Genomic DNA, 57671 nt, shown 5'->3' with positions numbered 1-57671 from the left:
CACGCCCGCGGTATCGATGAGCACATATTCGCGTTCATCGCGCTGCATCGGAATATAAATACTGTCACGCGTGGTTCCCGGCATGTCGTAAACCACCACGCGGTCTTCGCCGAGAATACGGTTAGTAAGCGTGGACTTACCTACGTTCGGACGGCCGACGATTGCCAGTTTAATCGGCAAATCCTGCGGGTTGAAATCGTCCTCAGGCTCTTCTTCGCCGTTTTCTTTGGCTTCAAGCTGCGCCCAGTATTCTGCGTCTTCATCCACTTCTTCCTGAGGAGCAACGTCATCCATCCACGGCAGCAGAACATGCTCCAGCAGGCTGAGAACACCACGACCATGGGACGCCGCGATCGGATAAATTTCACCCAGACCCAATGAGTAGAAATCAACAACCGCCTGGTCAGGATCGAGTCCGTCAGTTTTGTTGGCGACCAGGAACGTCGGTTTCTGGCGCGAACGCAGATGTTTAGCAATAGCTTCATCCGCTGGCATCAGGCCAGCACGCGCATCCACCATGAACAGCACAACGTCTGCTTCTTCGATAGCCAACAGCGACTGTTCCGCCATACGGGTTTCAACACCGTCTTCGGTGCCATCAATACCGCCGGTATCAATACAGATAAACTCACGGCCTTCAATTTCCGCACGACCGTACTTACGGTCACGAGTCAGACCCGGGAAATCCGCAACCAGCGCATCTCGGGTGCGAGTTAGACGGTTAAATAACGTGGATTTGCCAACGTTAGGGCGCCCGACAAGCGCGACCACAGGTACCATGTTTAAAGCCTCATTTAAAAAATCATCAGACAACGGGCACAGTTTTTGCCCCGTTGTTAAAAACAGTAAAACGGCCCCTGCACCAGGAGCCGTTTTTCAAAGCGAGCGGCCGGGACGATTAACGCGTAATGGAGTACAGCGTACCGTCTTTCGCCTGGATCAGCAGTTTACCATCAGCAGAGACCGGCTCGGTCAGGAAACCTGAGCTGTCGACTTTCTGCTGGGCAACAAAACGACCATCGTCAACGTTAATCCAGTGCAGGTAGCCTTCGCTATCACCGACGACCAGATTGCCATTATACAATACCGGGGACGTCAGCAGACGGTGCAGCAGATCGCTTTGCGTCCACAGCGTCACGCCGCCATCGGTGGTCAGCGCCAGTACGCGGTCATTCTGGTCAACCAGGTAGATACGGTTACCGTCGACGATGAAATCATTCACCGAGCCCAGTTCGCGTTTCCACATAATCTGACCGCTGCGCAGATCCAGCGCCGTCAGGTTACCATTATAAGCCAGCGCGTAAACAACGCCATTGACGATAACCGGCGTGGTATCAACATCGCTCAGACGATCGATTTCCGTTGGGCCTGTCGCCTGAGAGATACGCTGCTGCCAAATCATCTGGCCTTGCTGCATCAGCACGGCGCTCACGCGACCGTTATCACCGCCGACAATAGCTGCGCCAAAGGCGGTTGCCGGAGCGGATTCACCACGCAGAGACAGGGAAGGCATGTCGAGGTTAACGGTCCATTTGATGGCGCCATCAGCTTCGTTTAATGCCTGCAACTGGCCGTTGCTGGTGTGGATCAAAACTACGCCATCGCTCACAACAGGACGAGACAGCGCTTCACCGGCGACTTTCGTCTGCCATGCGGTGGTACCGTCGCTGGTATTCAACGCATAAACCTGTGCTTTTTCGCTGCCAATGTAAACATGTCCGCCGGACACGGTTACACCGCCAGAAAGCTGTGCAGATGCACGGGAGAACCAGCCGTCTTTCTCACCCAGATTCACAGACCAGACTTCTTTACCGTCGCCTGCGTTCAATGCTTTCACTACACCAGCGCGATCGGCTGCATAGACAACGTTATCCGCCAGCGCAGGGTGAAGATTGGAATAGAAATCACCAATACCGTTACCTACGGAGGTGCTCCATTCCGTAGACGGAGTAAACTGGTTTTCAACCACCGGTAATGGGGACATCTTAACGACATCTTCTTCGCCACTAAACAATGAACAGCCGCTCAATAGGGTAACGGAAAGCAGCCCTGGCAGAAGTAATTTACGCAATTGCATCGGGTCCCTCTCAGATGGACAAATTATTGATTTTCATCTGCATCATTTCGCTCAGAGCAGGAGAGGCATCGCTTTTCACACCCGCTTCCCATGCGCTACGCGCACCTTGTTTGTCGCCTTTGCTCAGCAACGCTTCACCGCGCAGATCGGCAACAATGGCCGTCCACCCTTCACCTTTAATGGTGTCGAGTGTTTTCAGCGCGGTATCAGCCTGTTTAAGCTGAACCTGAACACGAGCCAGACGCAGGTTAATCACCGCTTTGAGATTTTCATCGCTGGTCGCAGCCAAGCCCTGTTGCAGCTGACTTGCGGCTTTCTCAAGTTCATTTTGGTCAACAAACTGCTGCGCAAGTTCCAGTGAAGCTAGCGCGCCGTAGGTATTTTTATTCTCTGCAGCAAATTTCTCAGCGGCAGGAATGCTGTCCGGTTTACCCGCGCTAACCGCAGTCACCGTATTTTGATATGCCAAAGAAGCAGAGCGTGCGGACTCCGTCTGATGGCTGGTCCAGTAACGCCAACCAACCAGCGCGCCAACCCCTAAAATGATCCCAACAGCCAGCGCCTTGCCGTTTTCAGCAAAGAAGCGTTTTACCGCATCAACCTGGTCGTGTTCGTTCTCGTAAATTTCCACGCTGTCCTTCTCCTTAGCCCAGTAAAGTGCGCAAATGCGCGGCAACGCTATCCTGCGCTACTGCCGTTTGCTCACCAGAGCGCAAATCCTTCACTACAACAGTACCGTCAGCCACTTCGGACTCGCCCAGTACCAGTGCAACGCGGGCGCCCCACTTATCGGCACGGGCAAACTGTTTCTTAAAGTTGCCGCCACCGTGGTTTGTCATCAGTTTCACACCAGGAACTTCATCGCGCAGACGTTCTGCAAGCGTCATTGCCGCCGACTGCGTGTCCGCCCCTGAAGCGACCAGGTATATATCGACAACAGGATCTGCGTTAAATTCCGGATTAACTGCCTGAACTAACAAAACAAGTCGTTCCAGCCCCATAGCAAAGCCCACGGCAGGCGTTGCACGACCGCCAAGTTGCTCGACCAGACCGTCGTAACGACCACCGGCACACACGGTGCCCTGAGAGCCCAGGCTGCTGGTAACCCACTCAAATACGGTGCGGTTGTAGTAATCAAGACCACGAACCAGACGCTGATTGACAGTGTAGGCAATGCCTGCGGATTCCAGCAGTTTGCACAAGCCCGCGAAGTGCTCGCGAGAGTCGTCATCAAGATAGTCGCCCAGTGCAGGCGCGTCGTTGAGCAGCGCCTGTACTTCCGGGTTTTTAGAGTCGAGAACGCGCAGCGGATTGGTGTACATACGACGCTTGCAGTCTTCGTCCAGTTTCTCTTTGTGCAGTTCCAGGTAGGCGACCAGCGCATCACGATAGTTAGCGCGGGCTTCAAGCGAACCGATTGAGTTCAGCTCAAGGCTAACATGCTGAGAAATACCCAGCGCTCGCCACCAGCGAGCGGTCAGCATAATCAGCTCCGCATCGATGTCCGGGCCTTGCAGGCCAAATACTTCGACACCCAGCTGATGGAATTGACGATAGCGTCCTTTCTGCGGACGTTCGTGGCGGAACATCGGCCCGATATACCACAGACGCTGTTCCTGATTGTACAGGAGACCATGTTCGATGCCGGCGCGTACGCAGCCCGCAGTCCCTTCAGGACGCAACGTCAGGCTGTCGCCATTACGGTCCTCAAAGGTATACATCTCTTTTTCAACCACGTCGGTAACTTCACCGATCGCGCGTTTGAATAACGGGGTCTGCTCTACAATCGGCAAGCGGATTTCACTGTAACCGTAGCTACCGAGCACGTTTTTGAGAGTGCCTTCAATGCGCTGCCAGATGGCGGTTTCGCCAGGCAGATAATCGTTCATGCCGCGAATGGCTTGAATGTTTTTTGCCACGTTTATTCTCTTTATGAATATAAAAATGAACCCTCAGCGCTAACCCGAACAATGCGGGCGCCATGCGGGTTCAATCATACACGGGAAGCACGCCGCTTCCCATCACGTTGTTATTTTTCAAGCTGCTGCACGTCGATACGACGCGCTTCGTCCAGAATACTCGCTTTAGCGCGGATGCGGGCTTCAAGCTGCGTAATCATGTCGTCGTTATCGAGTCTGTCCTTACGCACGCCGTCTTCATACAGGCCGCTTTTCTTGTTACCGCCCGTCACGCCCAGCGTAGAAACCAGCGCTTCACCAGGACCGTTTACCACGCAGCCGATGATCGAAACGTCCATTGGCGTAATGATATCTTCCAGGCGTTGCTCCAGCGCGTTAACCGTACCAATAACGTCAAACTCCTGACGCGAACAGGTTGGGCAAGCGATGAAGTTGATCCCGCGCGCGCGAATGCGCAGCGATTTCAGGATATCGAAACCCACTTTGATCTCTTCCACCGGATCGGCTGCCAGAGAAACACGCAGCGTATCGCCGATCCCTTCAGATAACAGCAGGCCAAGGCCGATCGCGGACTTCACCGAACCACTACGCAGGCCACCGGCTTCGGTGATCCCCAGATGCAGCGGTTGATCGATCTGTTTCGCCAGCAGGCGATAGGATTCTACGGCGAGGAAAACGTCAGACGCTTTAACACTGACTTTGAATTGATCGAAGTTCAGACGATCGAGGTGATCCACATGGCGCATAGCGGATTCCAGCAGCGCCTGCGGCGTCGGTTCGCCGTATTTTTCCTGCAGATCTTTTTCCAACGATCCGGCGTTGACGCCGATACGGATAGGAATATTTTTATCACGAGCGCAATCCACCACCATGCGAATACGCTCTTCACTGCCGATATTACCTGGGTTAATACGCAGGCAATCAACACCGTATTCCGCTACCTTCAGCGCGATACGATAGTCGAAGTGAATATCGGCAACCAGCGGGACGTTAACCTGCTGTTTGATAAGCTTGAACGCTTCTGCGGCATCCATTGTCGGTACAGAGACACGAACAATGTCTGCGCCTACGCGTTCCAGCGCTTTAATCTGATTAACCGTCGCTTCCACATCCGTGGTACGCGTGTTAGTCATAGACTGTACGGCGATGGGCGCACCATCGCCGATCGGCACGTTCCCAACGTAAATGCGTGTCGATTTTCTACGTTGAATTGGAGCCTGGTTATGCATTAAAAAATCTCCCGCATTGCCGTCTGTTACTGAGCCGGTGATTGTTCGGCATTAACGGTCAGACGCGCAACCTGGTTAGTTCTGATAAAACGACTCAGATCGACAGGTTTACCCTGGAACTGAATCTGCACTGCCGCCGGGGCGCCAATTTTCAGTTTGTACGGCGCTTGACCGGTCAGGTTTAGATTGCCGTCTTTACGCTGCATCCCGCTGAACAGTTTTTTACCGGTCGCATCGGTTACTTCCAGCCAGCAATCGGCGGTAAAGTTCATCACCAGCGCGTTAGGATCGGCTGCAGGTGTAGTCACACCTGCCTGATCGGTCGGCAGAGGAGCCGCTGTAGCTGGCGCTGTTGGCGCTGCAGTTGCGGTATCGACGTTAGCCTGAGATGGGGCAACAACGGCGTTCTGTTGCGCATCAGCGGCGGGTGCCGGGGTCGCAGCAACGTCTGGCGTTGGCGCTGCGTCCGCTACCGCACCATCGTCAGGAGCCGGAGGGGTATCCTGCCCTGCTGCTGCGCTGGTATCTAACGGTACGTTCTGCGCACCCTCTTTACCGGCATTCAGCTCAGCAGAGGATTGATCGGCCATAGTGGTGATCTCTTCCTGCTGCGCTTTATGGTTCTGCCACCACCAGGCACCAGTCAGTCCGACAACGACAAACAGTACCAGCCAGGTAAAGGTCATTAACCAGCCGTCACGTTTCTTACGACGTTTGCCGAGCGAGAAGCTCTGCATCGGTGCGACTTTAGCTGGTCGAATCGGAGCCTGTTTTTCCAGCCCTGGCAACAGTTCTTCTTCAGGAATATGCACCAGACGCGCATAAGAACGGATATACCCGCGCAGGAATGTTGAAGCAAGATCGGCTGGCGCCTTATCCTCTTCAATATCGCGTACCGTGGAGACCTTCAGGCAAAGTCGCTCCGCGACTGCCTGCTGGCTGAATCCGAGTTGTTCACGGGCATTGCGCAGACGAACGCCGGTGGATAGTGTTTCATTTTTGTCGTGCGTGGCTTCAGTATTCATTCGCTACAGCTGCGTAAATTTGGGTTCTGATGCCGGCGAGCCACAATGCTCACCCACACCGCGAAACATCTGGTCAGTTAACCTTCGTCAGACAGTATAAAACGGTCAGACTATCAATGACAAAACGGCGTAAACCTGAGGGCTAAACACTTGTTACGCCGTTACATACTGCCTTAAAGTCGACAAAAACGCACCGTTATTATTGACCTGACGACGACAACAAAAAACCTCATATGGCTTACGTTGCACTACGGTACAGGAATTATACCGTAGTGCGCCAACATCAAACGGTCTTAATCTCGATAGCGTCGCCCTGCATACGCTTACGCAGAGTACGCTTGGTACGGTCGATAACGTCGCCCGCCAGCTGACCGCAGGCTGCATCGATGTCATCACCACGTGTTTTACGCACGATGGTAGTGAAACCATAGCTCATCAACACTTTGGAGAAACGATCGATACGGCTGTTAGAACTACGGCCATACGGCGCGCCCGGGAACGGGTTCCACGGGATCAGGTTGATCTTACACGGCGTATCTTTCAGCAGTTCTGCCAGCTGATGCGCGTGTTCAGTGCCATCATTGATGTGATCTAACATCACATACTCAATGGTTACACGACCCTGGTTAGCGTTGGACTTCTCCAGATAACGACGAACCGCGCCAAGGAATGTTTCGATATTGTACTTTTTGTTGATAGGTACAATTTCGTCACGAATTTCATCGTTCGGCGCATGCAGAGAAATCGCCAGCGCGACGTCAATCATATCACCCAGCTTATCCAGCGCAGGGACAACACCTGAGGTGGAGAGCGTGACGCGACGCTTGGACAGCCCAAAACCGAAGTCATCGAGCATGATTTCCATCGCCGGAACCACGTTGGTCAGGTTGAGCAGCGGCTCGCCCATCCCCATCATCACCACGTTGGTAATAGGACGCACGCCCGTAGCCTTCACCGCACCGACGATCTTCGCCGCGCGCCAGACCTGACCAATGATCTCCGATACCCGCAGGTTACGGTTAAAGCCCTGTTGCGCCGTAGAGCAGAATTTACACTCTAATGCGCACCCGACCTGTGAAGAAACACACAGGGTCGCACGATCGTCTTCCGGGATATACACCGTTTCAACGCGCTGATCGCCAACCGCGATAGCCCATTTGATCGTACCGTCAGAAGAACGCTGCTCTTCCACCACTTCCGGGGCGCGAATTTCAGCCACTTCTTTCAGCTTGTTACGCAGCACCTTGTTGATGTCAGTCATGTCATCAAAGTTGTCGCTGCAATAGTGGTACATCCACTTCATGACCTGATCGGCACGAAACGGTTTTTCGCCCATCACTTTGAAGAATTCGCGCATTTGCTGACGGTTCAGATCCAGCAGGTTAATTTTTCCATTTTTATTTGGAACCGCAGGAATGACGACTTCAGAGGTGTTAACTAATTCAGACATAATTTTTTCCGGCCTCGTTGTTACACGTTGTGGCCCGTGGAGGGTTAAAAAGAAACGCCCCGGCAAGCGATCTGCTCTTCCGGGGCGTTGCATTGTACAAAGTCTGGCGCAGGGATGCCACGTTTGCACGAAGCATTAGCGAAAATAATATGTAAAGGAAGATCGTAGGCCTGATAAGACGCATCAGCATCGCCATCAGGCAAAGCAGAGACGGATGCGCAAATGCTTATCCGGCCTACCCCACGAGCTTATTAGCGAGTGCGCGGGCAAACCTCACCTTCACCAAAGAAATAGGCGATTTCGCGCGCCGCTGACTCAACGGAGTCGGAACCGTGAGTACCGTTCTCGGTGAAGCTGTCAGCGTAGTCTGCACGCAGAGTACCGGCCAGCGCATTCGCCGGGTTGGTTGCGCCCAGCAGATCGCGATGACGCTGTACGGCATTTTCGCTTTCCAGAACAGAAACAACGATCGGACCGGAGGTCATGAATTCAACCAGACCGTCAAAGAACGGTTTGCCATCGTGCTCAGCATAGAAGCCACGTGCCTGCTCAACGGTCAGGTGCAGCATTTTAGTGCCGACAATTTTGAACCCTGCTGCTTCAAAGCGCGCAAAGATGCTCCCAATAACGTTTTTTGCCACCGCGTTTGGTTTGATGATGGAAAAAGTACGTTCAATAGCCATGATAACCTCTGTAATGTGTTCTGTTGTTGTCTATATAGATGTACGACCTGGCGCGGATTATAAAGAGCATCCCGGCAATTGACTATTGATGAAGGTAACATTTCTTTAAAATAAGATGAATTTTAGCAACAAACAGTCACCAACTGGTCTACTGCATCGAAAATCTCACCGTCGCTACCTGACCAGCGTCATCCATCACCAGCAGTTGATAATCCCCTTTAGTCGCCAGCCGTAGCGTAAGACGACGTCCTCGTTCTTCCAGCCTTTCACCGTTAAGAAACCACCAGCGTTCACCGCTCCCACCACTGGTTTGCACCGGCAATGAGGCTTGAGCAGAACCGGGTAAACGCTTCACAATCGCGCCATCACGAATGCCTGTCAACTGCAATGGCTGCGAAGCGTCTTGTCCCAGCGGCGGACACGTGGCAGAAACTGGCGGTAATCTCGCCCCACGGCGTTCTGATTCAGGTAGCCATGGCTCCAGCGGCAACGGCCAGACGATTAATGTTTGCTCGTGCGCCTGCGGGCAATCCGCCGCCACACGTTTGCCTTCATCATCCAGCCGGACAGGAAAACGAATGCCATTAACCCCTTCCTGCTCGGGCAATAATAACGTTGGCGGCTGACTGCCATCCAGTAACCAGGTTGCCAGACGGCGACGGCAGTTGCTGTCTCCTGGGGCAAGGGATTGCCCGCCCGGCCAGCACACCACGCCGCGACTCACGGAATCAGGACGTGGATCTTCCGGCTGATTGGTCCCGCGAGAGAGCAAAAGATTGTTGACCTGATTGAGCAGCGGCACGGCGCTGGCAAATCCAAACTGGCCCACCACCGGCGTTCCGTCTGGTCTGCCAGTCCAGATACCGATCACATAACGAGCGTTAACGCCAATCGCCCACGCATCGCGATAGCCATAGCTGGTGCCCGTTTTCCACGCCAGCGGAACCACTCTGCTCAGTGCGTTATCCGGCAGCGGTTGCGCTTCGTCGGCCATAATGCGGCGAATAATCCACGCCGCGCCCGCCGATATCAACGGACGTTCAAGCAGTGGGTCGCCCGGCTGCAGACGCAGTTTTCCCGCTTTTCCCTGGCGGGCAAAGGCGCTGTACGCTGCAGCCATATCTTCCAGCCTTGCCCCCGCGCCACCTAAAATCAGCGACAGATTCGGCGCAGCCCCTGCGGGCAGATACAGCGGTAAGCCGACGTTACGTAACGATGCGGCAAAGCGCTTCGGACCATAGGCTTCGAGCACCTGCACGGCGGGTAAATTCAACGACCTTACCAGCGCTTCGCTCATGCTCACCGGGCCATGAAAACCGCTGTCAAAATTCCCCGGTCGATAATCTCCGGTTCGCCGCGGGACATCCTGCAACAACGAAGCGGGATGAATGAGTCCGTCATCCAGCGCCAGTCCATAGATAAACGGCTTCAATACCGAGCCAGGCGAACGGATAGCATTCACCATATCCACATGACCAAAGCGGGAGTCGTCATTCATATCTACCGACCCCACCCAACCACGCACGCTCATATCGGTGTGATCGACCACAATCATTGCCAGCGAACTGCGTGCAGGTAAGCGCCCCTTCCAGTTTTGCGCCAGCTCTTCCAGTTGACGCTGCAATCCGGCATCAAGGGTAGTCACGATTTTATCGCTCCGGCTTTTTCCCAGCATCATGCGCGAGAATAACGGCGCTAACTGCGGCATTTGCCGGGGCGACAGCCAGACTGGCTCTTCACGTGACTCCTGTACCTGTCTGGCAGGCCAAATACTCTGGCTCGCCATACGTTCGAGCACTTTATTACGCGCCGCTTCAGCACGGTCCGGCCAGCGATCCGGACGCAGGCGACTCGGTGCCTGTGGCAAAACAGCCAGCAGCGCGGCATCGGAGTAACTCAATTGCGCGGGTGATTTACCAAGATAGGCCCAGCTTGCCGCCCCGACGCCCTGTAGCGTACCGCCAAACGGCGCACGGTTGAGATACAGTGTCAGGATGTCGCGTTTGGAGAGATGCCATTCCAGCTGCAATGCGCGCCAGAGCTGGCGAAACTTGCCGCCGAAGGTTCGCGGATGGGGATCGAGTAATCGTGCGACCTGCATGGTGAGCGTACTGCCGCCCGAAACCACACGCCCAGAGGAGAGGTCCTGCCATGCTGCGCGCAGTACTGAAAACGGATTGACGCCGGGATGCTTCCAGAACCAGCGGTCTTCATAGTTAATTAGCGCCTCAAGGTAGCGGGGCGACACCTCATCAATCGTTACCGGATACCGCCAGATACCTTCGGCATCGGCAAAGCGCCAGAGTGGCGTACCATCATTTGCCACCACGACCCGTGCCGGATCGACTTCGCGCAAAGGCAGCGGCCAGATTTTATCTGCCGCCCAAACTGCCGCCACAATCAATAGCGCAACGGCTGCCAGCCAGAGCCAGCAGCCGCGTTTACCCAACCGGCGCATCATTTACGGTCTGACAATCAAAAGTCCCTCTGTCGCACCGGTCGCGCGCCACTGCGGAACATACATTGATTCCACCTGTGGGACGGGAACCTGGTAGGTCCCCGGCGTTACCGCTCGCGCCAGATACACCAGCGTAACCGGTTGTCCTTCATTGACCGCCACCGCAGCGACAAAGCGATCGTCACGGAACTCAACGTGCTGGATATCTGCCTGCTGCATCTGATTAAGCAGATTCGCCACTTCGCTACCGCTATCCTGCAGGCTGGCGCTGCCGTTGGCCAGATTCTGGTTTTCCAGTTCCAGTCCTGCTGGCAGTAAGTCAACCACCAGCGCATCCGGCACGTTCTGGCTGGCTTTCACCTCCAGCCAGACCAGCACCAGCTCGCCGCTGCGCAGCGAATCCAGCGATTTGCTGTTTCCGTCGAGCCCCAGAATTTGACGCTCAATATGCAGAACGTTGCTGGCAGGCGTCGGTGAGGTTTGCGGATAACCGCTCACATCCAGACGCAGCCACAGCGGTTGATTACCGGTATTGGTGACGCTCAGCGTAGACAGCGCATCGGCATCCAGATTACGCGTCTGTGATTTCTCCCCGGCTAACGGTTGCTCCGAGAGTGACGTTTGCGCCTGCCATGTGCCTGGCAAGTCCTGTAACGTACGGGCGGCAAGGAACAACGCATTATTTTCCTGAGTCGAGAGCCAGCGCTGCCCAAAGGCCTGTTCTGACAACGTGTTCAGCAGCGTATTCTGCACGTCAGGTTTGAGCTTGTTCTCTTCGAGCAAGGCCAGCATCAACGCGTTATCCCGTAACGCACTGCCGTAATCCGCCATCCACTGTTGCGTATCGCGGCGCGGCGTATTCAGCGCCAGCGTCAACGCCTGTTCACTGCGGTTAGCATCGCCCATATTTTTCAGCGCGATTCCCAGTTGTAACAGCGGTAAACCAGAGGCCGCTTGCGCACGGCGCTCCCAGATCTCACGCAGTGCGCCGAGCGGGGCTTTTTGCTGACGCGCCAGAACCAACGCAGCGTAGGCTTGTACGGCAAACCGGCTTGCTGAAGAGTCGTCGGTATAGCGAATCGACAACATTCCTGGATCCTGCAAATAGCGCAGCAGCCGTTCGTTGCCACGGTTAATGACCTCTACCGGGACGCTGTAGCCCTGTTCATTTGCCCGAACGAGGAAATCCATGACATACGCGGTCAGCCAGTACTCTTCCGACCCGTTTTTATCCCACAGCGCGAAACCGCCGTTATCACGCTGCATCTGCACTAAACGAGAAATCCCAATATCGACCGCCGCACGGCGTTTTTCATCGCTGTCACCCACAATACCTAACATCTTCAATTGCGCAGCGTTAGTGTATAAGGATGGGAACAACCCGCTCGCCGTTTGCTCCAGGCAGCCGTAAGGGTAAGCCTTCAGTTCGCGGATATAACGCGCCAGATTTAGCGGCGGCTTACCGCTGAACAGCAGTTGTCCCTGCATCGTTGCAGGGGAGAAATTGGTCAGTTCCTCGCCCGGAAGCTGCCAGGTTGCGCCTGGCTGAAGTGCGACACCGTTATTAACGGTTTGCGCCGGGAACGCCGGACGCACACCAATCTTCCACTGTTTATGCTGAACTGGCAGCGTTTCACCCGGTAAAGTCAGACCGCTAATTTCTGCCTGAATTTCGCCATCGCCAAACCCCTCCCGCGCACGCACCGGAACAAACAGCGTAGTCCGTACGCCTGGTGCCAGATTCAATGGAGCAGGATCTTGCCCCATCAGCTCCAGTAAACCGCTGGCCGCGAGCTTAATATTCAGTGTTTGCGGTTTGTCAGTCAGGTTAGTCACGTCCAGCGTCAGTCGCGAGGTATCGCCTCCCGCCAGAAAACGCGGCATATTCAGTTCAGCAATTACCGGCGCGGCAACAATCACCTTGCTTTCACTGCTGCCAAAGTCATCCGCCGTCCAGGCCTGTGCCATTACCCGTAGCTCGCCGTTGAAATCACCAATCGGTAGCGTCACCGTACCTTCGCCCTGCTCGTTGAGCGTGACCGGCAGCGCCTGTTGCGCCACGATATTGACGTGATTGACCGGTGGCTTACCGCCGCGTTTTAATTCATCGCCATCACCACCAAAACGCAGCGCCGCCAGCCGCCCTTGCCCTTCGATCACCTGGCCGTAAATATCATAAATATCCGCGCCATAGCGTTTTTGTCCGAAAAATGCCTGCCACGGATCTGGCGTGGCGTAATCGGTAATGTTCAACACCCCGCTATCAACGGCAGAGACCAGCACGTTGACCTGTTTTGGTACGTCGCCATTTTTGACGCTGGCTTTAATCTTGACGGTCAACGACTGGTTTGGACGTATTTTCGCCGGGTTTTCCAGCGCCAGCGCCAGACGACGGTTTTCATCACCTAACGGCAAATGCAGTAAACCAACCGCCCGTTTTGGCGTGGCCGAACGGGACTTGTCGCCAGGACGAACCACTAGCGCACTGAGATACAAATCGTGGCGATTCCAGGTTTTATCAATCGGGATGGAGATATCGAGACCATCCGCCGGTACGTCTATTTCTTGCCACCACAGCGGGCCTTCGCTGGATTCCACCATCGCATAACCTTTGCCAGCAGCAGGAGCGGCAACGTGCAGCTTCATGGTATCTCCAGGACGATAGCTGGGTTTGTCCAGTTTCAGAGTCACGCGATCGGGACGCACGGCCCCACTGCCGTCGCTGTTATCCTGCCAACTATAACCTGCCCAGAAGCGTACGCTGCTCACCGCATCATTCGGGGCTTTCACTTCCAGACGATAGGCACCCCACTCAACCGGGAAGCTGACTTTACCGGTTTCATCGGCCTTAAGATCCAGAGTCTGCTCACCTTCAACCAGATCCTTTTGATCGAACTGTGATTGCCAGCCCTCGCCTTCAGACCAGTTCCAGTAATAATCCCGGCGCTCGCGGATCAAACGCACCTGCAAACCGGACACCGCTTTTTTCTCGCCCTGCGCATCGGCATAAACAATGTCGAAAGCGGCGTTGCTGTTTTCATCAACGATAGGCTGATTCACAGTGGTATCAGTGCGGTAGTCATAGACGGCTTTTGCCGCAAACTGCGGACGAATCCCCGGCAGCGTGTCCGCAGGCCAGATGGCTTGTTCAGCCCGACGCGTCACCGGGCGGCCACCTGACTCCAGCAGGCTGGCTTGCAGGATCACCTGTAACGGGGAGTGCGTCTCCTGCCATTGGCTGTTGGTGGTCACTTCGCCGCGACCGTGTTCATCCAGCGTAAGCTGAACTTCATCGAGGCTACGGGACAGGTTTTCTTCGGCAATATTACCAAACTGGAACCCCGGCAATGCCTGCACCGCTTCGCGCAGCGGGCGCAGGAAAAGCTGCCCTTGCAGAGCATTGCCGTTAGCAGGCGCGCCGTACAGGTAGTAGCCCACTACCGAGAACTTCACTTCATCAGCCGGAGCTACCGGAATCTTATTAGCGGAGAGATTGAGCGCCATCCGCTCAGGCATAAAATCTTCGACGTGGAAATCCCACATACGTGACTGGTTGTCGCCCGTATTAGCACGAATATGCCACATACCGGTTGGCGCGTTGGTGTCCAGCGGCCAGCTAAAACGGTACAGACCGTTCTCCGGCTGGCTAACCACCGAACGTAACACTTGCCCGTCGGGCTTCACGACCTCCAGCTTCACTGGCTGGTCGGGCAACGTTTTGCCGTCGCTGTCACGCAGTAATCCGTTGAGGATCACCGTTTCGCCAGGACGATAGAGGTCACGGGGACCAAACATAAAGAACTGTTTGCTGTATCCCGGTGCACCGGCAATATCAAATTCAGCCAGATCCAACGCCGGGAGTTTCAAATCCAGCAGCGTGGTTTGCCCGTCTTTGCGGGCCAGCAATAAAGCAGCGTCTTTATCAGTCTCCAGTTTGACATGACCCTGCGCGTCGCTGGTAGCCTGCGCCAGCGTCTGTCCTTTTTCGTTGAGTAACGTGACCTCAATACCCTGCTGCGCAGCGCCGTTTTCCAGACTCTGCGTAAAGACATCCAGTTGATTATGGTAACGGTGCGCAGACACACCAATATCGCTGAGCGTGAACAGCGTAGCGGCATTACTGTAGTTGTATTGTCCAGCCTGATTCATCACCGCGATGTAAACTCCTGCTTGCTGCAACGGCTTGATATCGCTCAGCGGCAGCAGCAGCTTCTCACGGGTGTTACGCGCAGGATTGAGGTCAAAGCGTCCGGTATACACCAGTTCCGCCATTTTCAGCAGATTGTCAGACTCCCAGTTTGTCAACGAATTGCGGTATTCCCACTGGCTGACAAATGCGCCGAGCGATTCAGGCTTCACACGAAAGAAGTTCACATCCACGCTGTTAACGTTGAGGGCCATTACCGGCAGGCCTTCAATTACTTTTCCCGGCAACAGCGAGCCGCGACTGGCAAACCCAACGCTTGGCTGTACATCGCGGGTGGTAATGTTTTTTTCATAATCAATAGCGAACGTCGCTTTATTCAGCGCCAGCAAATCACGCTCAATGGTCACCACCAGTTCCCGGTTAGGTTCCAGATGGCGTAAGCGCAGCTCTTTCAGATTTGGCGCCAGCTCCCAGGCACCATCCACTTTGCCGCTTTTTTTATCAACAACGTGCACGACGCGGGAAAAATCTTGTTCTGGATCGAGGGGAATGGAGAAGGTCAAAACGAGTGTTGCCGCACCGTCGAGCTGGACCTCTGAGGCATCCAGCAGCGTCAGCGACTTGCCCTGGCTTTGTTGCACCAGCTTTTGTAATTGGGCCTTGTCTTTTACTGGCGCAGTCTGGGGAGCTGGCGAGTCAGGTTTCGCAGCCGTCGGTGATTTTTCGTTATTATTATCGCACCCGACCAGTGCCAGCATCAGCATGCAGGCCGCTACGCGTAAATGTTTCATTTTTCATCCCTGGCCGTAGTGGCCCGTTAGCTACGTAGAACAACTATTATGCGTCAGATTTCCGGCTGTGGAAGTCAGTAACTGAACAACGTTGTCTTAATTTAAGTGATTAATGTGGATTCACCTGACAAATCAGCCTGTTTTACTTGTCGCTTTACGGTAAACATCCGACAATTTGCCAAAACCTGGTAAAAATGGAGATGCCTATGACCACCGCCTTCTTTGTCGCTGCCGACTGGCTTGCCGAACACATTGACGACCCGGAAATACAAATTCTTGATGCCCGGATGGCACCTCCAGGACAGGAAGATCGCGATGTTGGCGAGGAGTATCGTGCGGGCCATATTCCTGGCGCAGTATTTTTTGATATTGAAGCGCTTTCCGATCATACCTCACCGCTACCGCATATGATGCCACGCCCCGAAGCCTTTGCCGTTGCGATGCGCGAGCTGGGCGTTGATCAGGATAAGCATCTGGTTATCTACGATGACGGTAATCTGTTTTCCGCGCCACGCGCATGGTGGATGCTGCGGACATTTGGCGTCGAAAATGTCTCCATTCTGGCAGGCGGTCTGGCAGGCTGGAAGCGCGATGAGTTAATGCTCAAGGAAGGCGATGAGGATTTACCTGAAGGTGAATTTAACGTGGCCTTTACGCCTGACGCAGTTGTGCGCGTTACCGATGTACTGCTGGCCAGTCATGAAAAAACGGCGCAGATCGTCGATGCCCGTCCGGCTGCGCGTTTTAATGGCGAAGTTGACGAGCCGCGTCCTGGTCTGAAACGTGGTCATGTGCCGGGTGCGCTTAATGTACCGTGGACAGAACTGGTTCGTGACGGCGAACTGAAAACCACCGATGAGTTGGATGCTATTTTCTTCAGCCACGGCGTGAGCTTTGACCGCCCTATTATCGCCAGCTGCGGCTCCGGCGTAACGGCTGCCGTCATCGTGCTGGCACTTGCCACGCTGGGCGTTTCTGACGTCGCATTGTATGACGGCGCATGGAGCGAATGGGGAGCGCGCAACGATTTACCGGTAGAACCGCAATTATAAAGCTGGAAAAGCCGGATAGCGCTTCGCTTATCCGGCCTACAATTTAGATAATCCGGTTCTGTTTAAAGTCGCGCAGGAAACCGCCCCAGCGGCGTTCGTAGAACGGTGCGATATGCTCAGTGATAAAGTGGCTCACGCCCTTCTCACCCTTCTTCACCTGGCAGATATCAATAGGTTCATCGCCCGGCAGCGTATCGGTCGCGACGCTGCCAGCAGCGTGGATGATCTCTTCAATATCCCCTTCCGCTTCAATACCAATCAGCAGATTCGGCTGGGCTTCCGCGCTTTCTTTGATTGAGCAGAGAAACGCGCGTTTTACCGGCTTAATGGTTTTAAACAGCGTAGTCAGCGAGTCAATCATCTGCGCCGGAGGTTCAGCGACTTCAGAGAGGATCAGCGATTCACCGCCTTCCAGTACTTCCTGGGTGCTGAGCGGATTCCCCTCTTCCCCCATCAGCAGGCTGATTTCACGCGGCATAAATTCTTTGCCGGTCGGCAGTTTCGCGTTGAGAAAGAGCGTTTCGCCGAGCGTCATTTCAAACAACGTACGCACCGGCATAACGACAAATGCTTGCTCATCTTCCACCGCCTGCTGCAGGGCTTCCAGAGAAGTGAAGAACGGGATCACGGTCGTGCCGTCTTCTTTTTCCCAGTGCTGCAGGTCGAGAGCGCTGTCTTCAACCACCGCCTCGCCTTCTGCGGCAGTACCCGGCACCCAGACTGTGGATTCCAGTAAAGTACGGAAAAATGCCGGACGATGCGCAGGCTCTGTTGCCGCTTGTTCCAGCAATGTTTCTAATTCGTTTTTTGTTTCGGACATAAGTATCACAAATTGGATGAATACATGTAGGCCGGATAAGCGTAGCGCCATCCGGCAATACAGTAATAAATTATGCGGTCAGCAGATTCGCAATCGTGCGCACACCCAGACCGGTTGCGCCCGCAGACCACTGCTCAACCGGCGCTTTGCGATAGGTTGCAGAGCAGTCGATATGCAGCCAGCCCTGCTGGTAGTTTTCCACGAAATGGGACAGGAAGCCCGCCGCGGTGCTTGCGCCAGCCGGGTAAGCCGCGCTACCGGTGTTATTCAGTTCGGCAAAGTTCGACGGCAACTGGCTACGGTGAAACTCTGCCAGCGGCAGACGCCAGAACGGTTCGTTTTCTTGCGCCGCACTTGCCAGCAGGCGAGCAGCCAGCTGATCATCAAAGCTAAACAGCGCGTGGTAATCGTTGCCCAGCGCGGTTTTCGCCGCGCCGGTCAGCGTGGCAGCATCAATGATCAGTTCCGGTTTCTGCGCACTGGCATCGATCAGGCCATCGGCCAGCACCAGACGTCCTTCGGCATCGGTATTCATCACTTCAACTTTTTTACCGTTGCGATAGTGAATAATGTCGCCGAGCTTAAAGGCGTTGCCGCTAATCAGGTTATCCGCGCAGCACAGATACAGCTTCACGCGCTTGTTCAGACCACGGGTGATGGCAAATGCCAACGCGCCGGTGACCGTTGCCGCACCGCCCATGTCTGACTTCATTGAGTCCATAAATGCGCTTTGCTTGATGCTGTAACCACCGGAATCAAAAGTAATTCCCTTACCAACCAGGCAGGCATAAACCGGGGCTTCTTTGTCGCCTGTTGGGTTGTAGTCCAGCGCCAGCAGCACTGGAGGACGTTCAGATCCGCGACCCACGGTATGCAGGCCCATGTAGTTCTGCTCGCGCAGATCTTCACCTTTGGTGATGCGGTAAGAGACGTTATCGCACGCGACGGAGCACAGCAGATCAACAGCGCGCTGCGCCAGCTGTTCCGGGCCCAGCTCTTCTGCCGGGGCATTAATGGTATCGCGCACCCAGTCAATAATCTTCAGACGGCTATCCAGCTCTTTGCGCTGCGCTTCGTCCAGAGCGGCCCACTCAACTTTGCGGGTGCCTTTTGGTCCCTTGTAGCCCTGCCAGAACGCCCAGCTACGTTCGGTATCCCAGCCTTCACCGTCCAGTTGAACGTGTTTAATACCCAGGCCGTCGATTTTACGCGCGGCACGCTGGATAAGGCCGAGGTCATCTTTTCCGTTCAGGTGCAGGGTAATGCCGTCATTATTAATGCTGTATGTCGCCTTTTCACCCCAGCGGGCATCGGCGGGTTGCGTGGAAAGCGTAATTTTCATGGCTTCTGTCATTTTATTTATCCTTATTTTCGCGCATACAGGAAAACGGGCCACCCGTGGGCAGCCCGTTGACTTATTCGGCTTCGTCCAGCCAGACCAGCAAAATGGCCTCAAGGATTTTTTCGTTCGATGCCTGAGGATCATCATCGAACTCTTCCAGGTCACAGATCCACTGGTGCAGATCGGTGAAACGAACGGTCTTGGGATCGAGATCGGGGAAAGCGTCATACAGCGCCTCGCCGATTTCGCGGCTATCGGTCCACTTCAGTCCCATACTACCCTCTGTTAATGCTCACGCGCATGATTGATTGTGTAACGTGGGATTTCGACCACTAAATCGTCCTCGGTTACCCGTGCCTGACAGCTTAAACGGCTCTCCGGCTCCAGTCCCCAGGCTTTATCCAGCATGTCGTCTTCTTCTTCTGTGCTTTCCGGCAAAGAATCAAAACCTTCACGCACGATGCAGTGGCAGGTAGTGCAGGCACAGGATTTTTCACAGGCGTGTTCAATCTCGATTCCGTTACGCAGGGCAACGTCGAGAATGGTTTCGCCGGTCTCAGCTTCCAGAACTGCGCCATCGGGACAGAGATCCTGATGAGGCAAAATAACAATTTTTGGCATATTAAACCTCGTCCACGGAATGGCCTTTCAGCGCGCTACGGACGGATTTGTCCATGCGGCGAGCGGCGAATTCCTGGGTTTGTTTGTCTACGTTTTTAATGGCTTGTTCTATCGCGTCAACATCGTCACCCTGTGCAACCTCGCTCAAGTGCGCGGCGGCGGTATCGATAGCCTGACGTTCTGCGGCGCTTAACAGCGCGGCATCAGCGTTCAGCGCACCGGATAAACTCTCCAGTACGCGTGCCGCTTCGACTTTCTGTTCTGCCAGCATACGGGCTTTAACGTCCTGCTCGGCAAAACTCATCGAATCCTGAATCATGGAGGCGATTTCACTGTCGGTCAGACCATAGGACGGTTTAACCTGGATTGAGGACTCAACGCCTGTGGATTTCTCCATGGCGGTGACGCTCAGCAGCCCATCGGCATCCACCTGGAAGGTCACGCGGATGTGCGCACCGCCAGCCGGCAATGCCGGGATGCCGCGCAGCGCAAAACGCGCCAGTGAACGGCAGTCCTGCACCAGCTCACGCTCGCCCTGCATCACGTGAATGGACATCGCGGTTTGGCCATCTTTAAAGGTGGTAAAGTCCTGCGCGCGCGCCACTGGGATAGTGGTGTTACGCGGGATCACTTTCTCCACCAGACCGCCCATGGTTTCCAGTCCCAGAGACAGCGGGATAACGTCCAGCAGCAGCATTTCGCTGTCCGGTTTATTTCCGACGAGAATATCCGCCTGGATTGCCGCACCGATAGCGACCACTTTGTCCGGGTCAATAGAGGTCAGCGGCGTGCGGCCAAAAAATTCACCGACGCGTTCACGTACCAGAGGCACGCGCGTTGAACCGCCAACCATCACCACTTCCAGCACATCTTGCGGCTCCACGCCCGCATCTTTCAGCGCGCGACGGCAGGCCAGCAGCGTACGCTTGACCAGTGCGGAAATGAGTTCATTAAAGGTTTCACGGGTGATTTCACCCTGCCATCCAGCCACGTTAACCGTTACAGAATCAGCGTCGCTAAGTGCGATTTTCGCTGCAATCGCGGCATCCAGCAGTTCACGCTGTACGCGGTTATCGCTGCGATCGGCCACGCCCGCCTGCTCGCGAATGTAATCGGCCAGCAGATGGTCAAAATCGTCGCCGCCGAGCGCGGAATCACCACCGGTCGCCAGCACTTCAAACACGCCACGGCTCAGGCGCAGAATAGAAATATCAAAAGTACCGCCGCCAAGATCGTAGACTGCGATCACGCCTTCCTGACCGGAGTCCAGACCATACGCGATCGCCGCTGCGGTCGGTTCGTTCAGCAGACGCAATACGTGCAGGCCCGCCAGACGCGCGGCGTCTTTGGTCCCCTGACGCTGTGCATCGTCAAAGTAAGCCGGAACGGTGATTACCACGCCGTCCAGTTCGCCGGACAGCGATTCGGTAGCCCGCGCGGCCAGCGCTTTCAGAATATCAGCGGAGACGCGCACCGGATTAAGCAAACCGGCAGCGGTTTCAATCATCGGCAGACCGTTTTCGCTCGCCTGGAACGTATATGGCAGATGCGGGTAACGCGCCTGGATATCCGCCAGAGAGCGGCCCATCATGCGTTTTACTGAGCTAACGGTGTTTGCCGTATCCAACGCTGCATTGGCGCGGGCATCGTAACCGACAGAGTAGCCCTGCTGCTGATAGTGAACCACTGACGGCAACAGGTGGCGACCTTCATGGTCTGCCAGCGTTTCGGCCTGGCCACTGCGTACGGTCGCAACCAGGGAGTTGGTAGTGCCTAAATCGATACCTACCGCCAGACGACGCTGGTGCGGCGCGGCGCTCAGACCAGGCTCACTAATTTGTAATAAGGCCATTTTCGCTTCCGGAAATTAAAAATCGAGCAGTTTTTCTTCGAGTTGTTCTGCACTGCTTCGCAGTTTATCGAGAAAACGCAGCTTACGCACGGTATCTGCCGCTGCGTCCCACGTCTCGCTATCCAGCTGTTCCACCATCAGTTGATGGCGAACGTTATACATTTCGCTGACGCGTTTCATAAACGCATCTAAACGTTGACTGTCTTTTGCCTGTTCAATCTCGTCCAGCTCTTCACGCAGCTCCAGTTGCTCCATCAGGAACGCGGTATCGCGCACCGTGTGCTGCTCGCTGCGGATATCAAAACCGTGTAAAGACAATAAGTATTCGGCGCGCATCAAAGGATGACGCAGCGTTTGCCAGGCCTGGTTGATAGTGGCGGACTGCGAAACCGCAGCAAGTTGTTCCGCCTGGGAACCGCTGGCGAATTTATCAGGATGATACTGACGTTGTAGATCCTGAAAACGTAGGCTCAGCGCCTGAGTATCGAGCTGATAACGGGCCGGTAAGCCAAAGAGGGTGAAGTAGTCCATAACATTCTCAGGGCATCGATTCTCTGTTGTTCGATGAGGCAAAACCAGAGAGTCAGGTAAAACAAACCCCACGCGCAGGCGACCACGGTGGGGTTATCAGTAAGCGCGTTACACGTGGAAGCTTTCGCCGCATCCACATTCGTCTTTCACGTTCGGGTTAGTGAACTTAAACCCTTCGTTCAGACCTTCTTTGACGAAGTCTAACTGCGTACCGTCGAGGAATTGCAGGCTCTTACCGTCGATCACGACTTTTACGCCTTTGTCTTCAAACACGGTATCTTCAGCCGCCGGCTCGTCAACAAATTCCAGTACATAGGCCATACCTGAGCAGCCGGAGGTTCTCACGCCCAGACGCAGACCAAACCCTTTACCGCGGTTTGCCAGGAAGGTATTTACACGCGCTGCTGCACTGTCGCTTAAGGTAATCGACATAATAAAACCTCAACTCTTAATTATTTTGCTTCACGTTTGCTTTTGTAATCCGCAATCGCGGCTTTAATCGCGTCTTCAGCCAGAATAGAGCAGTGAATTTTCACCGGTGGCAGTTCAAGCTCGTCGGCGATATCGGTGTTTTTAATCGCCTGTGCTTCGTCCAGAGATTTCCCTTTTACCCATTCGGTAACCAGAGAGCTGGAAGCAATAGCGGAACCGCAGCCGTAAGTCTTGAAACGCGCGTCTTCAATGATACCCTCATTGTTGACTTTGATCTGCAACTTCATCACGTCGCCACAGGCCGGTGCACCCACCATGCCGCTGCCCACGTTCTCGTCGCTGTTGTCAAAAGAGCCCACGTTACGTGGATTCTCGTAATGATCGATTACTTTTTCGCTGTAAGCCATGCTGAATTCTCCTTATCGGTACCGATTAGTGATGTGACCATTCAATGCTGTTCAGATCCACGCCCTGTTTGAACATTTCCCACAGCGGAGAAAGGTCGCGCAGGCGGCCGATGGAGTTGCGAACCAGATTGATGGCGTAGTCAATCTCTTCTTCGGTAGTGAAACGACCTAAAGAGAAACGAATTGAGCTGTGTGCCAGCTCGTCGGTCATCCCCAGCGCGCGCAGCACATAGGATGGCTCCAGGCTTGCAGAAGTACATGCAGAACCGGAGGATACAGCCAGGTCTTTCAGCGCCATAATCAGCGACTCGCCTTCAACAAAGTTGAAGCTGACGTTGAGAATGTTCGGTGCGCCCTGCTCGAGGTCACCGTTGAGGTACACCTCTTCCATATCTTTCACGCCGTTCCACAGACGGTTACGCAGACTGCGCAGGCGCGCCATCTCGGTTTCCATCTCTTCTTTAGCGATACGGTATGCTTCACCCATGCCGACGATCTGGTGCACAGGCAGCGTACCGGAACGCATACCGCGCTCGTGACCGCCGCCGTGCATCTGCGCTTCAATACGAATACGCGGTTTACGACGAACGTACAGCGCGCCGATACCTTTCGGACCATAGATTTTGTGGCCGGAGAAGGACATCAGGTCAACTTTCAGTTGGCTCAGATCGATAGGCAGTTTGCCCACGCTCTGGGTCGCATCAACGTGATAGATGATGCCGCGAGCACGGCACATTTCGCCGATAGTCGCGATATCCTGCACCACGCCGATTTCGTTGTTCACGTGCATGATGGACACGAGGATGGTGTCGTCACGCATTGCTGCTTCAAGTTCTTTCAGGTCGATAATGCCGTTACGCTGCGGGGCGAGGTAGGTGACTTCGAACCCTTCGCGCTCCAGCTGACGACAGGTATCCAGCACGGCTTTGTGTTCGGTTTTGCTGGTGATGATGTGCTTGCCTTTTTTCTGATAAAAGTTGGCTGCACCTTTAATCGCCAGGTTATCGGATTCAGTCGCACCGGAAGTAAATACGATTTCACGCGGGTCAGCGCCCACGAGGTCGGCAATCTGGTTACGGGCGATATCTACCGCCTCTTCAGCCTGCCAGCCGAAACGGTGTGAACGAGACGCTGGGTTACCAAAGTTTCCGTCCAGGGTCAGACACTGCATCATTTTCTCGGCAACACGCGGGTCCACCGGCGTGGTTGCGGAGTAGTCGAGATAGATCGGTAATTTCATTGCTCTATAAACTCCGTACATCGCTTCAATGCAAGGAATCAGGCAACCGGCTGGATGTACGACCGAGTTAACGGGGTGTGTAGCACCCCGGCCTGATTCTAAAATACTTTTATTATGCGCGTAACTTAACGTCGATCGCGTCTTGAGCACGATTAGTGCGTGGAGCGTCATGGGTATGCTGGCGACCAGACACATCCAGGACTTCCTGATTATTTACCAGTTCGCCCAACGTAATGTTGTTGAGGAAACCGGTCAGACGATCGCTCAGATCGCGCCACAGCGCGTGGGTCAGGCATTTATCGCCGCCCTGACAACCGCCTTTGCCCTGGCAACGGGTCGCATCTACAGACTCGTCAACAGCGCTAATCACTTCACCTACTGCGATGCTGCCGGCATCTTTACCCAGCAGATACCCGCCGCCTGGTCCACGTACGCTGGAAACCAGACCGTTTTTACGCAAACGGGAAAACAGCTGCTCCAGATATGACAGGGAAATTCCCTGACGTTCAGAAATATCAGCCAACGGTACCGGGCCCGTTTCGGAGTTGAGCGCAACGTCCAACATTGCGGTCACGGCGTAACGCCCTTTTGATGTCAGTCTCATGTCTTACTTAGCCTCAAACTCGCCCCTGCCCGGGGTTTTTTATTGTAAAATGGGGGTATTGCATAGCAGGGGCAAGTCTGACATTCCCGACTAAATCAGTCAACTATTTACTTGACTAATTTAGTCAGGTATTTAACCTTCAGTGCCATTTTCACTTGCCGGATGCGCTTCGCTTATCCGGCCTACGAATCGTGCGGCCTGTAGGCCGGATAAGCGAAGCGCATCCGGCATTAGTACAGTTACTTGCTTTTATTCTGCTGCTCGATTGAAGCTAAAATCCCGCGCAGGATGTTCAGTTCCTGGCTCTCTGGACGCGCACGGGTAAACAGACGGCGCAGCTTATTCATCACCTGCCCCGGGTGCCCTTCGCGGATAAACCCGGTCGACAGCAGCGTTTGCTCCAGATGACCGTAAAAACGCTCTAAATCATCGACCAGCGGATACTCTGCTTCTTCGTAATCTACGGTCTTGTCGCTTTCCTGCGTCGCCAGCCAGGCCATGCGCACCTCATAAGAGATGACCTGCACTGCCATCGCCAGGTTGAGCGAACTGTATTCCGGGTTCGCGGCAATGGCGACGTGATAATGGCACTTCTGCAGCTCTTCGTTGGTCAGACCAACACGTTCACGACCAAAGACCAGCGCCACCGGCGAGTTCGTCGCTTCAGAGACACTTTTTAAACCGCATTCACGCGGATCCAGCATCGGCCACGGCAGCGTGCGGGAACGCGCACTGGTGCCTACCACCAGGCTACAGCCCGCCAGCGCTTCATCGAGCGTATCGACGATCTGCGCGCTGCCGATCACATCACTGGCACCCGCTGCCAGGGCGATGGCCTGGGAGTCCGGTTTAACCAGTGGATTTACCAGCCACAGATTGGTTAAACCCATGGTTTTCATTGCGCGGGCTACAGAGCCCATGTTGCCAGTGTGAGAGGTTTCCACCAGCACGATTCGAATATTTTGCAGCATTGTATTTCTTCGGCTAAAGATTATTCGGGCATATTATCATAAAACGAAGACATATTCCGAACTCGCTGCTATACTCTGCGCCGTTTTCCCGTTCTTTAACATCCAGTGAGAGAGACCGATGCATCCGATGCTGACCATCGCCGTGCGCGCAGCGCGCAAGGCGGGTAATGTAATTGCCAAACACTACGAAACCCCAGACTCTGTAGAAACCAGCCAGAAAGGCAGCAATGATTTCGTGACTAACGTCGATAAAGCCGCCGAAGCGATTATTATCGAAACGATTCGCAAATCTTACCCACAGCACACCATCATCACCGAAGAAAGCGGTGAACATGTTGGTGAAGATTTGGATGTTCAATGGGTTATCGATCCACTGGATGGCACCACCAACTTCGTAAAACGTCTGCCGCACTTCGCGGTATCCATCGCAGTACGCATCAAAGGCCGTACTGAAGTCGCCGTTGTTTACGATCCAATGCGTAACGAACTGTTCACCGCAACCCGTGGCCAGGGCGCACAGCTGAACGGCTACCGCCTGCGTGGCAGCACCGCCCGCGATCTGGATGGCACCATCATCGCCACCGGTTTCCCGTTCAAAGCCAAACAGCACGCCGCTTCTTACATGAAAATTCTGGGCAACATGTTTACCGAATGCGCGGACTTCCGCCGCACCGGTTCTGCTGCGCTGGATCTGGCCTACGTTGCCGCAGCCCGCGTTGACGGTTATTTCGAAATTGGCCTGCGCCCGTGGGATTTCGCCGCAGGTGAACTGATTGCCCGTGAAGCTGGCGCACTGGTTTGCGACTTTACCGGTGGTCATAACTACATGGCGACCGGCAACATCGTTGCAGGTAACCCGCGCGTAGTGAAAGCCATGCTGGCTAACATGCGTGATGAACTGAGCGATGCGCTGAAGCGTTAATCGTTTGATGCCGGATGGCGGCTAGCGCCTTATCCGGCCTACCAGGGAATTCCCCGTAGGCCTGATAAGCGAAGCGCCATCAGGCATTCATCCTACAACAGTGCTAAAACGGTCTTATCCCTCGCCCCACCGGCACCGCACTCATCCACATCACTACCGCAGCAGTGATCAGCACCGCACCACCGGCTAATGCCAGCGTCGTCCAGCCAATCTGTCGCCACAATACCGGCGCTTTATGCCCGCTAAGTTTCACCGCCAGCGAGCGGAAACTGTGTACCAGCAGAGCCAGTGACGTAATCGTCAAAGAGGTTCCTGCCGCCATCGCCAGCGCCGACGCCATACCCCAGCTAAACACGCCAACCACTTTGCTGAACAGTAAAACCATGATGGCCCCCGAGCACGGGCGCATCCCCATAGACAGCACGATCATCAACCGGGCACGCCAGTCATCACCACTTTGCAGCTGTTCAGGATCGGGTAAATGCTGATGCCCGCAGCCGCAACCCTCGTGATGCACATGATGCGGCGTGAAGGCTGTGAATTTTGGGCGGCGCAGCAGCTGGCGCAATTTCTTCAGCGCACGGACGCACAATAAAACGCCCAACACGCCAACCAGCGCATAACTTCCTTTCTCCAGCCAGAAACTACTCATATGTAGCTGTCGTGCGGGCAACTGCAAAATGGTAAGCACCACAACCACCAGTCCGATAGCGACCAGCCCCTGTAATAAAGATGAGGCCAGCGTCAGGCCAATACTCGACTTCAGCTTCGAGGGGTGCGTTGCCAGCCAGGTGGTAATAACGACTTTTCCATGTCCCGGCCCCAGCGCGTGCAGAACGCCGTAGAGAAAACTAAACAGCAGCAGCGATCCCCCGGCCTGGGCCGGATTGGCGGCAACTGCTTTCAGCAACCCGCTCATCTGTTGGTTAACGTCGCGCTGCCAGACGACACTTTTCATCATCACCTGCGGCCAGGCCTGCCATAGCCACAGTATGCCGCCTGCCGCCAACAGCAAAAAGACAGCCAGCGGCCATAGCGTCAGCCAGCGACGTCTGGCTGCACGTTGTTGATAAACTACTGACATTGCAGCGTTACCGTCTGTGCAAACTGTTTACCCAACTCCATATCCTCCGGCGGTGCGTCTTCTTTATCCAGCGACTGCGCAAAGCTCAGCGTTTGTTCATTGGGCGTCGGCGTATGTACTGAAATCCGGCATTTCTGGCTTATGGCCTGCCCCAGCCTGGCGTCGCTGTCTTTGTCATAGCTCATATCAACGTAGTAGGTCGGGTCGAAGGTTGAAATGGTATATTTTTGACCACTCAGCGGCTGAGCTTCGGCCAGCGGCAAAATGAACGTCAGCACTGCCTGGTGTTCCTCCCGCGCCATGCCATATTCCGTCGGCCTGTTTTTAAACTTTACCTTTTTCCCGTCGTGCCACACTTCGGTGAAATAGTGCTGCCCGAGAACGTTGGCCATCACTTCCGCCGCCAGTTTCTTCCAGATCTCATCACCAGGTTTGGCATTTCCCGCATCGTAAAGCAGATCCGCCGAGGTAATTTCATCCATCGTCCAGCGCATTTTCAGCGCGACGAACTGGTCATTCTCGCTCACTATCTCAGTTTTCAGATGGATAAAGCTGTGGGGATGCGCGCCTGCGCCAAAGGACAGGACAGCGAGAAACAACGTGATAATGATACGTTTAACGCCTTGCATGAGTTCTCCACGATGAAAATCTACACCGCCACAAATAATGATGCCGGGTTTGGCGAAAGTGTGCTGAGGATACCATTGAACGAAAAAATATTGAGCACCCTTTTCCGGTATCGATTCAGTTCTCAATTTCGATAATTTCTTCTTCGGGAAATTCCCCCCAAACACCTTTTAGGCGTCAAAACTTAAGTCAAATGATAACAAAATGTTAATTGATGGTTTCATTTTAATATTTAATTAACACTTAATTTGAAAACCTGAATGTAAAACCATGTAAATTTAACCAATTATTAACCATTTTATTTCTATAAATTCACAATAATGGGCGTATATCACATTTACCAAACTTATGATTCATTCCCTCTTCCATTCATTGTTAACTTCACGCCGTGACATATCCTGCCCCCTACGAAAGGTACAACTATGAAATTCAAACTCGCATTACTCAGTGCAACCCTGGTTTCTGCATGCATGTTGTCCGGCACGTCCTTTGCGGCGGAAAAATATGAAATTGCTGTGGTTGCCAAAGTCACCGGGATCCCATGGTTTAACCGGATGGAAACCGGCGTAAATGAAGCAGCAAAAAAACTGGATGTGAATGCTTACCAGACCGGACCTTCAACGCCGGACCCGGCGCAGCAGGTGAAAGTGATTGAGGATCTGATCGCCAAAAACGTTAATGCGATCATCGTGGTGCCGAATGATGCCAAGGTCCTTGAGCCGGTACTGAAAAAAGCGCGCGATAAAGGCATCGTGGTGTTGACGCACGAATCCCCGGATGAGCAAATTGGCCAATGGGATATCGAAACCATCGACAGTGAAAAATACGCACAGGCCAACGTCGATGAGTTAGCGAAAAATATGGGCGGCAAAGGCGGATATGCCATCTATGTTGGTTCGCTGACGGTCCCACTGCATAACGCGTGGGCGGATTATGCAATTAAGTACCAGAAAGAAAAATATCCGGAAATGTTCGAAGTCACTTCACGTCTGCCGGTCGCGGAAAGTATCGATAAATCCTACGCCACAACGCTGGATCTGATGAAAACCTACCCGCAGATGAAGGGCATTATCGGCTTCGGCTCACTGGGTCCAATCGGTGCGGGTCAGGCTGTGCAGAAAAAACGCGCCAAAGATAAGATCGCCGTCGTCGGGATCGCCATGCCAGCGCAGGCAGCACCTTACCTGATGCGCGGTGATATCAAAAAAGCGCTGCTGTGGGATCCAAAAGACGCGGGCTACGCGCTGGTCACCGTTGCCGATCAGCTGTTGCAGGGCAAAGAAGTGAACGCCGATCTGAGTATCGATGGTTTAGGGAAAGCCGATATCGACACGGAGAAGAAAGTGATCCGCTTTAACAAGATCCTCGAAGTCACCAAAGACAACGCACAATCACTTGGTTTCTAAGGCTTTAGCCAACACCAGGGAACCTTAACGCCGACCGTCTGGTCGGCGCTATCAACCAAACTAACACTCAGCGTCCCCCCGGACGCGCGCAGGGGTATTGTCCATGGCAGACACCACCGCATTTATCACTCTTGAGAATATCAGCAAACAATTCCCGGGCGTGCTGGCGCTGGATAACGTGAATCTGACGCTGAGAAAAGGCGAAGTTCACTGTCTGGCGGGTCAAAACGGCTGTGGTAAAAGTACCATTATTAAAGTGATCTCCGGGGTTTATCATCCGGAAAAAGGCGCGCAGATTTTACTCGACGGAAAATTATTCCATCATCTGACGCCGCAGCTCTCTTCCCATTATGGCATTCAGGTTATTTATCAGGACCTGTCGTTGTTCCCCAACTTTAGCGTCGCAGAAAATATCGCGGTCAACCGCTATCTGCCGGGTGGCGATATCTGGGTGCGTCGCGGCGCCATGAAGCAGCAGGCGCTGGCAGCCATGAAACGTATTGGGGTGAATATCGATCCCGATAAAAAAGTTGAAAAACTCTCAATTGCTGATCGACAGCTGGTCGCCATTTGCCGGGCGATTGCCGCCGATGCGCGTCTGGTGATTATGGACGAGCCCACCGCCTCGCTAACCCGCCAGGAGGTTAATGGCCTGCTGCGAGTAGTTAATGAACTGAAAGCGGCCGGAATTTGCGTCGTGTTTGTCAGCCATCGTCTGGATGAGGTGATGGAAGTGGCTGACCGCATCAGCGTAATGCGCGACGGCAAACTGGTGGGTACATACCCTGCCAGCGAACTCGACAGCCACGAGCTGGCCTTCCTGATGACCGGACAACGCTTCCACTACAGCCCGTTGCCGGAAAGGCCCGCGATTGAGCAAGAGCCGCTGCTTGAGCTGCGCAATCTGAGCCGCAGAGGCAAATACCAAAACATTAATCTGTCGCTGCACGGCGGCGAGATCGTCTCCATTGTTGGTCTGCTGGGTGCCGGGCGCACCGAGCTTTGTCTGAGCCTGTTTGGTATGACGCACCCGGAAAGCGGCGAGATTCGCATTAACGGTCAGCCGGTTACTCTGCGCAATAACCATGACGCAATCCAACACGGGATCGGCTATGTCTCAGAAGATCGCCTGACGCAGGGGCTGATCATGGAGCAGTCGATCTACGACAACACCATCGTCACGGTGTTTGATCAACTGCACACCGGTAGCGGTCTGCTCGATCATCGTAAAGCGCAAAAGTTGGTCGCCGATTTAATCCGCGAACTGAATATCAAAGTGTCCGATCCGCACCTGCCGGTCAAAACCCTTTCCGGCGGTAATGCCCAGCGTATCGCCATTGCCAAATGGGTGGCGACCAATCCCCGCATCCTGATCCTCGACTCGCCTACCGTCGGCGTGGATATCGCCAACAAAGAGGGCATTTACCAGATAGCCCGCGATTTGGCGGAACAGGGTATGGCGGTGCTGATGATTTGCGATGAAATCCCGGAAGCGTATTACAACAGCCACCGTGTGCTGGTAATGCGTCGCGGCAAGCTGGTGGCGGAATTTAATCCTCATCAATGCAGTGAAGAGGAGATTGCTGAAGTGGTCGAGGTAATCAATGAATAAGATGCATCTCTCCCGTTTAATCGGGCAACATGAGTTCTGGCTGGGCCTGCTGGTTGTAGCCCTTGCCGTTGGGCTAAGCATCAGCACCGACGAGTTCTTGTCTTTGGGGAACCTGACGGATGTGGCCACCAGCTACGCGATTCTCGGCATCCTGGCCTGTGGGCTGTTTGTGGTGCTGATTTCCGGCGGGATCGACATCTCATTTCCGGCGATGACCGCGATAGCCCAGTATGCAATGGCCAGTTGGGTTATCGGTCACGGCGGTAACTTCGCGCTGGCGTTAATCATCGCCATTGCGGTGGGCCTGCTGCTTGGGCTGATCAACGGTTTTCTGGTCTATTGGCTACGCGTTCCGGCAATCATCATTACCATCGCCACGTTGAACGTCTACTACGGTCTGCTGGTTTACGCCACCAAAGGCACCTGGCTGTACGGCTTCCCGGACTGGTTTATGAACGGCATTAACTGGTTCTCGTTCACCGCGGCGGATGGCTACGACTACGGTTTGACCCTGCCCCTGCTGTGCCTGGCGGCGGTGATCATTTTTACCGCCGTGCTGATGAACTATACCCGTCTTGGCCGTCAGGTTTACGCCATGGGCGGCAACCGCGACGCGGCCTCGCGCCTGGGGCTGAATCTGCTGAAGCTGCATTTTTACGTCTATGGCTACATGGGCATTCTGGCAGGCGTTGCCGCCGTGGTTCAGGCGCAAATCACCCAGTCAGTTGCGCCCAATTCGCTGCTCGGCTTTGAGCTGACGGTGCTGGCGGCGGTAGTACTCGGCGGAACCAGCATGAGCGGCGGGCGCGGTACGTTGACCGGAACCCTGCTCGGCGTGGTTCTGCTGGCCTTCTTACAAAATGGCCTGACGCTGCTCAGCGTCTCCTCTTACTGGCACACCGTGTTCAGCGGTGCCATTATTCTGGTCAGCATTAGCGCCACGGCCTGGAACGAAAAACGCAAACTGGCAAGGGAGCTTTGAGATGAAAACAATCGCCAGATTTTTACCCGGTGATGCCATCATTCGTCTGCAATGCGTGATTATTGTGGTCGTCGCCCTGGTCTTCTCGGCCCTGCTCGGCAGCCGTTTCTTCAGCGTCGCTAACTTCCAGTCGATTGGCTCACAGCTACCAATCCTCGGCATGCTGGCCCTCGGGATGGGCATGACCATGCTGACCGGTGGCATTAACTTGTCGATTATTGCCGGGGCGAACGCCTGCTCGCTGGTGATGGCGGCGATTATCGTCACCCATCCGGATAACCCGCTGTTTCTGGTGCTAGCGCTGCTGGCAGGCGCTGCCGTGGCGGTGGCTATCGGCACGCTCAACGGTGCGCTGATTGCCTGGGTCGGGGTTTCGCCTATTCTCGCCACGCTCGGCACGATGACGCTTATCTCCGGGCTGAATATTCTGCTTTCCAACGGGACGGTGATTTCCGGTTTTCCGACCGCCATTCAGTACCTTGGTAACGCCACGATTGCCGGTATTCCGGTGGCGCTACTGCTCTTTTTCCTGGTGGCAATCCTGCTGTGGGTACTGCTGGAACACACCACGCTTGGGCGCAGCCTGTATCTCGTTGGTTCCAATGAACAGGCTACCCGCTACAGCGGCGTAAATACCGTACGGGTACAAATTTCGGTGTACGTGATTTCTGCCCTGCTCGGCTGGGTCGCCGCCATTTTGATGATGGCGAAATTCAACTCAGCTAAAGCCGGATACGGTGAATCCTACCTGCTGGTCACCATCCTTGCCTCCGTCCTCGGCGGTATCAACCCGGATGGCGGCTTCGGGCGCATTATCGGCCTGGTGCTAGCACTGATTGTGCTGCAAATGCTGGAAAGCGGCCTTAACTTGCTGGGGGTCAGCAGCTATCTGACGATGGCGCTGTGGGGCGCGGTGCTGATCCTCTTTATCGCATTACAGAATCGTAAAGCCTGATTTCAGGAGAAAAAATTATGGCAAGTTACTTTATTGGTGTGGATGTCGGAACCGGAAGCGCCCGTGCTGGCGTGTTTGATCTCAACGGCAGAATGGTCGGTCAGGCCAGTCGGGCCATCGAGATTTACCGCCCGCAGGCCGATTTTGTTGAGCAGTCTTCCGATAACATCTGGCAGGCGGTGTGTAACGCGGTTCGCGATGCGATTAACCAGTCGGATATCAACCCTATCCAGGTGAAAGGTCTGGGCTTTGACGCGACCTGTTCACTGGTGGTGCTGGACAAAGAAGGTAAACCGCTGACCATCAGCCCGTCCGGGCGCAGCGAACAGAACATCATTGTGTGGATGGATCACCGCGCCATTACTCAGGCCGAGCGCATCAACGCCCTGCATCATCGGGTGCTGGACTACGTTGGCGGCATTATCTCCCCTGAAATGCAGACGCCAAAACTGCTATGGCTGAAGCAACATATGCCCAACACCTGGGCCAATGCGGGATACTACTTTGACCTGCCCGATTTCCTGACCTGGCGCGCAACGGGCGATGACACGCGCTCATTGTGTTCGACGGTGTGTAAATGGACCTATATGGGCCATGAAGACAAATGGGATGCCAGCTATTTCCGCCAGATTGGGCTGGAAGATTTGCTGGAGCATGATGCCGCCAAAATTGGTCGCTACGTGAAAACCATGGGCGAACCGCTCGGTCACGGGCTATCTGCGCGCGCCGCCAGCGAAATGGGGCTGATTCCGGGGACCGCTGTCAGCGTCTCGATCATCGATGCCCACGCCGGTACCCTCGGCACGCTCGGGGCAAGCGGTGTTTCCGGCGAGGTGGCGGATTTTGACCGTCGTATCGCGCTGATTGGCGGCACTTCCACTGGACACATGGCGATTTCCAAAGAGCCGCGTTTTATCGGCGGCGTCTGGGGTCCTTACTACTCAGCCGTGCTGCCAGAATACTGGCTCAACGAAGGTGGACAGTCGGCAACCGGGGCGTTAATCGACCACGTTATTCAGTCGCATCCTTGCTACGAAACCCTGCTGGCGCAGGCTAAATCTCAGGGGCAGACCATTTACGAAGTGCTGAATGCGCTGTTGCGTAAAATGGCTGGTGAGCCGGAAAATATCGCATTTTTAACCCGCGATATGCACATCCTGCCCTATTTCCACGGCAACCGCTCGCCGCGCGCTAACCCAACGCTCACGGGCGCAATCACCGGACTGAAACTGTCACGTACGCCGGAGGATATGGCGCTACAGTACCTTGCGACCATCCAGGCCATTGCGCTGGGAACCCGCCATATCATTGAAACGATGAATCAAAGCGGCTACACCATCGATACGATAATGGCCAGCGGCGGCGGGACGAAAAACCCAATCTTCGTTCAGGAACATGCCAACGCCACCGGCTGCGCGATGCTGCTGCCTGAAGAGAGCGAAGCCATGCTGCTGGGTGGCGCCATGATGGGAACTATCGCCGCGGGCGTTTTCGAAACCTTCCCGGAAGCGATGTCGGCGATGAGTCGGATTGGTAAAACAGTTACCCCGCAAACAAATCGCATTAAGCAGTATTACGATCGCAAATATCGGGTATTCCACGAGATGTATCAGGATCATATGAAATACCGCCAGTTGATGCAGGAGGACGCATGAGCGACTCCTGGTCTCAGGCCACCGGCGTATTTCAGCTCTATAGCGATGCCCTGGCGGGTCTGGGGCAGCATCTGACTGAACCGCTCTGGCAGTCGCTGATGGCGGAGCTGCGCGGCTGTCGGGGGAAAATCGTCGTCACCGGCGTCGGTACCTCCGGCATCGCAGCGCGTAAAGTGGCGCATATGCTTGCGTGCGTAGAACGCCCGGCGATCTACCTCAACGCGACGGACGCGGCGCATGGCGATCTCGGTTTTTTACGCGCCAACGACCTGGTGATTATGCTGTCGCGTGGGGGAAATTCGGATGAACTCACCCGGCTGCTGCCCGGACTGACTGCGCGAAATGTGCCTATTCTGAGCGTGACTGAAAACGCCGACTCAGCCATTGCTAAAGCGTCGAGACTGGTGATTTCCACCGGCGTCCAGCGTGAGGCCGACCCGCTGAACATGTTGGCCACCACCTCAATTTTACTGGTGCTGGCTATCTTTGACGCCGCCTGCGCCTGCCTGATGAGCGAAAGCGGTTACTCAAAGGAGACGCTGTTGTCTGTGCATCCAGGCGGTGATGTGGGATTAACGCTGAGCCGCGGTAAGTAACGCCAGGCAGCTGTTTCGGAGGTAATGAATCTGTTGCCTCCGGTATATTGCTACGTTCACCTTATGTTTTTCACTTCTCTGAAACGATACTGCCTGTGAACGTGTTAAGGGTACTATCGCCGTACCCTTAACAATCCCGGCTCCCGGCGGGAAAATTGTTGCTACGCAATACCCTCCGCTTATTCCTCCGGGCTACCGGGCCGGGCGCGAGGTAGCGTCCTTGCAAAGCGCGCCCTGAGCCAGCATCCATGCTGGCTCTCCCGGCCTTACGGAAACACGTCGGCAATTTTCAGCCGGACCAGCCCACACCTGACCATCTGCGTTTTTTGTTTAAACAGCAAAACGGGTTTCACTGGAAGTCAGAGCGTTGAAGCGATGACCCCGGTCTGGCTGAAAATCGATGAGTCGTTGACGGCTGACCGGGTCTGCCCGCATGGATGCGGGCAGAGTGGACGGCCTGCAGGGACGCAGGCTCGTCCCCGACCCGACAGGCAGACGGCATAAGACGAATGAATCGCATCGCGACGATTTTCCCGCCGGGAGCCTGGGATGCAAGGGAGGCGGCGGTGAGCCTCCCTTGCACGTTCACGGGTATCTCTGATTCAGAGAAGTGATAACGCTGGGGTGAACGGAACCCCATAGCGGAATAAAATATTCTCCATCATGTTTAACATGACATACAGTACATCTCTGGCATATCTAAACAAAAGATAAAACAGTGAAAAAGCGGATTAACGCGCTGCGTTCCACTACCGCTATCTGTTCCGCACGTTAAAAATTCTGTGACGCTCTCCAGCATTCCTGGCGTAAAGCATTCCATTCTCAAAATCTATGAGCAAACTTTAGCTATTCTTATCAAACATACTTACGGGAGATCCTACAGATGATGTCAACGCTTGCCCCACCATCTGTACTTTCCGCTCCCCAGCGCCGTTGCCAGGTGCTGCTGACGCTTTTCCTGCCGGGGCAAATCGCTACTACACAAACCTTCAGCAGCCTCAACGGTGTCGATGATGCCACGGTTCAGGAAGATATTATTGGCGCAGGACTCGAAATCCAGCGCTATCACCGGCTCGCGATAGCCACCGCGCAGAATGGTGGCTATACGATCGAAGGAACCCCGCTAAATCAGCGTCTGTGTCTGTTGCAGTGGCTGCGCCGTGGCCTGCGGATTTGCCCTGCCTTTATCGCCCAGCAGTTTACCCCGGCGTTAAAAGCGGAACTTAAGCAACGGGGGATCGCACGTACGCTGTATGACGACACCAATCTGCATGCGCTCATTAATCTGTGCTCCCGGCGCTTGCAGAAGCCGTTTGAGTGTCGTGACATCCAGTTCCTGCGCCTGTATTTACAGTATTGCCTGCTACAGCATCACGCGGGGATCACCCCGGAATTTAACCCACTCCAGCAACGCTGGGCGCAATCCTGCGCGGAATATCCGCTCGCAGAGGAAATTGGCCGTCATTGGCAGCGCCACGTCATGCAGCGTGCACCGCTGGGCGAATCGCTGTTTATGGCGTTGCTGTTCTCAATGCTTCGTATCCCCGACCCGATTCGCGATAATCACCATCAGGATCGCCGCCTGCGTCTTGCTATTGCGCGGTTGGTGCTACGTTTTCGCGAGTATGGCAATGTGCGCTTCAGCGATGAGCAAGGGCTGAATGACCAGTTGTATATCCACCTGGCTCAGGCACTGAACCGCAGCGTGTTTGCCATCGGCATTGATAACACGCTGCCGGAGGAGTTCAGCCGCCTTTATCCCCGGCTGGTCCGTACTACCCGCGAGGCGATTCACGGCTTCGAGGCCGAATACGATGTGCAATTTTCCAAAGAAGAGATCGGGCTGGTGGCCGTTATTTTTGGCGCCTGGCTGATGCAGGAGAAGGATTTACACGAAAAGCAGATTATCCTGCTGACCGGTAGTAACGAACAACTTGAAGTGCATATAGAGCAACAGCTGCGCGAACTGACGCTGCTGCCGCTCAACGTAAAACATATGCCGATGCAGGACTTTCAAAAAGAGGGTGCCCCGCGCGGCGTAACGCTGATTATTACGCCGTACACCACGCCGTTACCGCTATTTTCACCCCCGTTGATTCATGCGGATCTGGCGCTTACGCCGCATCAGCAGCAGCAGATCCGCAAAATCCTCGAATCATAACGTTGCAGGCTGCGCGACCACCTTCGGGCGCAGAACGATTGCCGGGAGCGCCACCAGCGCCATCACCCAGAACACGCCGCTGCCCAGATTCTGGTACAGATAGCCCGCGAATACGGTCATGATGGCGATACTGCCGCCCATCGCTATCGCGGAATACACCGCCTGCAAACGAATAACTTCGCTCCCCTGGCGTGCCGCGATATAACGCATTGCCGCCAGGTGGCAGACGGTAAAGGTTCCGCAATGGAGGATTTGCACCACGATCAGCCACGGCAGCTCGGTGCTCCAGCCCATCAATCCCCAACGCACCACCCCGCAAACGGCGGAAAGCAGCAGCAGATCGCGGGCGCTGAAGCGACGGAACAGCTTGTGGCTAAGTGCGAAAATAATCACCTCCGCCACCACACCTAGTGACCATAAATAGCCCACCGCCGAAGCGGAATATCCGGCAGACTGCCAATAGATGGCGCTGAAACCATAATACGCAGCATGCGCCCCCTGTAGCAGACTCACGCAAGCAAGAAAACGCCAGCTCTGGGTTATCAGCGCGCGCCAGGCGGGCCATCCCGCACTCTCCTGCTGACGGTTTTCACCCGCTGGCTGCACGCTCGGGCGAATCATCATGCCCAGCAGCATCGAGGCGACGCCAAGCGATAGCAGGACCAGGATCACCCGATAGTCAAACAGGCTCACCAGTTTGCCGGTTAGCGCGGAGCCGATCACAAAAGCCACGGATCCCCACAGTCGCACCCGACCGTAATCCATGGTTATCTGTTTCTGCCAGGTGTTGGCCAGCGCATCGGTCAGCGGTACCAGCGGTGAGAAAAACAGGTTGAAGCCGACCATCACCACCATCAGCCACGCCACGTTGGTTCCCGCCCAGAAGGCCAGCGCAAACACCAGCGTCAACAGGGCCAAAATACGTAACGCTGAGATCAGCCGAGAGGGATCGCTCACACGCGGCGCAATCAGCAAACTACCGACAAAACGGGCAATCAGCCCCGCGCCCAGCAGTAAACCGATGGTTTCCGGCGTCAGCCCTAACCCTTCGAGCCAGACGCTCCAGAAAGGCAGAAAGATACCGTAGCTAAAGAAGTAGGTGAAATAACCGAGCGCCAGCCAGCGCGTGGAATGCAAAGCCATGGGTCCTCCCGTTTTGGAAGCCCTAGTCTAATGACTCAAACCACATTCTGAAGAGTACTACCGTTCACATTTACGAAATAATTGTGACAAACATCACCTTTAACCAACACGATTGGTCATCCGCATCCGCAATCGTTTACATCTGTATGATTTTACAGCAGGGAACATGATGGGATGAATAAACAGTAATGCAAGGAATTGAATGGATTTTGCGAAAAATACTCAGCTGAATACCAAAATCCTTAATATCATCACAAGTATATCATTTAGCAGCCAATATTCGTGATTGCAATATTTTGACTCCGTACTAATTTAAAATTATTTAAATGTAATAGCAGTTAGCCCGTTCATTTTTAATAAATATAATCTGAAAATCTCACTTATTAATATGACTGCCAGCGCATATCGAATACCATTGCCCAGCAATTAATTTTGATCTTTGTCTTTTCATTAATTTAATTGCTAACAGGTTAATCAAATAAGAGGGACTTTAATGAACAAAATTGCAAAATCTATAGCGGTTAGCTTGCTGGCGCTTTCTGCGGGAAGCGCATGGGCGACGGACGGTAAAATTGAATTTACGGGTGAAATTCTAACCAGCACCTGTGAATTCGCCGATGGTGACGTCATCAACGTGGAACTGGGTCATTACGCCGCCGCACAGTTTAAAACTGTCGGTGATACCAGCCCGGCGATTCCGGTTAATATTCCGTTGGAAAACTGCCCAGCCTCCCCGTGGGAGCACGTTGATGGCACAACGGACAACTCGTTCCAGCTGTGGCTGGAAACGCGCGCTGGCGGCACTGTAGCCGATCACGACGATCTGGTCGCCGTTAGCAGCATGGATACCGCCGCAACCGGTGTGGGCATCCGTATCGCAAGAGCCAGCGACAACGCAACGATGGTGCTGAATAAGCTGCCCGCGGCTGATTCAAAAATCAGCTTTGCCCCGGAAGCCGATGGCACCACTATCGTAGGGCTACAAGCCTATTACGTCTCCACTGTTGATCCTAAAGAGATCTCCCCAGGCGAAGCCAACGCCAGCGTTGACGTCACCATCGACTACCGCTAATCCCGTATACCGTCTCTTTCCATCCCTTCTTCCCGCTGGGATGGAAAGAGACGTTTTTTGACATCAGGTTAAGGATAACAGCGATGAAAAAAAACACCGCGCTCGCTTTGGCATTGGTGCTGGGCAGTTGGGTCAGCCAAAGCCTCGCTGGCGGTATTGTGCTACAGAGAACCCGTGTCATCTACGATGCCGGGAAAAAAGAGGCCGCGCTGCCGGTGGCTAACCACAGTGAAGGTCTGCCTTATTTATTGCAGTCGTGGGTCGACAATGCACAGGGAACCGCACGAGGCCCCTTTATTATTACACCGCCGCTTTTTCGCCTCGATGCTGATAACGATTCATCATTACGAATTATAAAATCATCTGAAAATATTGCTAACGATAAAGAATCGTTGTTCTTTATTAATGTGCGTGCTATTCCTGCCAAAAGCCAAACCACCGATGCGAATAATAATACGCTAACGCTGGTATTTAAAACACGAATAAAACTATTTTATCGCCCGACAAATTTAGTCGGCAAGCCGTACGATGCTTATAAATCTCTTGAATATAAATATAGCAATAATGAGTTAGATATATATAACCCATCGGCTTATCACGTCGTATTCGCCGGTCTTGCGTTAGGGAAAACCGATCTCACGAATAAAATCGATTACATCGCTCCCGGCGAGCATAAACGGCTGGCGGTCCCCGCAGCCGCAGGGAAAACGGTGCGGTGGGCCGCGATCAACGACTATGGCGGTACCACCAAAACAGAAACCCAGACACTGCAATAAGCCACGCCTCACGATGATAGCTCTCAGGGAATGACAAGCGATATGACGCAAAGAACGCCGAATTTATCAACCGTGAAGCCACTTGCCTTCTGGTTGCACTGCGCAATCGCCAGCGGATGCCTGGCCTCCGGCCATGCCTGGGCCGGTGACTTCTACTTTGACCCAACCCTTCTGGAAACGGAGAAAAGCGGCCAGCAGGCGGTGGATCTGGCGGTATTTTCACAGAATAACGCCCAGCTTCCCGGCGAATATATTGTTGATATTTATATTAACAACAAGAAAACCGGTCAGCGTAGGCTGCCGTTTGTCGCGGGTAAAGACCACCAGTTGATTCCTCAGTTCACCCTCGGGCAACTGCGTGAGCTGGGCTTTAAAATCGACAACTATCCACAGTTGGCGGAGCAGGACAACGCCACGATAGTAGCCGACCTGACGCAGGCGATTCCCGGCAGCATCTCACAGTTTGATATCAACCACAGCCGACTGAATCTCAGCGTGCCGCAGATTGCCCTTTACCGTGACGCCCGCGGCTATGTAGATCCTGCACGCTGGGACGACGGGATGCCGGTTTTGTTCACCAACTACAACTTTAGCGGTTCGCAAAACCAGTACGACAACGACAGCGATCGGCGTCAGTATCTGAATATGCAAAATGGTGCCAACATCGGCCCCTGGCGACTGCGCAATTACTCGACCTGGGCGCACAGCGATAATGACACGCGTTGGGATAGCATTAATAGCTGGCTACAACGGGATATCAAAAGCCTGAAATCGCAGTTGGTGATAGGCGAGAGCGCCACCGAAGGCACGGTGTTCTCCAGCTATCAGTTTACCGGCGTGCGGCTGTACTCTGATGAAACCATGCTGCCCAACAGCCAGCGCGGCTTTGCGCCGACCATTCGCGGCATCGCCAACTCCAGCGCTATCGTGACGGTACGGCAAAACGGCTACACCCTGTATCAAAGCAACGTTCCGGCTGGGGCTTTTGAAATCAACGATCTCTACCCTTCGGCGTTCAGCGGCGACTTAGACGTCACTATCGAAGAAGCCGACGGCAGCATACGTCATTTCGTCCAGCCGTTCTCCGCGCTGCCGCAGATGCAAAGACCGGGTTATCTAAAATACAGCGTCACCGCGGGGCGCTTTCGCGCTGCCAGCTCGCAGGACAGCCACGAGCCGGAGTTCCTTGAAAGCACCGCCAGCTATGGTCTGAACAACGCGTTCACGCTTTACGGCGGCCTGAACGCCTCGCAGGACTACCGAGCGCTGGCGCTGGGCCTCGGCTCTACGCTTGGCGTTCTGGGGGCAGTATCGATGGACGTCAGCCGTGCGGACACTCAGCTTGATAACGATGAAAGCTATCATGGCTACAGCTGGCGCACCCAGTACATCAAAGACCTACCGGAAAGCGGCACCAGCGTGTCGCTAAGCTACTACCGCTACACCAGCAGCGGTTATTTCAACTTCTCCGACGCCAACCAGAAGGGTATCAACGGCGGCGATCACCTGCGCAATGAAGCTCAGTTCACTGTCAGCCAGACGTTGTTTTCTGGTATCAGTTTCTACGCCTCTGGCTCGCAGCAGGAGTACTGGGATCGCGAGCAGCAGGATAAAAATCTGTCCATTGGCCTGAACGGCAATCTGTGGGGCGTGAGCTATAACCTCAGCGGCCAGTTTACCGACTCACATGACAGCGACAACGACCGTACGCTGTCGCTCAGCCTGAGCGTGCCGTTGGATCGCTGGATGTCGCATGCGCAGGCAACCTGGCGCACCACCGACCAGCGCGATCGCGCTACTCAGCACGAAGTGGGCATCAATGGCTCGCTGCTGGAAGACCGTCGGCTGACCTATAACCTGAAACAACGGCAAAGCGAAGGCGGCGATCCGGGCAGCAGCAGTCTGTACGGCAGCTACCGTTCTGCCTACGGCACCGTGAATGCCGGTTACGACTACAGCAGCGATAACCGCCAACTGAGCTACGGCCTCTCTGGCGGTATTGTCGCCCATCGTCACGGCGTGACCCTGTCGCAGTCACTGGGCAATGCCTTTGCGCTGATTGACGCCAACGGCGCGGCAGGGATCCGGGTGAAAAATTACCCCGGCATCGCCACCGACTATTTTGGCTATGCCGTGATCCCCTATCTGACCGCGTATCAGGAAAACGCCATCTCTCTCGATACCACAATGATGCCGGATAACGTCGACGTCACCGAAACGGTGCGCACCGTAGTGCCTAATCGCGGTGCCGCCGTAACGGCACACTTTATTGCCCAGACCGGCTACCGCGTACTGCTGAAACTCACCGATGCGCGCGGAAAAGCACTGCCCTTCGGCGCCATCGCCAGCAGTCAGACGCAGCAGAGCATCGTCGACGAAGGTGGCGTGCTGTATATCACTGGTGTAAACAGCCAGCCGCAGATCTGGTCCGTGCGCTGGGGTAATCAGCCAGATCAACAATGCCAGTTTACCTTCAGCCTGCCGGAAGATGCTGCTCGCAACACCGCAATACAAAATGGGAACGCGCTATGTCAATAAAGAGTCTGTGGATGAAAAATGGGATTACCGCCGCGCTACTGGCGCTACCTATCACCCCGGTCTACGCGGTGACCGGGGCCTGCTCCGCGACGGGAAGCTTTAACGTCAATATAGCCAGCGACTGGACGCAAGCACAGAACGTCGCGGGAACCTCGCTGGAACTGCCAACGCCGCTCTCAGGCAATGCTTATCAAATCGATTGCAGCTGTAGCGCGGGTAGCAAAGTGGCGTTGTACTATACGGTCACCAGCGCGCTATCTAAAAACGGTAAACTCAGCGGCTTTTACCAGTTGAATGATAATCTGGATATTAAAACTGAAGTTGATGACATTCCCGGGAAGACGGCGGTCACGCCGCAGAACACTAAACCTATCCAGGAAAGTGGCTCTTACAGCCCCAGCAGCAGCAAAGGTAGCGTGTGCACGGCTGACCCAGCGGAGATCCGCGCCGCGCCGGTAAACATTGGCGCGAGCACCCGTTTTACGCTGTACGTCACCAAACCCTTCCTGGGGGAACTGGTAATTCCAGACACCCTGGTCGCCTCAGTACAGGCCGGATGGACCAGTTCGTCCACCCCACCATCGGTGAGCAGCATGGAAGATATCGCCGAACTGCGCATCCAGGGGAGCATCACCGTGCCCCAGGATTGTAAAATCAACCAGGGCGACGTGATTCAGGTCGATCTCGGTTTTATCAACGCCAACCGTTTCACCACCAAGGACCAGATGCCGGACGGCTATACACCGGTCAATTTTGACATTCACTATGACTGCGGTGATACCTCAACCATCAAAAATAGCATGGAAATGAGGATTGATGCTGATGATGTGATTGAGCAGTACACGTTAGTCGCCCGCCGCCAGGAAGCCAATAACGTCCCGGACATCGGTGTGAGAATGGCCCGTATCGACGGCACCCATGTCAATGTCCCGTTCACAAATGGATTGATCAATATCGATCCTTCCGGCAAGGGAGTAATCAACCTGGAAGCCTGGCCGATTAATATGCTCGGCGGCACGCCCGCGCCGGGGAAATTTAGCGGTACCGCGACCATCACCGTTCTCGTGAAATAATGGCTCACAACATCGGCTGGCGCTGAGCCAGTTCGATAAAATGCTGCAGGGCGGGCTTTAGCTCGCCTTTTTTCCACGCCATCAACAGCGCAATGGTCGGAACATCGCCAACAATAGGGCGGAAAACCACCTGTCCGGTATTAAAATTATTCATATAACCGGGTATCAAAGTCACCCCCAGCCCCATGCCGACCAGGTTCATGGTCACCAGAATGTTGGTTGCTACCTGCACAATGTTGGGCTGGCTTTTTTGCTGCTGAAACCAGTTTTTGACAATCATCGCTAACGCACCGGAGTAGGCCGGATCGGTGCTGACAAAATTCACGCCGTGTAGTTGTTCCGCGGAGATTGCTTGCTCATTAGCTAACGGATGATTCACCGGTAAAACCACTACTAACGGCTCATGAATCAGCTCCAGATAATCGAGATCCGGGCTGTACACCGGGTGGCGCATTAAGCCCACATCCAGCTCTCCACTCAGGATCTTCTCTTCCTGTTCGGTGGTAATCAGACTCACCAGCTCAATGTGCGTATCAGGCTGTTTTAAACGAAACAAAGGCAGCACCTTCGGCAGCAGATTTACCTCTGCGGAAGGGACAAAACCGATGGCAAAATGATTATCTTCCTGCACCGTTTTACGGGCACGAATTTTGGCGTTTTCCGCCTGTTCGAGGATCGCCAGCGCATCTTGCAAAAAGCACTCTCCCGCCGCCGTCAGCGCAACTTTTCGTTTATCCCGCACCAGCAACGGAACGCCCACGCACGTTTCCAGATCGCGGACCTGGCTGCTTAACGACGGCTGAGAGGTATGCAGCTTTTCTGCCGCTCGGGTGAAATTCAGCGCCTGCGCCACCGCTACGAAATAGCGTAAGTGCCTCAGTTCCATGCCCTTCTCCTTGTTATCGAAAAAATGTCTCAACTGGTAGAAATTTACTATTTCACAGATTGATAACTAACCAGCAACATCCTTAAGGTACAAAAAAAGAAGGTCAATACATCTTAGCTTTCAGGATTAAAAAATATGACCACACCCTCAAATTTAGACATCTACCAACTGATCGACACGCAAAACGGTCGCGTAACCCCACGAATTTATACCGACCCTGAAATTTACCAACTGGAGCTGGAACGCATCTTCGGACGCTGCTGGTTATTTCTCGCCCACGAAAGCCAAATCCCCAAACCCGGTGATTTTTTTAACACCTACATGGGCGAGGATGCAGTTGTGGTGGTTCGCCAGAAAGACGGCAGCATCAAAGCGTTTCTCAACCAGTGTCGCCACCGCGCTATGCGCGTCAGTTACGCCGACTGCGGCAATACCCGCGCCTTCACCTGCCCGTATCACGGCTGGTCGTACGGCATTAACGGCGAGCTGATCGACGTTCCGCTGGAACCGCGCGCCTACCCGCAAGGGCTGTGCAAATCGCACTGGGGGCTGAACGAAGTTCCTGGCGTAGAGAGCTACAAGGGACTGATTTTCGGCAACTGGGATACCTCCGCGCCTGCGCTGCGCGATTATCTCGGCGACATCGCCTGGTATCTCGACGGTGTGCTGGATCGTCGTGAAGGCGGCACCGAAATCGTCGGTGGCGTACAAAAGTGGACCATCGATTGTAACTGGAAATTCCCCGCCGAACAGTTTGCCAGCGACCAGTATCACGCGCTGTTCAGCCATGCCTCGGCCGTGCAGGTGCTGGGGGCAAAAGACGACGGCAGCGACAAACGCCTGGGCGACGGACAAACCGCCCGCCCGGTGTGGGAAACCGCCAAAGACGCGCTACAGTTCGGTCAGGATGGCCACGGTAGCGGATTTTTCTTTACCGAAAATCCCGATGCCAACGTCTGGGTCGACGGCGAAGTCTCCAGCTATTACCGCGACACCTACGCGGAAGCCGAGCAGCGTCTGGGTAAAGTTCGCGCCCTGCGTCTGGCCGGTCACAACAACATTTTCCCAACGCTTTCCTGGCTCAACGGTACTGCCACCTTAAGGGTCTGGCATCCGCGCGGACCGGATCAAGTTGAAGTATGGGCATTCTGTATTACCGATAAAGCCGCCTCTGATGAAGTGAAAGCTGCGTTTGAAAACAGCGCCACGCGCGCCTTTGGCCCCGCCGGATTCCTGGAGCAGGACGACTCGGAAAACTGGTGTGAAATTCAAAAACTGCTGAAGGGTCACCGCGCACGCAACACCAAGTTGTGTCTGGAAATGGGGCTTGGCCAGGAGAAACGTCGTGAAGACGGCATTCCGGGGATCACCAACTACATCTTTTCGGAAACCGCCGCGCGCGGCATGTATCAGCGCTGGGCCGATTTACTCAGCAGCGAAAGCTGGCAGGAAGTGCAGGAAAAAACCGCCGCTTACCAGCAGGAGGTGATGAAATGAGCACCTTAGTTTCTCAGGAACTACACCACCGCATTACACAGTTTCTCTACCATGAAGCCAGCCTGCTGGATGACTGGAAGTTTCGTGACTGGCTGGCACAACTGGATGAAGACATTCGCTACACCATGCGTACGACGGTCAATGCCCAGACGCGCGATCGTCGTAAAGGCGTGCAGCCGCCGACCACCTGGATTTTCAACGACAACAAGGACCAGCTCGAACGTCGTATCGCGCGGCTGGAAACAGGCATGGCCTGGGCGGAAGAGCCACCGTCGCGTACCCGGCACCTGATCAGCAACTGCCAGGTCAGTGAAACTGGGGTTCCCGACGTCTTTGCCGTGCGCCTTAATTATCTGCTGTATCGCGCGCAAAAAGAGCGCGATGAAACCTTTTACGTCGGCATGCGCATAGACAAAGTGCGCCGTTTGCCGGGCGATGAGTGGCGCTTACTGGAGCGTGAGATCGTGCTGGATCAAGCGGTGATCACCTCCCATAACCTGAGTGTACTGTTCTGATGAGTCGTGTTTATGCCTGCCCCGTAGGGGATTTGCCGGAGGGTGAAGCGCTCCGGCTTGATACCTCGCCCGTCATCGCGCTGTTCAACGTTGGCGGCGAGTTCTATGCCATTAACGATCGCTGTAGCCACGGTAACGCCTCGATGTCGGAAGGCTATCTGGAAGACGACGCTACGGTGGAATGCCCGCTGCATGCCGCCAGTTTTTGCCTGAAAACCGGCAAGGCGTTGTGCTTACCCGCGACCGACGCGCTCACCACCTACGCGGTATATGTAGACGGTAGCGATGTGTTTGTTGATATTCCAGAGGACGCAAGATGAGCGATTTACGCGATAACGTTGTCTTTATCACCGGCGGCGGCTCCGGTCTTGGTCTGGCGCTGGTCGAGCGTTTCATCGAAGAAGGTGCGCGGGTCGCCACGCTGGAGCTGTCGCCAGCTAAAGTTGCCAGCCTGCGTCAGCGCTTTGGCGAACATGTGCTGGCAATCGAAGGCAACGTCACCTGCTACGCCGACTATCAGCGCGCGGTAGATCAAATCCTGACGCATTACGGTACGCTGGACTGTTTTATCGGAAATGCGGGGATATGGGATCACAACGCCTCGTTGGTCAATACGCCTGCGGATGCGCTGGAGAGCGGCTTTCATGAGCTGTTTAACGTCAACGTGCTGGGCTATCTGCTGGGCGCGAAAGCCTGTGCCCCTGCACTTATCGCCAGCGAAGGCAGCATCATCTTTACCCTATCCAATGCGTCGTGGTATCCCGGCGGCGGCGGCCCGCTGTATACCGCCAGCAAACATGCGGCTACCGGGCTGATTCGCCAGCTGGCATACGAGCTGGCACCAAAGATTCGTGTTAACGGTGTCGGTCCATGCGGTATGGCGACAGATCTACGCGGCCCGCAGGCGCTGGGACAAAACGATACATCGATTATGCAGTCGCTGACGCCGGAAAAAATCGCCGCTATTTTGCCACTACAATTTTTCCCGGAGCCGGCGGATTTTACCGGCCCGTATGTGATGCTGGCGTCAAAGCGCAGCAACCGCACATTGAGCGGCGTGATGATCAATGCCGACGCCGGTCTGGGTATTCGCGGTATTCGTCACGTCGCCGCCGGACTGGATCTCTGAGGAGGCGTTATGAACCCAAAAACTATTGCTATCGTCGGCGGCGGTCAGGCGGCGGCTATGGCTACCGCTGCACTGCGCCAACAAGGTTTTGACGGCGAATTACACCTGTTTTCCGATGAGCAGCATCTGCCCTATGAACGCCCACCGCTCTCCAAAGCGATGCTACTGGACGACAATCCGCAACTTCAGCCGATACTCCCCGCTGACTGGTGGCGGGAACACAACGTACAGCTGCATCTGGGGGTTACTGTGCAGACGCTCGGCCGCCAAACGCATCAGTTGGTGCTGGCTAATGGGCAGAGTTATCCATGGGATCGGCTACTGATTGCGACGGGCGCTGCGGCACGCCCCCTTCCGCAACTAGATAAGCTGGGCGATCGTTGCTTCACCCTGCGCCACGCGGGCGATGCCGAGCGCCTGCGCGACAATTTATTGCCGGGCAAGTCGATTGTCATTGTCGGTGCGGGCACCATTGGTCTGGAACTGGCGGCCAGCGCGACTCAACGCGGCTGTCAGGTGACGGTGGTGGAGCTGACGCCAACGGTCATGGGCCGCAACGCGCCTGCTCCGGTGCGCGACTACCTGCTAGCCCGCCACCAACTTGCGGGCGTGCGGGTATTGCTTAACAGCGCTATAGAGCATGTCGAAGCAGGAGAGTCTCTCTCGCTCAGGCTACAAAACGGCGAAACTCTCACCGCTGATGCGGTGATCTATGGCATCGGTATCGTGGCGAACGATATGCTGGCCCGCGAAGCGGGGCTGGAGACGGCGAACGGCATTATCGTTGATACCGCCTGCACCACCTCCGATCCCGCGATTTTCGCCGCCGGTGACGTAGCGATAACGCGCCAGGCTGACGGTTCGTTAGTACGCGTGGAAAGCTGGGAAAACGCCAATTTTCAGGCACAGGTTGCCGCCGCCGCGATGCTCAATCAACCGCAGCCAGCAGCAACGCCGGGCTGGTTCTGGACCGATCAGTACCGTGATAATCTACAGTTTGTCGGCGAAATGCAGGGTGAGAACTGGCTCCTACGCGGCGATCCTGATGCGCAGAAAGCAATATGGTTTAACCTACAGGATGGCGTGATTGTTGGGGCAGTAACGTTGAATCAGGGCCGAGAAATACGTTTATTGAGAAAATGGATTCAGGCAAAGAAAAAGCCGCCAGTGGCGACTTTAATCGATGAAACAATCTTGCTTAAGTCAATATAACTGCCGGATGGCACTTCGTTTATCGGGCCTACATGTGAGTTACCTGTAGGCCGGATAAGGTGTTTACACCACCATCCGGCAATCCGTATTACTTACGCGTAAACCGGGAAACGTGCACAGATATCCAGCACTTTACCTTTGACGCGCTCGATAACAGCTTCGTCATTGATGTTGTCCAGAACGTCACACATCCAGCCAGCCAGCTCTTTCACTTCAGCTTCTTTAAAGCCACGGCGAGTCACAGCCGGAGAACCGATACGGATACCGGAAGTCACAAACGGGCTCTTCGGATCGTTCGGTACGCTGTTTTTGTTAACGGTGATGTTAGCACGGCCCAGCGCGGCGTCAGCTTCTTTACCGGTCAGGTTTTTATCAACCAGATCCAGCAGGAACAGGTGGTTTTCAGTACCGCCAGAAACCACTTTGTAGCCACGGTTCAGGAACACTTCCACCATCGCTTTGGCGTTTTTGGCAACCTGCTGTTGGTAAACCTTGAACTCAGGCTCCATCGCTTCTTTCAGCGCCACAGCTTTCGCCGCGATCACGTGCATCAGCGGGCCGCCCTGCGCGCTTGGGAACACAGCGGAGTTCAGTTTTTTGTACAGCTCTTCGTCACCGCCTTTCGCCAGGATCAGGCCACCGCGTGGACCTGCCAGGGTTTTGTGGGTGGTGGTGGTCACAACGTGTGCGTGTGGAACCGGGTTCGGATAAACGCCTGCGGCAATCAGACCTGCAACGTGCGCCATATCGACGAACAGATATGCACCGATGCTGTCGGCGATTTCGCGCATTTTTGCCCAGTCAACAACGCCGGAGTAAGCAGAGAAGCCACCGATGATCATCTTCGGTTTGTGCTCTTTGGCCTGCTTCGCCATGTCTTCGTAGTCAATTTGGCCGGACTCATCAATACCGTAAGGGATGATGTTGTACAGTTTGCCGGAGAAGTTAACCGGGGAGCCGTGAGTCAGGTGGCCGCCTTGTGCCAGGTTCATACCCAGAACGGTATCGCCCGGTTGCAGCAGAGCGGTGTAAACAGCAAAGTTAGCCTGAGAGCCGGAGTGCGGTTGTACGTTAGCGTAGTCAGCGCCAAACAGCTCTTTTGCGCGATCGATAGCCAGTTGCTCAACGATATCAACGTACTCGCAACCGCCGTAGTAGCGCTTGCCCGGATAACCTTCAGCATATTTGTTGGTCAGCTGAGAACCCTGCGCCTGCATAACACGCGGGCTGGTGTAGTTTTCGGAGGCGATCAGTTCGATGTGCTCTTCCTGACGTACTTTTTCCTGCTCCATAGCCTGCCACAGTTCGGCATCATAATCGGCAATGTTCATTTCACGCTTTAACATCCGCATCTCCTGACTCAGCTAACAATAAAATTTTCGGCCTTAAAAGGCGGTCCGTAGGACAACGGCGAACAGTATAACCGAATCATTCTTCGATAACAGGTCTTGACAAAGGATTTTACGCAAACGATTACCTTCAAGGTACGCAAGGCTTTGGAGAACAAAGGTCTGCTGAATTTCAACGGATTTCTTTTCAGGTTTGTGATGCAGATTTTTCACGATGTAACCTTTACAACGCAAAGTTACAAAGAACCATTTACAATGCAGGGGTATTTTTTATAAGATGTATTTGACATACATCATTAAAGTCTCAGATAAAGGAAGACCGTATGCTTGACGCACAAACCATCGCTACAGTGAAAGCCACCATTCCCCTGCTGGTTGAAACAGGCCCGAAGCTGACCGCCCATTTCTACGACCGCATGTTTACGCATAACCCAGAGCTGAAAGAAATCTTCAACATGAGTAATCAGCGTAATGGCGATCAGCGTGAAGCGCTGTTTAACGCTATTGCCGCGTATGCCAGCAATATCGAAAACCTGGCGGCACTGTTGCCGGCTGTTGAGAAAATCGCACAGAAGCATACCAGCTTCCAGATTAAACCCGAGCAGTACAACATCGTGGGTGGCCATTTACTGGCAACGCTGGACGAAATGTTCAGCCCAGGCCAGGAAGTTCTGGATGCGTGGGGCAAAGCATACGGTGTGCTGGCGAACGTTTTCATCAACCGTGAAGCGCAAATCTACAGCGAAAATGCCAATAAAAATGGCGGCTGGGAAGGTACCCGTCCTTTCCGCATCGTGGCAAAAACCCCACGCAGTGCACTTATCACCAGCTTTGAATTTGAACCTGTCGACGGTGGCGCAGTAGCTGAATATCATCCGGGGCAATATCTGGGCGTCTGGTTAAAGCCGGAAGGTTTCCCGCATCAGGAAATTCGTCAGTACTCACTGACCCGTAAACCCGATGGCAAAGGCTACCGTATTGCGGTTAAGCGTGAGGACGGTGGTCAGGTTTCAACCTGGCTGCACAACCATGCGAATGTTGGCGACGTTGTTCACCTGGCCGCACCTGCGGGCGATTTCTTTATGGACGTTGCGACCGACACCCCGGTATCTCTGATCTCCGCGGGCGTGGGACAAACCCCAATGCTGGCGATGCTGGATACGCTGGCAAAAGCGCAGCATACGGCGCAGGTTAACTGGTTCCATGCGGCAGAAAATGGTGACGTGCATGCCTTCGCTGATGAAGTTAATGAACTCGGCAAAACGCTGCCACGCTTTAGCGCACACACCTGGTATCGTGAGCCAACCGAAGCCGATCGTGCGAAAGGTGCCTTTGATAGCGTAGGTCTGATGGATTTGAACAAACTGGAAAGCGCAATCAGCGATCCGGCGATGCAGTTTTATCTGTGCGGTCCGGTTGGTTTCATGCAGTTCGCCGCGAAGCAGCTGGTCGGTCTGGGCGTGAAAAACGAGAACATTCATTACGAGTGCTTTGGCCCGCACAAAGTCTTGTAATGTGTTACGCAAGTAGGCCGGATAAGGCGTTTACGCCGCCATCCGGCAATCACTCTGCCTGATGCGCTGCGCTTATCAGGCCTACAAATTAACGGCGCGGCTTAGATTGCCGCGTCGTCTTCTTCACCGGTACGAATACGAATAACGCGTGCCACGTCGAAGACAAAAATCTTACCGTCACCGATCTTGCCGGTCTGGGCAGTACGGATAATGGTGTCGACGCAGGTATCGACGATGTCGTCGGTAACCACAATTTCAATTTTTACCTTCGGCAGAAAATCCACCATATATTCCGCACCACGGTACAGCTCGGTATGGCCTTTCTGACGGCCAAAACCTTTCACTTCTGTCACAGTCATACCGGTAATGCCGACTTCTGCCAGCGCTTCGCGGACGTCGTCCAGCTTGAAGGGTTTAATAATCGCATCAATCTTTTTCATGCTATTCCTTGAAAAGGTCGCCTGTCTTTTGATCGAATAAAGCTAACATAATCCGCAGATTTATTCTTTGAAATCGTTTGCATCCAGCTCGTGCCGAGAAAGCAATTTATAGAATTCGGTGCGGTTGCGCCCCGCCATTCTTGCCGCGTGGGTCACATTGCCCTTGGTGATTTGCAGCAGCTTACGCAGATAGTTGAGCTCAAACTGGTTACGCGCCTCAACAAAGGTCGGCAGCGCGGTGTTTTCCCCTTCCAGCGCCTGCTCCACCAGCGCGTCGCTGATCACCGGCGAAGAGGTCAACGCCACGCACTGCTCAATTACGTTGACCAGCTGACGCACGTTGCCCGGCCAGCTGGCGGTCATTAACCGCTTCATGGCATCGGTTGAAAAGGCGCGTACGAACGGTTTGTGCCGTTCAGCAGACTGGCGCAGCAGATGGTTCGCCAGCAGCGGAATATCTTCCGTACGCTCGGCCAGCGCAGGGATCTTCAGGCTCACCACATTGAGGCGATAGTATAAATCCTCGCGAAATTCGCCCCGTGCCATCGCTTTGGGTAAATCGCGGTGGGTTGCAGACACGATCCGCACATCAATGTCGATATCGCGGTTACTGCCCAACGGTCTGACTTTTCGTTCCTGCAATACGCGCAGCAGTTTCACCTGTAACGGCGCTGGCATATCGCCAATCTCATCGAGGAACAGCGTGCCGCCTTCCGCGGCCTGAAACAGCCCTTCACGATTGCTCACCGCACCGGTAAAAGCCCCCCGCGCATGACCAAACAGTTCTGATTCCAGCAGTTGTTCCGGCAACGCACCGCAGTTAATGGCAATGAAAGGTTTTTGGCTGCGTGGGCTGGCGTTGTGAATAGCCTGAGCGAAAACTTCTTTCCCGGTTCCGCTTTGGCCGTTAATCAAGACGCTAACGTCCGATTGCGCCACCATCCGCGCCTGTTCCAGCAGGCGTAGCATCAGCGGGCTGCGGGTAACGATAGATTCGCGCCAGCTGTCATCGGTGGCGGGCGCAGACTGTTCCAGCGCCCCGTCAATCGCGTGATATAACGCGTCCTTGTCGACTGGTTTAGTGAGGAAACTGAACACCCCTTGCTGGGTCGCCGCAACAGCGTCCGGGATGGAGCCGTGAGCGGTCAGGATAATCACCGGCATTCCAGGCTGTACTTTCTGGATTTCAGTAAACAGCTGCATGCCATCCATTTCATCCATGCGCAGATCGCTAATAACCAGATCCACTTTTTCACGGTTCAGCACCCGTAACCCTTCCTGCCCACTTTCCGCGGTCACGACGCTGTAGCCTTCGCTGGTCAGTCGCATTCCAAGTAATTTCAACAGGCCCGGATCGTCATCCACCAGCAGCAGATGCGCGGGCTTACGGCTTATCATGGCGTAACCTCATCGGCAGACGGCGCTGCGCCTTCTTCGTTATCAGGCGTAGTGAGTTTATCGTTCCCGTGCAGCGCATCAGGATTGTAGTTACCGCCAGGTTTGCGCGTGGAAAGCTGGCGCTCAATATCGGTCAGATTCTCCAGCTTGCGGGTCGTGAGATCGAGCTGGGACTGCAAATGCTGCTGCTGTTGACGCAGCGTATCGAGATCGCTGTCGGACGCCTGCTGGAGTTTACTGTAGCGCATACGCTCTTCGGCAAGCTGCAACTGCAACGTTTGGCTGCTGCGCCAGACCTGATACAGCGGGCGTACCTGCGGCGGAATTTGCGGGCTTAACGCATCGAGGCGCGTAACAGCCTCCCGCCTTTCAGGCGGCGTAATGTTGGCATTATCGAGCAGGATCCCACGCCTGAAAGCGCCCTGCCAGGTATCTGCCATCAGGGTGCTGGCTTCACTACGCGCCTGCACCGGCATCAGGCGATTGGCACAATCCATCGCCCGCAGCCAGTACAACGGATTGGTTTCTGTAGACTGGCCAGACAGCGACCAGATATCCGTACAGTCGGTTGCAAGGTAGTCCGCCAGTTGATTAGGCGGAATTTTCTCCTGCGAGGGATCGCCGATAATATGATTCACCGCGTTCGGGACACAACCAACCAGCGCCAGGCACGGCAGGCTTGCGAGGATGACGCGACGAAGAAAATGTCGTTTAAGCATTCGGACAACAACGTATGGCATACTCACCAGACTTAGGTTTATTTTAGTGATTTTTCGCAGCAGCTAGCGGCAGTTCTATGCGAAAACAAACGTTTTGCGCATGGTCATCAACCAGATACAGCTTGCCCCGCATACGGCGGATGCAATCTCTGGCAATGCTTAGCCCCAACCCGCTTCCTTTTACCGCCCCTTTTCGCTGATGACTCCCCTGGAAAAAAGGCTCGAAGATCATGGTCTGTTCTGCTTCTGGAATCGGTGTGCCGGTATTCATTACATCGATGTATACCGTTGAGCCATGCAAACTGCTGCGGATCCAAATGTTACCGGATTCAGCACCATAGTGCACCGCATTGGAATAAAGATTGTCCAGCACGCTCATCAACAGCATCGGTTCTGCCAGGCAAGTGTTCACCGCAAGCGCAACATCAGTATGTATCATTTTGGCGCGAGCGGGCAGGCTATGCGCAGAAACAACGCTTTCCACCAGCGGCGCGATTTCCACACTTTCAAGTTCCACCTCGTCATCCGCCAGCTTGCGGTTGTAATCGAGGAGTTGTTCAATCAGCTTTTGCAGGTTACGGCTGCTGTCATCCAGAATACCGACCACCTCTTTTTGCTCCGGTGTTAACGGGCCAACCACCTGATCGGCCAACAATTCGGTACCTTCGCGCATGCTCGCCAGCGGTGTTTTCAGCTCATGGGAAAGATGGCGTAAAAACTGATGCCGTTGCGACTCAAGCCAGGAGAGACGTTCGCTTAACCAGATGATACGCTGCCCCACGGATCTCAATTCCCGTGGCCCGGTAAATAATACGCTATCCCCCAGCGAGCGCCCTTCTCCCAGACAGTTGATCATCCGTTCAATGCCCTTCACCGGGCCGATAATCATGCGGGTAAACAGCAAGACCATCGCCAGGCTGACGAGAAACAGCACCAGTGCCTGCCAGCCAAAAAACTGCCCGCGTTCGGCTATTTCCTGCTGTAACTGCTGCCCACGAGAAAAGACCACGGTACGCGTCGCTTGCACCATCTCGGTATTGGCATTGGCGAACGCTTCCAGCCGTGCAGCCGACACACTGTCAGGACCACTGTTTTTACACTGCAACTGCGCGAGATCGTTAAGATCCTGACGCAACGCCTGGTAGAGCTTGGTATCCGGCAACACCCCCGCATGCGCATCCAGCATGTCGCTGTAGCGTTTACGTTGGCTTTGGTAGACCCTGGCCAATGTTGGGTCATCAAGCACGCAGTATTGCCGATAGCTGCGCTCCATCTCCAGCGCGACGTTGGTCATCGCCTCGCTGCGTCTGGCATCAATCAGCGTGGTGCGGTTTGTCAGCGCAGCCTGCGCGCTCAGGGCATTCAGACTTTGCCATGCCTGCCAGGCCAGAACTAACAACGGCAGCAGGATAAGCAAGAAGGCCAACGTCACCAATTGACGTAAAGATCGGGGAAAAACTGACCAGCGCTTCAAGGCGTTACTCTCAATGGACAGGAATAGATTGATGCTAACTGAGGGGAACGCCAGATACAACAAAGCCGGGATTAACCCGGCTTTGTTATGGAATAAGGCGGTGCCTAACTCGACGTTTCGCCCGGAGGTTGATATGAGCAATGCTAATATCAGATGTTGGACGGCAGGCACCTTGTTGTGCGTCATTCGAAGTTTATGTAGCACGTCCCGAAGGGGCTGACATAAGAAGGTGAATGAGCCACTGGTTAATATTATGCAGCATCTGTGCCAATATTCAAAACACTTTATTAACACAATGATAAGTATGAAAAATATCATTATTTTCACAAATAACAATTCTGGCTGTTTTTTGTTCTTTCTGTCGTCAATCAGCAACACTTGCAGTACTTAAAAACAAATACTTATTAAATCAAATAATTAAACGTCTCTTTTTGACGACACCACAACCATATCCATGTCGGCATTTCCCGACACTTTACTTTTAAGTGCAAGCGCTGAGTTTATTGCCGGATGGCGGCGTGAACGCCTTATCCGGCCTACAACCGCATTTTCCCTGTAGGCCTGATAAGCGTAGCGTCATCAGGCGGGTTCCATCCGGCAGACAATAAATATCCTCCGGCATAGCCGGAGGTTTTTCTGATGCGCCTATAAGGCTCTGTTACCAGCCGCGCCCTAACAGGCGCATACGATCTGACATTTGCATCAGACTTCGTTACTTACGGCCCGTAAACGGGCTACCCGGATAAGGGATCGATAACTGCTCGCCCATTTTATCCTCTGCAAGCTGGTGCTTTATGTATTCCTGTATCCTTGCTGTGTTCTTACCCACCGTATCTACGTAATACCCACGACACCAGAACTCCCTGTTCCTGTATTTAAACTTCATATCACCAAACTGCTCATACAACATCAGACTGCTTTTACCTTTCAGATAACCCATAAAACCGGATACGCTCATTTTGGGCGGGATTTCCACAAGCATATGGATATGATCTGCACAGCATTCCGCTTCCAGGATCCGCACGTTTTTCCACTCACACAGCTTTCTTAAGATGCTGCCTATCGCCCTACGTTTCTCCCCGTAGAATGCTTGTCTTCGGTATTTGGGCGCAAAAACTATGTGATATTTACAGTTCCATCGGGTGTGCGCTAAGCTCTTTTCGTCCCCCATTGGGACCCCCTTTTGATTTCTTGTTTAACCCTTGCAGTTGCCAGACCGCAAGGTGTTTTAACAAATCAAAAGGGGTTTTAATAACTGGCCCAAAGCTGAAAGCTTTCCGGAACC

General features: G+C 54.3%; 50 protein-coding genes (1 of these 50 running past the window's edge). 19 read left to right on the top strand and 31 right to left on the bottom strand.

All coding sequences use genetic code 11. The features are described 5' to 3' along the window. The 10 genes from der to OGY68_RS20775 all read right to left on the bottom strand — a co-directional run. On the bottom strand, nt 1-780 hold the 5' portion of the coding sequence (gene der / locus OGY68_RS20820; protein WP_003835168.1) for a ribosome biogenesis GTPase Der. It extends 693 nt beyond the left edge of the window; the window shows 780 of its 1473 coding nt (coding positions 1-780); its start codon is at nt 778-780; its stop codon lies off the left edge, out of view. Nucleotides 781-898: 118 nt separating this feature from the next. Continuing rightward, complete coding sequence (bamB, locus tag OGY68_RS20815; RefSeq protein ID WP_008785453.1) at nt 899-2077, bottom strand: outer membrane protein assembly factor BamB; 1179 nt, start codon at nt 2075-2077, stop codon at nt 899-901. A 10-nt stretch (nt 2078-2087) separates the two neighbouring features. Next, a complete protein-coding gene (locus OGY68_RS20810; protein WP_003835172.1) occupies nt 2088-2708 on the bottom strand; it encodes a YfgM family protein in 621 nt (206 codons plus the stop codon). A gap of 13 nt (nt 2709-2721) precedes the next feature. Next, nucleotides 2722-3996, bottom strand: coding sequence for a histidine--tRNA ligase (gene hisS / locus OGY68_RS20805; protein ID WP_003835173.1), 1275 nt, complete (start codon nt 3994-3996; stop codon nt 2722-2724). Nucleotides 3997-4106: 110 nt separating this feature from the next. Further along, a complete protein-coding gene (ispG, locus tag OGY68_RS20800; protein ID WP_003037720.1) occupies nt 4107-5225 on the bottom strand; it encodes a flavodoxin-dependent (E)-4-hydroxy-3-methylbut-2-enyl-diphosphate synthase in 1119 nt (372 codons plus the stop codon). Between the two features lie 26 nt (nt 5226-5251). Continuing rightward, nucleotides 5252-6250, bottom strand: coding sequence for a cytoskeleton protein RodZ (gene rodZ / locus OGY68_RS20795; protein ID WP_032944208.1), 999 nt, complete (start codon nt 6248-6250; stop codon nt 5252-5254). A 283-nt stretch (nt 6251-6533) separates the two neighbouring features. Beyond that, nucleotides 6534-7700 carry a dual-specificity RNA methyltransferase RlmN gene (rlmN, locus tag OGY68_RS20790; protein WP_057068026.1) on the bottom strand — a complete coding sequence of 389 codons (1167 nt, stop codon included), beginning with the start codon at nt 7698-7700 and terminating at the stop codon, nt 6534-6536. A gap of 251 nt (nt 7701-7951) precedes the next feature. Then, on the bottom strand, nt 7952-8383 hold the full coding sequence (gene ndk, locus OGY68_RS20785; RefSeq protein ID WP_003037710.1) for a nucleoside-diphosphate kinase: 432 nt from the start codon (nt 8381-8383) through the stop codon (nt 7952-7954). Between the two features lie 148 nt (nt 8384-8531). Next, nucleotides 8532-10844, bottom strand: coding sequence for a peptidoglycan glycosyltransferase PbpC (pbpC, locus tag OGY68_RS20780; protein WP_286617488.1), 2313 nt, complete (start codon nt 10842-10844; stop codon nt 8532-8534). Then, nucleotides 10845-15779, bottom strand: coding sequence for an alpha-2-macroglobulin family protein (locus OGY68_RS20775; protein WP_057068030.1), 4935 nt, complete (start codon nt 15777-15779; stop codon nt 10845-10847). It abuts the gene before it with no gap. A 206-nt stretch (nt 15780-15985) separates the two neighbouring features. On the opposite strand from OGY68_RS20775, the gene sseA reads away from it, so the two are divergent. Continuing rightward, nucleotides 15986-16831, top strand: a complete 846-nt coding sequence (gene sseA, locus OGY68_RS20770) for a 3-mercaptopyruvate sulfurtransferase (protein WP_057068032.1) — start codon at nt 15986-15988, stop codon at nt 16829-16831. Nucleotides 16832-16874: 43 nt separating this feature from the next. Here the strand turns inward: sseA and sseB are convergent, their stop codons facing one another. The 11 genes from sseB to trmJ all read right to left on the bottom strand — a co-directional run bounded on the left by sseB (nt 16875) and on the right by trmJ (nt 25651). Continuing rightward, entirely contained in the window at nt 16875-17651 is a 777-nt protein-coding gene (gene sseB, locus OGY68_RS20765; protein WP_016157136.1) for an enhanced serine sensitivity protein SseB, read from the bottom strand. Nucleotides 17652-17721: 70 nt separating this feature from the next. After that, nucleotides 17722-19005 carry an aminopeptidase PepB gene (gene pepB / locus OGY68_RS20760; RefSeq protein WP_008785461.1) on the bottom strand — a complete coding sequence of 428 codons (1284 nt, stop codon included), beginning with the start codon at nt 19003-19005 and terminating at the stop codon, nt 17722-17724. A gap of 61 nt (nt 19006-19066) precedes the next feature. After that, the gene (iscX, locus tag OGY68_RS20755; protein ID WP_003037694.1) at nt 19067-19267 is read right to left on the bottom strand and encodes a Fe-S cluster assembly protein IscX; all 201 of its coding nucleotides are present in this window, start codon (nt 19265-19267) and stop codon (nt 19067-19069) included. Between the two features lie 11 nt (nt 19268-19278). After that, complete coding sequence (gene fdx, locus OGY68_RS20750) at nt 19279-19614, bottom strand: ISC system 2Fe-2S type ferredoxin (RefSeq protein ID WP_003037690.1); 336 nt, start codon at nt 19612-19614, stop codon at nt 19279-19281. A gap of 1 nt (nt 19615) precedes the next feature. Further along, complete coding sequence (gene hscA, locus OGY68_RS20745; RefSeq protein ID WP_003838439.1) at nt 19616-21466, bottom strand: Fe-S protein assembly chaperone HscA; 1851 nt, start codon at nt 21464-21466, stop codon at nt 19616-19618. Nucleotides 21467-21481: 15 nt separating this feature from the next. Further along, a complete protein-coding gene (gene hscB / locus OGY68_RS20740; protein ID WP_003835201.1) occupies nt 21482-21997 on the bottom strand; it encodes a co-chaperone HscB in 516 nt (171 codons plus the stop codon). A gap of 108 nt (nt 21998-22105) precedes the next feature. After that, a complete protein-coding gene (gene iscA / locus OGY68_RS20735) occupies nt 22106-22429 on the bottom strand; it encodes an iron-sulfur cluster assembly protein IscA (protein ID WP_003835203.1) in 324 nt (107 codons plus the stop codon). 20 nt (nt 22430-22449) lie between these two features. Further along, the gene (iscU, locus tag OGY68_RS20730) at nt 22450-22836 is read right to left on the bottom strand and encodes a Fe-S cluster assembly scaffold IscU (RefSeq protein ID WP_002913991.1); all 387 of its coding nucleotides are present in this window, start codon (nt 22834-22836) and stop codon (nt 22450-22452) included. Between the two features lie 25 nt (nt 22837-22861). After that, complete coding sequence (iscS, locus tag OGY68_RS20725) at nt 22862-24076, bottom strand: cysteine desulfurase (RefSeq protein WP_003835233.1); 1215 nt, start codon at nt 24074-24076, stop codon at nt 22862-22864. A gap of 112 nt (nt 24077-24188) precedes the next feature. Beyond that, nucleotides 24189-24680 (bottom strand): Fe-S cluster assembly transcriptional regulator IscR, encoded by a 492-nt coding sequence (gene iscR, locus OGY68_RS20720; protein ID WP_003037674.1) that lies wholly within the window; start codon nt 24678-24680, stop codon nt 24189-24191. Nucleotides 24681-24919: 239 nt separating this feature from the next. Next, nucleotides 24920-25651, bottom strand: coding sequence for a tRNA (cytosine(32)/uridine(32)-2'-O)-methyltransferase TrmJ (trmJ, locus tag OGY68_RS20715; RefSeq protein ID WP_003835235.1), 732 nt, complete (start codon nt 25649-25651; stop codon nt 24920-24922). Between the two features lie 118 nt (nt 25652-25769). Here trmJ and suhB point away from each other — a divergent pair, with 118 nt between their 5' ends. Further along, nucleotides 25770-26573 (top strand): inositol-1-monophosphatase, encoded by an 804-nt coding sequence (suhB, locus tag OGY68_RS20710; protein WP_003835237.1) that lies wholly within the window; start codon nt 25770-25772, stop codon nt 26571-26573. 103 nt (nt 26574-26676) lie between these two features. Here suhB and OGY68_RS20705 read toward each other — a convergent pair whose 3' ends face one another. Together OGY68_RS20705 and OGY68_RS20700 are read right to left on the bottom strand one after the other, a co-directional pair. After that, nucleotides 26677-27657 carry a nickel/cobalt transporter gene (locus OGY68_RS20705; RefSeq protein WP_057068034.1) on the bottom strand — a complete coding sequence of 327 codons (981 nt, stop codon included), beginning with the start codon at nt 27655-27657 and terminating at the stop codon, nt 26677-26679. Continuing rightward, nucleotides 27648-28286 (bottom strand): DUF1007 family protein, encoded by a 639-nt coding sequence (locus OGY68_RS20700; RefSeq protein ID WP_057068037.1) that lies wholly within the window; start codon nt 28284-28286, stop codon nt 27648-27650. Before OGY68_RS20700 ends, OGY68_RS20705 begins: the two co-directional genes overlap by 10 nt. 420 nt (nt 28287-28706) lie before the next feature. Here OGY68_RS20700 and OGY68_RS20695 point away from each other — a divergent pair, with 420 nt between their 5' ends. From OGY68_RS20695 to csiE, 7 genes are all read left to right on the top strand, one after another. Then, nucleotides 28707-29690, top strand: a complete 984-nt coding sequence (locus tag OGY68_RS20695; protein ID WP_003037665.1) for an autoinducer 2 ABC transporter substrate-binding protein — start codon at nt 28707-28709, stop codon at nt 29688-29690. A gap of 103 nt (nt 29691-29793) precedes the next feature. Then, nucleotides 29794-31302, top strand: coding sequence for a sugar ABC transporter ATP-binding protein (locus tag OGY68_RS20690; RefSeq protein WP_057068039.1), 1509 nt, complete (start codon nt 29794-29796; stop codon nt 31300-31302). After that, nucleotides 31295-32284: an ABC transporter permease gene (locus OGY68_RS20685; protein WP_008785467.1), complete on the top strand. Its 990-nt coding sequence runs from the start codon at nt 31295-31297 to the stop codon at nt 32282-32284. Before OGY68_RS20690 ends, OGY68_RS20685 begins: the two co-directional genes overlap by 8 nt. A gap of 1 nt (nt 32285) precedes the next feature. Continuing rightward, complete coding sequence (locus tag OGY68_RS20680; protein WP_003037658.1) at nt 32286-33239, top strand: ABC transporter permease; 954 nt, start codon at nt 32286-32288, stop codon at nt 33237-33239. Between the two features lie 17 nt (nt 33240-33256). Then, nucleotides 33257-34894, top strand: a complete 1638-nt coding sequence (locus OGY68_RS20675; protein WP_057068042.1) for an FGGY-family carbohydrate kinase — start codon at nt 33257-33259, stop codon at nt 34892-34894. Beyond that, a complete protein-coding gene (locus tag OGY68_RS20670; protein ID WP_057068044.1) occupies nt 34891-35490 on the top strand; it encodes a KpsF/GutQ family sugar-phosphate isomerase in 600 nt (199 codons plus the stop codon). Before OGY68_RS20675 ends, OGY68_RS20670 begins: the two co-directional genes overlap by 4 nt. A gap of 883 nt (nt 35491-36373) precedes the next feature. After that, entirely contained in the window at nt 36374-37651 is a 1278-nt protein-coding gene (csiE, locus tag OGY68_RS20665) for a stationary phase inducible protein CsiE (protein WP_286617485.1), read from the top strand. On the opposite strand, the gene OGY68_RS20660 is transcribed toward csiE, so the two are convergent. Next, nucleotides 37646-38794: a 3-phenylpropionate MFS transporter gene (locus tag OGY68_RS20660; RefSeq protein ID WP_032944232.1), complete on the bottom strand. Its 1149-nt coding sequence runs from the start codon at nt 38792-38794 to the stop codon at nt 37646-37648. The two genes, csiE and OGY68_RS20660, sit on opposite strands and share 6 nt — an antisense overlap. A 493-nt stretch (nt 38795-39287) precedes the next feature. Between OGY68_RS20660 and OGY68_RS20655 the strand changes: the two genes are divergently transcribed. The 4 genes from OGY68_RS20655 to OGY68_RS20640 all read left to right on the top strand — a co-directional run bounded on the left by OGY68_RS20655 (nt 39288) and on the right by OGY68_RS20640 (nt 44253). Then, complete coding sequence (locus OGY68_RS20655; RefSeq protein WP_008785473.1) at nt 39288-39866, top strand: fimbrial protein; 579 nt, start codon at nt 39288-39290, stop codon at nt 39864-39866. Between the two features lie 83 nt (nt 39867-39949). Beyond that, nucleotides 39950-40642 (top strand): fimbrial biogenesis chaperone, encoded by a 693-nt coding sequence (locus tag OGY68_RS20650; protein WP_032944234.1) that lies wholly within the window; start codon nt 39950-39952, stop codon nt 40640-40642. A 42-nt stretch (nt 40643-40684) separates the two neighbouring features. Beyond that, nucleotides 40685-43180: a fimbria/pilus outer membrane usher protein gene (locus tag OGY68_RS20645; RefSeq protein WP_057067886.1), complete on the top strand. Its 2496-nt coding sequence runs from the start codon at nt 40685-40687 to the stop codon at nt 43178-43180. Further along, nucleotides 43171-44253 carry a fimbrial protein gene (locus OGY68_RS20640; protein ID WP_057067884.1) on the top strand — a complete coding sequence of 361 codons (1083 nt, stop codon included), beginning with the start codon at nt 43171-43173 and terminating at the stop codon, nt 44251-44253. The genes OGY68_RS20645 and OGY68_RS20640 overlap by 10 nt, the downstream gene beginning before the upstream one ends. Nucleotides 44254-44257: 4 nt before the next feature. Here OGY68_RS20640 and hcaR read toward each other — a convergent pair whose 3' ends face one another. Then, complete coding sequence (gene hcaR / locus OGY68_RS20635; RefSeq protein WP_057067882.1) at nt 44258-45139, bottom strand: DNA-binding transcriptional regulator HcaR; 882 nt, start codon at nt 45137-45139, stop codon at nt 44258-44260. Between the two features lie 135 nt (nt 45140-45274). Between hcaR and hcaE the strand changes: the two genes are divergently transcribed. Genes hcaE through hcaD form a run of 5 tightly spaced genes read left to right on the top strand, consistent with a single transcriptional unit; the run spans nt 45275 to nt 49492 of the window. Then, nucleotides 45275-46636, top strand: a complete 1362-nt coding sequence (gene hcaE / locus OGY68_RS20630; RefSeq protein ID WP_032944240.1) for a 3-phenylpropionate/cinnamic acid dioxygenase subunit alpha — start codon at nt 45275-45277, stop codon at nt 46634-46636. After that, the gene (hcaF, locus tag OGY68_RS20625; protein WP_032944241.1) at nt 46633-47151 is read left to right on the top strand and encodes a 3-phenylpropionate/cinnamic acid dioxygenase subunit beta; all 519 of its coding nucleotides are present in this window, start codon (nt 46633-46635) and stop codon (nt 47149-47151) included. Before hcaE ends, hcaF begins: the two co-directional genes overlap by 4 nt. Next, nucleotides 47151-47471 carry a 3-phenylpropionate/cinnamic acid dioxygenase ferredoxin subunit gene (hcaC, locus tag OGY68_RS20620; protein ID WP_032944244.1) on the top strand — a complete coding sequence of 107 codons (321 nt, stop codon included), beginning with the start codon at nt 47151-47153 and terminating at the stop codon, nt 47469-47471. Before hcaF ends, hcaC begins: the two co-directional genes overlap by 1 nt. Beyond that, a complete protein-coding gene (gene hcaB / locus OGY68_RS20615; RefSeq protein WP_057067879.1) occupies nt 47468-48280 on the top strand; it encodes a 3-phenylpropionate-dihydrodiol/cinnamic acid-dihydrodiol dehydrogenase in 813 nt (270 codons plus the stop codon). Before hcaC ends, hcaB begins: the two co-directional genes overlap by 4 nt. Nucleotides 48281-48289: 9 nt before the next feature. Then, complete coding sequence (gene hcaD / locus OGY68_RS20610) at nt 48290-49492, top strand: phenylpropionate dioxygenase ferredoxin reductase subunit (protein ID WP_057067877.1); 1203 nt, start codon at nt 48290-48292, stop codon at nt 49490-49492. 92 nt (nt 49493-49584) lie between these two features. Here hcaD and glyA read toward each other — a convergent pair whose 3' ends face one another. Further along, nucleotides 49585-50838 (bottom strand): serine hydroxymethyltransferase, encoded by a 1254-nt coding sequence (gene glyA, locus OGY68_RS20605; RefSeq protein ID WP_286617483.1) that lies wholly within the window; start codon nt 50836-50838, stop codon nt 49585-49587. 326 nt (nt 50839-51164) lie between these two features. Between glyA and hmpA the strand changes: the two genes are divergently transcribed. Further along, the gene (hmpA, locus tag OGY68_RS20600) at nt 51165-52355 is read left to right on the top strand and encodes an NO-inducible flavohemoprotein (protein WP_008785485.1); all 1191 of its coding nucleotides are present in this window, start codon (nt 51165-51167) and stop codon (nt 52353-52355) included. Nucleotides 52356-52456: 101 nt separating this feature from the next. Here hmpA and glnB read toward each other — a convergent pair whose 3' ends face one another. The 5 genes from glnB to tnpA form a co-directional block, all read right to left on the bottom strand. Further along, a complete protein-coding gene (gene glnB, locus OGY68_RS20595) occupies nt 52457-52795 on the bottom strand; it encodes a nitrogen regulatory protein P-II (RefSeq protein WP_002914032.1) in 339 nt (112 codons plus the stop codon). Between the two features lie 60 nt (nt 52796-52855). Then, a complete protein-coding gene (gene glrR, locus OGY68_RS20590; RefSeq protein WP_304502732.1) occupies nt 52856-54190 on the bottom strand; it encodes a two-component system response regulator GlrR in 1335 nt (444 codons plus the stop codon). Further along, a complete protein-coding gene (qseG, locus tag OGY68_RS20585; RefSeq protein ID WP_032944248.1) occupies nt 54190-54933 on the bottom strand; it encodes a two-component system QseEF-associated lipoprotein QseG in 744 nt (247 codons plus the stop codon). The genes glrR and qseG overlap by 1 nt, the downstream gene beginning before the upstream one ends. Before the next feature lie 22 nt (nt 54934-54955). Beyond that, nucleotides 54956-56386 (bottom strand): two component system sensor histidine kinase QseE/GlrK, encoded by a 1431-nt coding sequence (qseE, locus tag OGY68_RS20580; RefSeq protein ID WP_103286014.1) that lies wholly within the window; start codon nt 56384-56386, stop codon nt 54956-54958. 712 nt (nt 56387-57098) lie between these two features. Next, on the bottom strand, nt 57099-57557 hold the full coding sequence (tnpA, locus tag OGY68_RS20575; protein WP_057069660.1) for an IS200/IS605 family transposase: 459 nt from the start codon (nt 57555-57557) through the stop codon (nt 57099-57101). Between the last annotated feature and the right edge of the window lie 114 nt (nt 57558-57671).

It is taken from the genome of Citrobacter sp. Cpo065, assembly GCF_030332805.1.
GTDB classification, from domain to species: Bacteria; Pseudomonadota; Gammaproteobacteria; order Enterobacterales; family Enterobacteriaceae; genus Citrobacter; species Citrobacter portucalensis.
This window is presented reverse-complemented; position numbering and strand designations above follow the sequence as displayed.

Bases quoted from the DNA above. Each gene is read 5' to 3' on its own strand.
- bamB (WP_008785453.1), bottom strand. From the start codon at position 2,077: ATGCAATTGCGTAAATTACTTCTGCCAGGGCTGCTTTCCGTTACCCTA.
- ispG (WP_003037720.1), bottom strand. From the start codon at position 5,225: ATGCATAACCAGGCTCCAATTCAACGTAGAAAATCGACACGCATTTAC.
- rodZ (WP_032944208.1), bottom strand. From the start codon at position 6,250: ATGAATACTGAAGCCACGCACGACAAAAATGAAACACTATCCACCGGC.
- rlmN (WP_057068026.1), bottom strand. From the start codon at position 7,700: ATGTCTGAATTAGTTAACACCTCTGAAGTCGTCATTCCTGCGGTTCCA.
- ndk (WP_003037710.1), bottom strand. From the start codon at position 8,383: ATGGCTATTGAACGTACTTTTTCCATCATCAAACCAAACGCGGTGGCA.
- pbpC (WP_286617488.1), bottom strand. From the start codon at position 10,844: ATGATGCGCCGGTTGGGTAAACGCGGCTGCTGGCTCTGGCTGGCAGCC.
- OGY68_RS20775 (WP_057068030.1), bottom strand. From the start codon at position 15,779: ATGAAACATTTACGCGTAGCGGCCTGCATGCTGATGCTGGCACTGGTC.
- sseA (WP_057068032.1), top strand. From the start codon at position 15,986: ATGACCACCGCCTTCTTTGTCGCTGCCGACTGGCTTGCCGAACACATT.
- sseB (WP_016157136.1), bottom strand. From the start codon at position 17,651: ATGTCCGAAACAAAAAACGAATTAGAAACATTGCTGGAACAAGCGGCA.
- pepB (WP_008785461.1), bottom strand. From the start codon at position 19,005: ATGACAGAAGCCATGAAAATTACGCTTTCCACGCAACCCGCCGATGCC.
- iscX (WP_003037694.1), bottom strand. From the start codon at position 19,267: ATGGGACTGAAGTGGACCGATAGCCGCGAAATCGGCGAGGCGCTGTAT.
- fdx (WP_003037690.1), bottom strand. From the start codon at position 19,614: ATGCCAAAAATTGTTATTTTGCCTCATCAGGATCTCTGTCCCGATGGC.
- hscA (WP_003838439.1), bottom strand. From the start codon at position 21,466: ATGGCCTTATTACAAATTAGTGAGCCTGGTCTGAGCGCCGCGCCGCAC.
- hscB (WP_003835201.1), bottom strand. From the start codon at position 21,997: ATGGACTACTTCACCCTCTTTGGCTTACCGGCCCGTTATCAGCTCGAT.
- iscA (WP_003835203.1), bottom strand. From the start codon at position 22,429: ATGTCGATTACCTTAAGCGACAGTGCAGCAGCGCGTGTAAATACCTTC.
- iscU (WP_002913991.1), bottom strand. From the start codon at position 22,836: ATGGCTTACAGCGAAAAAGTAATCGATCATTACGAGAATCCACGTAAC.
- iscS (WP_003835233.1), bottom strand. From the start codon at position 24,076: ATGAAATTACCGATCTATCTCGACTACTCCGCAACCACGCCGGTGGAC.
- iscR (WP_003037674.1), bottom strand. From the start codon at position 24,680: ATGAGACTGACATCAAAAGGGCGTTACGCCGTGACCGCAATGTTGGAC.
- trmJ (WP_003835235.1), bottom strand. From the start codon at position 25,651: ATGCTGCAAAATATTCGAATCGTGCTGGTGGAAACCTCTCACACTGGC.
- suhB (WP_003835237.1), top strand. From the start codon at position 25,770: ATGCATCCGATGCTGACCATCGCCGTGCGCGCAGCGCGCAAGGCGGGT.
- OGY68_RS20705 (WP_057068034.1), bottom strand. From the start codon at position 27,657: ATGTCAGTAGTTTATCAACAACGTGCAGCCAGACGTCGCTGGCTGACG.
- OGY68_RS20700 (WP_057068037.1), bottom strand. From the start codon at position 28,286: ATGCAAGGCGTTAAACGTATCATTATCACGTTGTTTCTCGCTGTCCTG.
- OGY68_RS20695 (WP_003037665.1), top strand. From the start codon at position 28,707: ATGAAATTCAAACTCGCATTACTCAGTGCAACCCTGGTTTCTGCATGC.
- OGY68_RS20690 (WP_057068039.1), top strand. From the start codon at position 29,794: ATGGCAGACACCACCGCATTTATCACTCTTGAGAATATCAGCAAACAA.
- OGY68_RS20685 (WP_008785467.1), top strand. From the start codon at position 31,295: ATGAATAAGATGCATCTCTCCCGTTTAATCGGGCAACATGAGTTCTGG.
- OGY68_RS20680 (WP_003037658.1), top strand. From the start codon at position 32,286: ATGAAAACAATCGCCAGATTTTTACCCGGTGATGCCATCATTCGTCTG.
- OGY68_RS20675 (WP_057068042.1), top strand. From the start codon at position 33,257: ATGGCAAGTTACTTTATTGGTGTGGATGTCGGAACCGGAAGCGCCCGT.
- OGY68_RS20670 (WP_057068044.1), top strand. From the start codon at position 34,891: ATGAGCGACTCCTGGTCTCAGGCCACCGGCGTATTTCAGCTCTATAGC.
- csiE (WP_286617485.1), top strand. From the start codon at position 36,374: ATGATGTCAACGCTTGCCCCACCATCTGTACTTTCCGCTCCCCAGCGC.
- OGY68_RS20660 (WP_032944232.1), bottom strand. From the start codon at position 38,794: ATGGCTTTGCATTCCACGCGCTGGCTGGCGCTCGGTTATTTCACCTAC.
- OGY68_RS20655 (WP_008785473.1), top strand. From the start codon at position 39,288: ATGAACAAAATTGCAAAATCTATAGCGGTTAGCTTGCTGGCGCTTTCT.
- OGY68_RS20650 (WP_032944234.1), top strand. From the start codon at position 39,950: ATGAAAAAAAACACCGCGCTCGCTTTGGCATTGGTGCTGGGCAGTTGG.
- OGY68_RS20645 (WP_057067886.1), top strand. From the start codon at position 40,685: ATGACGCAAAGAACGCCGAATTTATCAACCGTGAAGCCACTTGCCTTC.
- OGY68_RS20640 (WP_057067884.1), top strand. From the start codon at position 43,171: ATGTCAATAAAGAGTCTGTGGATGAAAAATGGGATTACCGCCGCGCTA.
- hcaR (WP_057067882.1), bottom strand. From the start codon at position 45,139: ATGGAACTGAGGCACTTACGCTATTTCGTAGCGGTGGCGCAGGCGCTG.
- hcaE (WP_032944240.1), top strand. From the start codon at position 45,275: ATGACCACACCCTCAAATTTAGACATCTACCAACTGATCGACACGCAA.
- hcaF (WP_032944241.1), top strand. From the start codon at position 46,633: ATGAGCACCTTAGTTTCTCAGGAACTACACCACCGCATTACACAGTTT.
- hcaC (WP_032944244.1), top strand. From the start codon at position 47,151: ATGAGTCGTGTTTATGCCTGCCCCGTAGGGGATTTGCCGGAGGGTGAA.
- hcaB (WP_057067879.1), top strand. From the start codon at position 47,468: ATGAGCGATTTACGCGATAACGTTGTCTTTATCACCGGCGGCGGCTCC.
- hcaD (WP_057067877.1), top strand. From the start codon at position 48,290: ATGAACCCAAAAACTATTGCTATCGTCGGCGGCGGTCAGGCGGCGGCT.
- glyA (WP_286617483.1), bottom strand. From the start codon at position 50,838: ATGTTAAAGCGTGAAATGAACATTGCCGATTATGATGCCGAACTGTGG.
- hmpA (WP_008785485.1), top strand. From the start codon at position 51,165: ATGCTTGACGCACAAACCATCGCTACAGTGAAAGCCACCATTCCCCTG.
- glnB (WP_002914032.1), bottom strand. From the start codon at position 52,795: ATGAAAAAGATTGATGCGATTATTAAACCCTTCAAGCTGGACGACGTC.
- qseG (WP_032944248.1), bottom strand. From the start codon at position 54,933: ATGCCATACGTTGTTGTCCGAATGCTTAAACGACATTTTCTTCGTCGC.
- tnpA (WP_057069660.1), bottom strand. From the start codon at position 57,557: ATGGGGGACGAAAAGAGCTTAGCGCACACCCGATGGAACTGTAAATAT.